Below are 55,403 nucleotides of genomic sequence, written 5' to 3' on the forward strand. Positions count from 1 at the left end.
CGCGAGCCCAGTACCCCGACGGTATCGACTCCGACGGCCAGCAGGCCTTGGCCGCCAAGCTGAACGGCATCGCCGCCAATGGTTCGGACAAGGCCGCGATCTCGGCCTTCGTCACCGCGCTGACCGACGACAACATCACCGATCTGGCCCCCGCGGTCGACACGTTCAACGCCTCCTGCGCGTAAACGGCGGCATCACCGCGCGCCCGAACACCTGAATCCCGGGCGCGCGCACCACTAATTCGGGCCGGATCGTCAGTGACGATCCGGCCCGAATTCTGTTGTCACCCATTGTCTCCTGCACAGACACCGGGGTACTGCCGTGGAGCCGTGGTGGTCTCGGCTCCGTACTCAGCCGATCAGTTGGCCGGGGTGGAGTCCGGCGCGCTGAGGCGGCTGAACAGGCCGAGGCCGATCGCGATGGCGGCGACGCCACCGGTCAGCACCAGACCGGCCGCGGCACCCACCGGGATGCCGATGCCGGCGCCCATGAGGCAGCCGCCGATCCAGCCCGGCAGCAGCACCGGGGTGCCGAGGAACGCGCCCAGGGCACAGCCGCCGACGCCGCCGATGAGGGTGCCGATCAGGGTGCCCATGCCGGTGGCGATGCCGAACTGCGAGTTGGCATTCGACCAGGCGGCGTCCTGATCGGCCTGGCTGGCGACGTCGTGCAGCAGCGGGGCCGGGGTGGCGGCGGCCGGGTCCATGTTCGGGGTGAAGGTGGCGGTGTTGCCGTCGATCTGGGCGGCGACCGGGTGGGCCAGGCCGTCCTTCTGGAACGACAGCGGGAACGCGGTGACCAGGCCACCCTGACCGTCACGCACCTGGAACTGCCCGTCCTGGGTGTCGAGCGAACCGAGATCCGTCTTCAGCACGACCGAAGCGCCTTCGATCTTGGCGTCCCAGTGGATGCCGGGGGCGTCGGTGGCGGCGGCAGGGGCGTCCGCGTAGGCGGTGCCGGCGCTGATTCCGAGAGCCGCGATGGCGAGGGCCGACGTGGCGGCGAACTTCTTGAAACGCATTACTTCTCGTCGCTTTCTTGAACGGGCGCTTCCCTCTTGGGAGCGAGGTCCTCATCGAGCACCCGAGATAAGATAAGCCAGCAAATGTTGCCTAGTTGTTGCCAAAACGTGCCGAAAACGGTCCAAAACATATGTAACGCGTAAAGAACATGTTCCCCGAGTCCTGGATCACACTCCAAAGCAATCTTCGGGTACACGAAAAAGGCCCGTATCAATACATGTATTGACCGGGCCTTTGTTGTCGCGAATTACCGGCTACCCCTGCTCGGCCGGGTTGTTGATGCGGTTCAAGAACACGATTCCGACGATGATCGCGGCGGGCACACCAACCAGGACCAGACCCGCGGCAGCGCCGAGGGTGATACCGGTGGCCGCTCCGGCGAGCGCGGCGGGGATCGAGAACACGCCACCACCGGCGATACCGCCGATGACCAAGCCGAGCGAACCGCCGATGACGGTGCCGACCAGCGTGCCGATGGCGGTGGCCAGGCCGAACTGGGTGGCCGCGGCCGAGACGGCGTCATCGAAGCTCGACTGCTTGGAGCTGGTCACGTCGTGCAGCGGTAGGGCGGTCGGGCGGGCCGAGGCCGGATCGGTGTCCGGGGTCAGGGTCGCACGCAGACCGTTCACGGTGGCCTGGATCGGGTAGTCGAGGTCGTTCACGGTGTAGGACAACGGAACCGCGGTCACCACCATGCCATTGTCGTCACGCACCTGCAGCTGGCCGTTGTCGGTGGTGAGCGACCCCTTGTCGGTGTCGACGACCACGGAGTCGCCCTCGATCTTGGCGTTCCAGTGGATGGACGGGGCGACCTGGGCGATGCCCTGGTTGACGCCGTCGATGAGGGAGGGCAGGACCGGAACGGGAGCCGGGGCGGGGGCGGGCTCGGCGTGGGCGAGACCGGCGGTGACGCCGAGCGCGGCAATGACCATCGTCGATGTAGCGGCAAACTTGCGGATCTGCATGACACTTGCTTTCTGGCGGGCGTTGACCTTCCTCTGGGTGCTTCCCGAGAGCGAAGTGGACGAGGGTTTCGGGCGTCCAGGTCAAGCGTCCAGTAAAAGCACGCTAAGAAATAGCTACAAATGTCCTTAGATTGCTGAAGCCGCTCAGCGGCGGAAACGCTCCCGCAACTGCGGATCGTTCTCCCACCACAGACCGGTGGACACCGGCTCGTCGTCCGCCGCGGCCACCGCGTTCGCCACCGGCTTGCGCTTCGACTGCGCGGCCTCGGCCGCATCGAGTTCGGCGTCCATCTCCCCGGCCCGCTGCTTCTCGTCCCGCGCGAACGCGCGCATGACGACCAGCGAGTAGATCAATCCCAGCAGATCCCCGAGCAGCCACAGGATGCCCGCGCCGACGGTCTGATCCATCCGCATGTCCGGACCCCAGGTGCGGCCCACCTCGGTGTAGTAGCCCGCGGCAACCAGCGGTCCCAGCCACAGCACGATGCCGAGGATGCCGTCGGCCAGCGATTCGGCGATGGTGATGAGCAGCGACAGCCCCTGCGTGAAGTGCTTGGGCGTCGGGTCGACCTGTAGCCGCGAGTAGAAGTACAGGAAACCGATGGCCACCACGAGGATTCGGGTGGCCGCGTCCACTCCCCCGTTCCGCAGCACCGATTCGTACCAGGGCGAGAGGAACAACACCCACGGCAGCAACAGGATCAGCACCGACGCGGTGGCCGGATGAGTGAGCACCCGGGCGACGCCGCCGGTGAGCACGGCGTCCAGTCGTTTCCGTCCGGCCGGTCCCAGCGCCGCGCGCAGCACCGTGAACGGCGCGCCGGCGGCGATCGCGAAAGGCACCAGATACAGCAGGATCAGCACCTGCAGTGCCCGCACCCAGAACAGCGTGTCGGAGTAGACGCCGACCATACCGAGCCCGGAATACAACCAGACGCCCAGACCACCGAGCGCGAAGCAGACGGCCCGCCCGGTCGAAAGCTGTTCGCCGCGTTGGCGTCCCTTGATGAAGCAGAAGGCGTAGGCGAGACCCAGCACGGCGGTGACCAGGACAGTCGAGGTGTCCCACCGCCAGGAGCTCACCACACTGCTCACGTGCAGCGGTGTTTCGATCCGTACCACGGCGTCAAGTATGCGCCGCGCGCTCGCGACCGTTCATCCGCCCTACGACGCGCGGTCGTTTTGCCTGACAAGAGCTAGCGGGAAACCATGCGGCGGTAGGTGACCTTGTCGAACTCGCGGCCGTTCTCGTCGACGGCGATCACGTCCATCTCGCTGGCGAAAACGCCGGGCCGCACGTCGACCCGGATGAAGGAGTAGCGGCTGAAGCGCACCCGCGACCAGGCCGCGGCCTCCTTGGTCTCCTTGCCGTCGGAACCCCACAGGGTGGATTCGGGCACGAAGGTGTCGGGCTTCTCGTTGCCGCGGTAGGTGTCTCCGCCCGCGAAGGTGCCGTGCGCCGCGCCGCCGCCACCGACCACGTAGTAGACGGTGCCGTCGGTGTCGGGGTAGACGATCGAGTTGTCGGGCGCGGGCTTGGTGGGTGAGCCGCCGCGCATCGGATCGGTGCGCTCGAAGTTGTGGTTGTGGCCCTGCAACACCAGATCGACCTTGTACTTGTCGAACAGGCCGGCCCACGCCCCGCGCACACCGCCGTCGCTCGCGCCGCCGATGCCGGTGGCGTAGGCGCATTCGTGGAAGAAGCACACGATGAAGTCGATGTTCGGGTCCGACCGGTAGCGGGCGAGAGTCGATTCCACCCAGCTGTTCTGTGCCCCACCGGAATAGCCGAGGTTGGCGCGGACCTGCCAGCTCACCTCGTTGGCGTCCAGCGACAGCACCGCCACATTGCCGTAGGTGAAGGAGTACACCGACGGGCAGCCCGCGGGCCCGTTGTCCGGGAAGTCCATGCGGGCGGTGAGCCCGCCGTAGCCGTGGGTGCCGTAGACGGCCTCCATATCGTGGTTGCCGGTGGCGAACATCCACGGCACGTGGCCCGCACTGGATTCGATGGCCTGCAGGTAGGTGTCCCACACGAACGGGTTGTAGGCGTCGATGGCGTCGTTGTCGGATTTGCCGTTGGGCACGAACCAGTCCGGGCCGCCGCCGTGCGAGGTGTCGGCGTAGCAGATGTCTCCGGCGAGAATATGGAATTCCGGGTTGCTGGCGACGATCTGGCGCTGGATGTTCTCGGCATTGCGGGAGCTGGGGGCGTCGCCCTCACCGTACTTGTTGCGGTAGGCCCCGGACGGCATGCCCGCGGGCAGGCCCGGGGTGTCGTCGATGCCCTGGTCACCCATCATGGTGAAACGGAAGGGCAGCAGGGCCGCACGGGAACTCGGCATGGCGGTGTTCGCCGAGAGGACGTCGCTGAGATAGCCGTCGGCGGTGCGCCAGCGGTAGAAGTGCGGCAGCCGCCCGGGCAGGTCGTCGACGGGTGCGTGCACGTAGAACTGTTCGGCCGAGAGCACTCCCCCGTCGGTGCGCGGCAGCTGGGTGACCAGGTTGCGGACCTCGGCCTCGAGGGTGCCGCCGAGCGCGGGGGTCGGGCCGTGGTCGAGGAACACCTTGGTGGCCCCGGGATTCCGCGACAGTTGAGCGGAGAACCGCAGCTGGCTGGCGGCATCGGTGCCGTAGCCGACGCGGCGGCCACCGACGGCCAGGGGTGCGTCGTCGGCGTAGGCGATCCCGCGGCCGCCGAAGGCGGAGCCGAGCCCGGCCGCCATGGCCGCGGCCACGCTGCCCCACAGGAAGTTCCGGCGGCTGACCCGATGCCGCCGCAGGAACGAGCGGTGCCATTCGTACTGCTCGTCCATGGTCATGTCGGCGGCCAGGTGGGCGGGGATGCCGGTGCGGGGCACCGTGCCGAGCGGGTTGAGCACGCGAAATCCTCGGGGGTCAGCACAGATGTGCGCGGTGAACCACGACATCAAAACGCTGACACCTTACGGGTTTCCGACACACCGGTGAATTCGGCACGCCCGCGCCGGGATCTCCAGGTTCGGGGAGGGTCGTGCGGGTTCAGTCCGGGAGCGCGATGTGCGGATCGGTGCTGCGGTACGGCTCGGCGTGCGGTCCGGTGGCGAAGCCGCGCAGGATGGTGGCCACGGTGTGGTCGATGGCCGCCTCGCGTTCGGCGGGTTCGGCGTCGGCGAGCGGGCCGTCGACGATGAGGGTGGCCAGCCCGTGCACGGCGGCCCAGGCGGTGAACTCCGCGCCGGGACGCTGGCGCGGGTCCATGAAACCCGACGCGACGAAGGCGTCCAGGCCGACGCCGATGAGCACGAAGATGGGGTCCTCGCGCACGTCCTTGTTCTGGTCGATGTCGCTGCCGCAGAACGCGGTTCGGAACAGGCCGCGTTCGCGGTCGGCGTATTCGATGTAGGCGCGGCCCGCGGTGGCCAGCGCGGCGATCGCGGTGGCGGTCGGATCGTCTTGTTCGGCAACGTTTTTCATCGCGCCCGAGATGGCGTCGAAGAGCAGTTCGCCGGCGTGGTCGTGGACCGCGGCTAGGAGTTCCTCGTGGCCGCTGAAGTGCCGGTAGGCGGCGGTGGCGGTGACGCCGACCGCGCGGGCGGCGGCGCGGACGGTGACCGCGGCGGGTCCGCCGATCTCGGCGAGTTGCGCGGAGGCGAGCACGAGGGCATTGCGCAGGTCGCCGTGATGGTAGGGACCCTCGCGAACCGGTCGGGCGGCCGCATCGTCGGTGATGTCCACAACACCGATGTTGACACCCGTACAGATGGCAGGGCAAGTTAACACCCATAAAGTTCACACCCGTCAACATCCTGTGTTTCCCGGCACCATCACCGCATTGATGCCCGACACCTTCACCGCATTCCGCCGAGAGGATTCTTCGATGAGCGCACTGCTGGGCCGGATCGGCGACTTCGCCTTCCGACGCCGTGGCCTGGTCGTCTCGATCTGGGCCGTCCTGCTGATCGCCGTCGTGGGCGGGGCCGTACTCGCCGGCGGCCGCCTCGACGACCGCTTCACCGTGCCCGGGGCCGAGTCCCAGCGGGCGCTGGACTCGCTGTCACAGACCGCGCCCGACGCGGCGGGAGCCAATGCGCAGATCGTCTTCACCGCCCCGGCGGGTCACCTCATCAGCGAACCGCCCTACAAGACGGCCATCGGGCAGACCTTGCAGGCGGCGGGCACCGCGCCGGGCGCGATCGGAGTGACCGCGCCGCAGCAGGCGGGCATGGTGTCCCCCGATCAGCGGACCGCGATCGGTGTCGTGCACTTCGACGGCGACCGGTCCAAGGTCACCAGCGCCGCGCGGGAGGCGGTGGAACGCTCGGCCGATCCGGCACGCGAAGCCGGACTGGAGGTTTCGGTCGGCGGTTCCGCGTACGGGGTGGGTGAGATGCACCCGGGCATCACCGAGGTGATCGGGATCGCGGTGGCCGTGCTGGTGCTGCTGATCACCTTCGGCTCACTACTGGCCGCCGGAATGCCCATTCTCTCAGCGGTTTTCGGTATCGCCGTCACGGTCGGCGGGATGCTGGGGCTGGCGGCGGTGGTGCCGATCTCCTCAACCGCGCTGACGCTGGCGCTCATGCTGGGCCTCGCGGTGGGAATCGACTACGCCCTGTTCATCCTGTCGCGGCACCGCTCGCAGCTCGCGGCGGGACTCCCACCACGGGAATCGGTGCGCCGCGCCAATGAAACCGCGGGCAGCGCAGTGGTTTTCGCGGGCACCACGGTGATCATCGCGCTGGCCGCACTGAGCGTGATCGGCATTCCCTTCCTGACCGTGATGGGCCTGGCCGCCTCGGGTGCGGTGCTGGTCGCGGTGGCGGTGGCACTCACCCTGCTGCCCGCGCTGGCCGGATTCGCCGGTGGCCGTCTGACTCCGCGCCCCGGCTCGCGCACGCATCGCCGGATCACCGCGGGCACGGACGACTCCGCCCTGCACCCAGACGACACCGCCCTGCGACCGAATAGCACCGCCGGGCATGCAGGCGGTACCCCTTCACCCGCAGGCGACACCACCACGCGCCGGGAGAGCATGGGTGCGCGGTGGGCGCGGCTGGTCACGGCGCGACCGCTGGTCACCGTGGTGGCCGTGGCCGGGGCGCTGATCCTACTGGCCCTGCCCGTCGCGTCGCTACGAACAGCCTTGCCCGACAATGGTTCCGCCGCCACGTCGTCCGGTCAGCGGCAGGCGTACGACACCATTGCGGCGAAGTTCGGGCCCGGTTTCAACGGCCCGCTGGTGGTGGTCGTTGACGCGCCGGATGGTGATACCCACGCCGCCGCGACGGTCGCCGACACGGCGCGCAAGCTGCCCGATGTCGCCTACGTCGCCGCGCCGCAGCCGACCCGGCAAGCGGGGCAGTCGCTGATCCTGGTGGTCCCGTCGAGTGCGCCCGAGTCGCAGCAGACCGCCGATCTCGTGCACGCGCTGCGCGACCGTGTCCCGGCGGCGGTCCCGGGTGCACAGGTGGCCGTCACCGGCGACACCGCGGTCACCATCGATGTCTCGCAACGGCTTTCGTCGTCGCTGCTGCCGTTCCTGGCGATTGTGGTCGGGTTGAGCCTGGTGCTGCTGGTCGTGGTTTTCCGTTCGATCGCGGTGCCGGTGAAGGCGGCTCTGAGCTTCCTGCTGTCGGTCGCGGCAGCGCTGGGAACGACGGTGGCGGTGTTCCAATGGGGTTGGGCCGCTGACCTTTTCGGTGTCACCAAGGTCGGTCCGGTGGTGAGCTTCCTGCCGATCATCCTGGTGGGCGTGCTGTTCGGGCTGGCCATGGACTACCAGGTGTTCCTGGTGTCCGGGATTCGCGAACAGTGGCTGCACATCGGTGACGCGCAATCCTCGATCATCGAGGGCACCCGGCACAATGCCCGGGTGGTGACGGCGGCGGCGACCATCATGGTGGTGGTCTTCGCATCCTTCGTGCCCACCGACGACGCGCTGATCAAGCCGATCGCCTTCGCGCTGGCGGTGGGGGTGCTGGTGGACGCGTTCGCGGTGCGGCTCACGCTGGTCCCGGCGGTGCTGGCGCTGCTGGGTCGCCGGGCCTGGTGGCTGCCGCGCGGCCTGGACCGGGTGCTGCCGGCACTGAATCTCGAAGGGCCGCAACCCGAGCGCGAGCCGAGCCGGGAACCGGCCCTGGTCTAGCCCTCCTGGGTGGCTTCGTGGGTGGCTTCGTATTCGGCCTCGATGCCGCGTTCGCGGCGCCGCTCGCGCAGCTTCCAGATGATCAGGCCCAGGATTACCACGGCCGCGACCGCGATGGCCAGGTCGCGGCCGACGGTCTTGGCCACCGCCTCGTAAGACTGCCCCGCCACGAATCCGAGCACCACGAACGTTGTGCCCCAGACGATTCCACCGGCCGCGTTGAAGATCAGGAAGCGCCGGTAGGGCATCCGCGAGGTGCCGGCGAGGGCGGGCATCATGGCGCGGAAGAAGGCGGTGAAGCGGCCCAGGAACACCGCCCAGCCGCCGCGGCGGGCCAGATAGTCCTGGGCCTTGTCGAGGCGGCCGCGGTGGCGGTCGAGCAGTTTGATCTGCAGCAGCCGTGGGCCGACGTGCTTGCCGACCTCGTAACCGACACTGTCGCCGAGGATCGCGGCGGCCACCACCAGCACGATCATCACGCCGAGCACCACGTGCCCCTGGCTGGCGGCCACGCCGCCGAGCACCGCCGCGGTCTCGCCGGGGATCACGAAGCCGACGAAGATCGCGTCCTCGACGAACACCAGCAGGGTGACGACGAGGTACACCCAGATCGGGGCGATATCCAATATCCGGTGCAGCAGCGAGTTCATGTCCGCCACGGTACCCAGGCGGGTCGGGCTCAGGTCACGGGATCGTCCTCGGGGCGGCGGCGCAGCAGCACCCACAGGCCCACCGCGCATGCCGCCGCCAGGGCGGTCGCCGTCCAGCCCGGTGCGAAGGATTTGAAATCGTCGATGACGCAGGGCTTTCCGGGATCGGTCAGCAGGCAGTGGCCGCGCCGGGCGTAGTCGCGCAGCGCGAGCACCGGGGACGGCACGTAGACCAGCGCGATGCCGAGCACGCGGGTGGAGCCGTAGCGCGGGGTGACCGCGCCGAAACAGTAGCCCGCCAGCACCGCGAGCAGGCCGTGTCCGAGGCCGGTCAGGACCGCGGGGTGCCCGGCCGCGACCACCAGCACCGAATACGCCGACAGTCCGATGGTGCCGACCGCCGCGATCCGCACTGCGGGCCAGCGGGTTCCGGCCAGCAGGCCGACCGCGACCAGCGCCAACAACAGCGGCAGCGACCAGCCCGGGATCCGGTTGGCCAGCACCACGCTGCCCGTGCCCGCCAGGCCCACCGCCAGCAGCACCTGGCTGCCGTCGCGGTCGGGCAGCAGGAGCGCAGCGAGCAGGGCTGCCACCGCGGTCGCCCCGGTCGCCACCGCGATATCGCGCCAGCTGTCGCCGTGGCGGGCCAGGATGCCGGACCCGAACAGGCTCACCCCGATCACGAACGCGCCCGCGATGATCGGCACGATGGGCAGCTGGATCGAAAGCGCTTCGGCCGGTTGCGTGCCCGGCTCCCGCAGGAACCGCCAGCCGATCAGCACCAGGGCCACGGTGACCAGCCACAGCGGGGGCGAGTCGAGGGCGGGCCAGTTCTGCGGGAAGTGCTGATCGACCATCCGGGAGCGGGTTTCGGGCACGTACGCCTGCAGCACCACCCCGGCGATGGCCCCGAGCAGCCAGGCCAATGCCGCCCAGGAGTAGCGGGATTCGATGCGGGAGCGTGACAGCACCGCCGCGCCGGAACCGCCGAAGATCAGACCGCCCGCGATCGAGTCCAGGAAGTTCAGGGTCGCCAGCGAGGTGCCGAGCACGGCGTGCCGTCCGAGCAGATGGTTCACGAACAGCAGTGCCGCCCCACCCAGCGCGACACCCCAGCGCAGACTCTGCCCGCCCAGCGCGGTCGCGAGCACCGCCGCGACCACGGCGACCAGCGCTCCCGCCGCAATCGCCTGCGGCAGACTGAAAACCAGCAGATCCAGCCGCAACTGCGAGCTGCGCGAGGTCCACGCGAAGTCGATGGGCACCATCAGCGACAGTCCCGCGATGAGCGCCGCCAGGAATGCGGTGACGATCTCCGCACCCTCCCGGCTCCCCCGGATCGTCATCGACGCCCGGGTGGCCGCGCTTCGAAAACCCGCTGATCTGCACCCATCCGGGCAGAGTAGCAATCAAACAGCAATCGATCCGGGAGGCTGGACCTCGCCGTGGATCAGACGGCCGCCGATCACCGTGTGCGTGGGTTGCAGGTCCTGGAGCTGCCGCGCGGGCGCGGTGGTGGGGTCGAGGGGCCACAGGGTCAGGTCGGCCAGGCGGCCGGGCGCGAGGAGGCCGCGGGTATCGGACTCGCCCAGCAGGGCAACGGCATTCGTGGTGTGCAGGGTGATGGCCTCGGCGGCGGTGATGGCGTGTTCGGGGCCGCGGACGCCGGTGACGGTTTCGCGGGTCACCATGCCCCAGACCGAGCGCATCGCGCCGTAGGCGCCGACCGGGTAGTCGGAGCCGCCGGTCACCAGTGCGCCGCGATCGATCCAGCCGCGCGCGGGGAACAATCGGTCGACCCGTTCCGGACCCCAGTAGGTGTCCTCGATCCGGGCGACATCGTGCAGCAGTGGCTGCTGGATGGTGACGGGAATGCCCATTGCCACGGCGCGGGCGCGCAATTCGTCGTCGGCGAGGCCGCCGTGTTCCATGACCAGCGTTCCGGCCGGCAGTTCCGGGTGGCGGGTCCGCAGTGCGGCGTAGACATCGAGGAGTCGCTCCACCGCGCGGTCTCCGTAGGCGTGCGTCCCGATCCGCCAGCCGCGCCGCAGGACTCGGTCCATGGCTTCCACCAGCACCTCCGGCTCCCAGGTGAGGTAGCCGTGGAAGGCGTGGTCGCAGGCGTAGGGCTCGCGGGTGGCCCCGGCCTCGATGCCGCCGTCGAGCCCGAACTTCACACCCCACACCGACAGCCACGGGCCGGGCAGGTAACGCCATTCCTCGAGCCGGTCCAGCAGTTCCTCGACGGCGTCGACGGTCTGTAATCCCAAGGCGGAAGCCATGACTCGCACTCGAACCCGCAATGCTCCAGCGTCGAGGGCGGCCTGCAGCACCGGAAGATCCCCGACCGGGACCATGGCGTCACGCACCGCCCCGATGCCTTTAGCCGCGTAATCCTGTGTGGCGGTGCGAAATCCGTCGATCCGCTGGGCCGCGGTGGCGGCCGGGAGCAGCCGCGCCACCAAGGGGATGGCATTGTCCTGCAGCCAGCCGTTGAGTGCGCCGTCGGCGTCGCGCCCGATGTGGCCGCCCGCCGGATTCGGGGTCGCGGCGGTGATTCCGGCCAATTCCAGTGCGGCGCTGTTGACCACGATGTTGTGGCCGCCGCGCATGAGCAGCACCGGATGCTTGTCGGTGGCCGAGTCCAGTTCCCGCGCGGTCGGGAAGCGCCGTTCGGGCAGGTTGATCTCCTGCCAGTTCGCGGTGGTGCGGATCCACTGCCCCGGCGGGGTCTGTCGGGCGCGTTCGCGAATCAACTCCAGCAGTTCCGGGATGTCGCGGGCGGTGTGCACGGGCACGTCGTGGGCGCTGTTGGCGGCGATGATCAGGTGGGTGTGGGTGTCGTCGAAGGCGGGCAGCACGGTCGCGTCCGGGTGGTCGAGGACCACGGTGTCGCCGGTTACCCAGTCGTCCAACCCGTTCGGATCTTCCGACACGGCCGCGATGCGGTCCCCGCGCACCGCCAGCGCCCGCTGCGGGCCCTGCCCCGGCACCAGCGTGTGGATGACACCCGCCCGGATCAGCAGATCCGCCCGTTCGTTCGACATGCTCACTCCTCACCGAATTCTTTACCCACCGTAACGATGACCCGGGCTATTCGGTGCTCGCCCGCTCGATCGGAAAATGGATGGGGCTCAACAGGTATTGGTCACGCCCCGGAGCGGGCTGATTGTCCAGGCGCGGCACGATGACCGCACGCAGATCGGTGATGAGCTGCTCGAGTTCTTCGCGGTTCAGCCACAGGGCATGTTGCCGGAAGCCGACGAGATCGGCTGCCGGGTCGGCATTCCCACCGGCGAGGTAGGCGTCGAATTCGGCGACCAGCACGGCCATGGCCATGGCGAAGACCGAGCGGTAGCCGTCGGCGGGGAGGGCGGCGGCAGCCTCGGCCGGGATGGCCGCGCGGTCCTGCCGCAATCGGTAGAGGCGTTCCACCGCACCGCGCACCCGGCGCTCCTCGGCCACCTCCAGGATTCCGGCGGCGGTCAAGGCGTCGACGTGGCGGTACACGGTCGCCTTCGAGGTGTCGGGCAGGCGGGCGCACAGTTCGCCGGTGGTGAGGGTGCGGTCGCCGCGCAGTGCGTGCACGATGCGCAGCCGCGCCGGATGTGCCAGCAGCTCGAAAGTTTCCACTTCCCGACTTTCTCATATCCTGCTAACGTTCTCAATAGTAAGAATGATTGCACTGATTGAGAAAGGTTCGGCGGCATGACCGTTCACCACGACTCCACCACCGACAAGAACCCCGCGACCGTGGCCACCACCGTCGCCGAGCTGCTCCGCGACGAACGCTTCGACGAACTCGCGACCCTGTTCGCGCCCCGGATGGCGGCGGTGGTGTCCGCCGAGACCGTGCGCGTCGGCTGGACCGGGGAGATCGCCAAGATCGGGGCGGTGCGCGAGCTCGGCACGCCCGTGGTCGAACCCTCCGACGACGGACTGACCAAAACGCAGGTGCTCGTGACCTGCGAGAGCGGCGGTCTGGCGGTACACCTGGCCGTCGACGCCGCCGGCCTGCTGCACGGGCTGCGGCTGGCGGCGCCCGCCGAATCCGGCTGGACCGCACCGGATTACGCCTCGCCCCGGCTGTTCACCGAACGGGAGATCAGCCTGGGTTCGGGTGCCACCGCGGTCTCGGGCACGCTGACGCTGCCCAAGGGCCGCGGCCCGCGGCCCGCCGTCGTGCTCGTCGCCTCGGGACCCGCCGATCGCGATGTCACCGTCGGCCCGAACAAGCCGTTCAAGGACCTCGCCTGGGGGCTGGCCGCGCGCGGTGTGGCGGTGGTGCGCTTCGACAAACTGAGCCACACGCACGGCGGATCCGAATCCGCCCCGGGCTTCACCATGGTCGACGAATACCTTCCGCACGCGCTCGCGGCGGTCGAGTTGCTGCGGCGGGAGCCCGGTGTCGATCCGGCGCGGGTGTTCGTGGCCGGGCACAGCGGCGGCGGTAAGGCGGCACCGCGCATCGCGGCCGCGGACCCGGGCATCGCCGGGGTGATCATTCTGGCCGGGGACACCATTCCGCTGACCCGGTCCATCCTGCGCGCCCTGCACCACATCGCGGCGGTGCAGCCGGAGGAGGATCTGACCGACATCCTGGCCGCCACCCGGAAACAGGTCGCGTGCACCGAGAGTCCCGCGCTGTCGGCGCACACCCCTGCCACCGAGTTGCTGTTCGGCTGGCCCGCCTCCTACTGGCTGGATCTGCGCGACTACGACCAGGTCGCCACCGCCGCCACCCTGAACCGGCCGATCCTGCTCGTGCAGGGTGGCCGCGATTATCAGGTCACGGCCGAGGAGGATCTGCCGCTGTGGGAGGCAGGGCTGGCTGGAGCCGATGTCACCGTGCGCGTCCATCCCGCCGATGACCACATGTTCTTCCGGGGGACCGGCCCGTCCACCCCGGCCGGGTATCTGGTTGCGCAGCATGTGGATCCGGTGGTGATCGCCGAGCTCGCGGAGTGGGTCGGTGCCGAGCCCGTTCGTCCGACCGTGCGCGATCGGATCGCGGATTTGCGGAATCGGTTGCGCGGCAGCGGTGCTCGAGCCAGCATCAGCGGATGAAATTAGGACACGTTGCAGTTCTGTCGGTGGCGGCGGCCGCGACCCTCGGCTCGACGACCGGAATCGCCACCGCGGACGCACAGCCACTCCGGACCCGCCATGCCGAGATCGCGGCCTCCTACATCTACGCGCTGGTCAGCCATGACGCCTCGAACGTCCCGTTCGCACCCGACGCGACCCGGGTCGAGGCGGGCCTGCAAACCGGTTACTCCGGACCACAACTCACCAACGACCTCGACCACGGCGTGCAGTACTCGGTCATCCAGCGCATCCACGACCTCCAGATCAGCGAGGACGGTGACACCGTGACCACCCGCTACCTCCTCGACTCCGGCTTCGCCGGCGTGCGATTGGTGACCGTGGACATCACCGAAACCTTCGTGATCCACGACGATCAGATCCAGACCATCGTCGCCACCATCGTGCCGGTGGGCTAGCGCGCCCGCAACGGGTTCCGCAGCAGCAGGAGTGGGCGGCCGGTCGAGACGATCCAGTGCTCGAAGATGTTGAGACCGGCCAGGATCGCGGTGGTCAGGGCCAGCACGGTGATCTGTGGCAGTAGCGGGGTGGCGAGGGTGAGGGCGGCCAGCACCAGGGCGGTGATCAGCCGGCCGAGGGTGGCCGCGCCGAACATGCGCCAGCGGGTGAACAGGAAGGTCGTGACGAACAGGGTCGCGCCCAGGGGCAGTAGGTATCCGGCCGCGCCGTGCGCGACCGCGGTCGGATGCTCGACCATGGTGCGCGCGCCGACCGCCACCAGCACCAGGCCGATGACCAGCAGGAGATGTCCGTAGCTGAGCACATCCCGCACCACGGTGCCGCGGATCTGATTGGTGCGCAGGGAATGTTCGACCGCGGAGAAGCCGTAGGCGAAGTACAGCCACCACAGGCCGCAGCCGAGCAGGAAGATCAGTACCACCGCGATCCAGGCCACCACGCCCAAATGGGCCTCTGCCGCTTCGGATCCCACCGAGGCGACGGTCTCGCCGAGCGCGATGATGACGAAGGTGGCGAAGCGTTCGGGCAGATGCGTCGCCCCGAACTGGACCGTCTGCAGTCGCCGCGCCAGCAGGGCCGGACCCCCGAAGGCCAGCAGCACCGCGACGATCCACAGCCCGTTGCGCAACCCGCCCGCCGGCACCAGCGCGGCCACCACCAGGATCACCGCCGCGACAACGGTGACGGTGAACGGATTGAACCAGTTGGCGAACGCGCCCGCCTGCGAGAACGCCCGCTTGCGCTGCATCTCCACCCACAGCATCACCCGCAACACCAGATGCGCGATGGCCAGCAGCAACGGCTGCGCGTGCCCGGTGAACGCGTGCGGCGCGGTAATCGCGACCACGAACATGCACAGCCCACAAGCGAACAGGAACAACCGCTGCCGGTTCGAATCCTCCACCCCGTGCACCGACAACGTGGTCCCCACCCACGACCACCACATGATCCCCAGCAGCAGCACCGTCTGCCCGACCGCGCCCCAACTCTGCCCCGCGAACGCCACATGCGCCGCCTGCGTCACCGCGAAGACCAGCACCAGATCGAAGAACAACTCCGCCCAGCTGGCCCGCTCATGCGCCTCGTGTTGCGGTTCAGTCACCCGTAATCCCTGTCCACCTCGATATCCAGCGCGCCCACTGTACTGAAGATGCCCGCCCCGATGCCGCCCCCAACAATCCGGGCACATCGGACATTCCGCCCGACTGGATTTGGCGGGTCATGTGCACGGTCTCAGATGGTTTGGGCGGCATGGGCTTCGACCAGGGCTTGGAGGAAGGCGGGTGGGACCTCCGGCCAATCCGGTTGCCAGTGGCCTGCGAGTTGGTCGGTGTGGAGGGCGGCGAGGGTGGCTACCACGTGGGGGCCGCCGTCGAGGATGTAGCGGACCGAATCGTGTTCGGCGCATTGGGCGAGGACGGTGGCGAGGAGGGATTTGGCTTCGTCGGGGTGGTCGGTGGCGGCCAGGCAGGCGACCAGGAGGCGGCGGGCCTTGAGGAGTTCTCGGGGGCGGTGGACCGATTCGAGCAGGTCGACCCATTCCTGGGCCCAGGCACGGGCGAGTTCGCGGCCGACGGGGTCGGGTTCGGCGAGCAGCAGGCGGATGGCGGTAAATTCCTCGTAGAGGACCGTGATTTCGTCGATCTCGTCGGTGGGGACGCGGCGGTGGTCGTGGTCGACGACCGGGAGCGGGCCGAATTCGGGGTGCGGGGGCAGGCCCAGGCGCAGGCGCTCGTTCTCGACCTCGGCGCGCAGGCGGGGCAGCGACATCGAGAGGGCCACGCGCGCACCCTCGTTCAGGCGGCGGATGGCGGCGGCCCGGTCGCCGCGCAGCGCCTTCACGCGGGCGCCGACCACATAGCGGGCCAGCTTGAAATCGACGACACCCGCGTCGGGGCCGAGCTTGTAGCCGTCGTCGAGCAGCCGTTCGGCCTCGGCGAGTTCGCCACGCTCATACAGCAGTTCACCCAGCAGCGATCCGGCCAGCCGCGCACCGTAGGAGTGACTGCCGCCGGACTGCTTGGCGATCTTGAGCGCGCCCCGGAAGTACTCCTCCGCGCGCGGAATGTCGAGTTGCAGACTGGCGGCCAGGCCGAGAAAGCAGAGGCCGTGAATGTTGTTGTAGAACCCCTTGTTCCGGCGCATGTACGGGGCCGACCACTCCTGGATGCGGACCGCCTCGTCGAAGTCGTAGCGGTACCCGGCCGCAAGACTGGCCACATTCGCGCCGATGGCCACCACATACGGGGACAGTTCCTCGGCGAGGAGGAAGCACGGGGTCAGCCATTCCTCCACGCCGGTCAGCACATCCGCGCGCACGGTCACCACCGCGTGCACCACGCCCGCCTCGGCGCGCAGCAGATCCCGCGCATGCGGGTCCAGGTCGTCGAGGGTCGATTCCGCCAGGGCCAGTGCGCGTTCGGCGGGCCCGGCCCGATGCAGCAGGATATTCGCCCACGCCAGATCCAGTTGCAGCCGCGGGTGGGTCTCGATCACCGCGGGCGGCAGCTTGTTGACCAGCCCGATGAGGCTGGCCATCTGCCCGTACTCGAGCAGCGACATGCCGTCGCTTTCCACGATCTCCACGGCCCGCTGCTCGTCCCCGGCGAGCAGCGCGTGATCGACGGCCTCGCTCACGTGCCGGTGCTCGGCGAACCATTGCGAGGCGGTGCGATGCAGGGCCTCGATCTGTTCGGGGCGACCGTATTCGAGCCTTTGCCGCAGGAAATCCTGGAACAGCTGGTGGTATTGGAACCACTGCCCGCCATCGAGGCGACGCAGGAACAGATCCTGCTGTTCGATCTGTTCCAGCAGCGCCTGCCCGTCCGCGACACCGGTGAGGGCGCTCGCCAGCTCGCCGCAGGTCCGTTCGGTCAGCGCGGTCGCCACCATGAACTCGAGCACGCCCGGTTCGAGGGCTTCCAGCACGTTCTCGGCCAGGAATTTCCCGATGGCGTGATGGCGGCCGGTGAGCTGCCCGATCAACTGCCCCGGATCCTCACTGCCGCGCAACGACAATGCCGCCAATTGCAGCGCGGCCGCCCAGCCACCGGTCGATTCGGTGAGATCTTCCACATCGCCGCGGTCCAGGTCCAGCCCGTCCAGCTCGACGAGCAGCTCGTAGGCTTCCGCGGCGGTGAAACGCAGTGCGGCGGTGTCGATTTCCACCAGCTCGCCGCGGGCGCGCATGGAGCTCATGGGCAGCCCGGTCTGACGCCGGCTGGTCACCAGGATGCGCAGCGCCGGACTGCAACTCTCGATGAGGAAGCGCAGCGCCGCCTGGGTGTCGGGGGCGGCGACGCGATGCCAGTCGTCGATGACCACCGTCAATTGCTCACCGCGCCGGTCGATGTCATTGATCAGCGAGGTCAGCACGAACCGTCCGGCGGCGTCGCCGTGCTCCTCGAGCAGCTGCCCGAGTTCGCGGGCCAGGGCGGGGCGGGCCTTACGAATGGCCTCGATCAGATGCGAGAGGAACCACACCACATTGTCGTCGTCACTGTCGACGGTCAGCCAGGCCACCGAATCGCCCGCCGCCGTGACCGCCGTGCACCACTGCGCGGCGAGGGTGGTCTTACCGAAACCGGTGGGGCCGTGCACGACCGCGAGCCGGCAGTCACCGGCGGAGTGCAGGGCGTCGAGCAGGCGCGGACGCGGCACGAGAGCCCGGGAGAGGGTGGGCGGGCGCAGCCGGGTGGCCGGTACCGGCGGGGTCGCGGTGGTGGTGCGTCCGGCCCGGCGACGGCTCGAGGTCGGCGTATGACCCGACGGGGTGAATCCGGGCGGGGTGAATCCGGATGGCGTGATCCGCCCCGACTCGGCCGCCGTGCCGTCCGACTCCAGGGCGGGTAGCGGAATCGCCATCTCGTCCGGCGAGAGTCCCTGCCGCTCTTGGATCTCCCGCAGCGCCGCCCCGAATTCCGCGGCCGACTTGGGCCGCTCGGTGCGTTCCCGCGCCATGGCGGCCTCGATCACCCCGGTCAGTTCCGGCGGCAATCCCGCGTCCCCGAGATCGGGCAACGGGTGCTTGGTGATCCGCACGAACTGCGCGATCAACTGTTCGCCACTGCGCCGCTCGAATACCGCGTGCCCGGTCCCGGCGCAGAACAGGGTGGCGGCCAGCCCGTAGACGTCGGCCGTCACATCGGGTGTCTGCCCCTGCAGCACCTCGGGCGCGGTGTAGGCGGGCGACCCGGCGACCGTTCCCGCCGCGGTCTCGAAACCGCCTGTCAGCCGGGCGATCCCGAAGTCGGCCAGCTGCGGTTCGCCGTATTCGGTGAGCAGGATGTTGCCCGGCTTCACATCCCGGTGCAGCAGTCCCCGCCGGTGCGCGGTCTCCAGCGCGCCCGCCAACTTCACCCCGTAGTGCAGCAGTTCCTGCCACTCCACGATCCCGCGCTGCTGGATCCGCGCGTCGAGAGACCCCTGCGAGTGATACGGCATCACGATGAACGGCCGCCCGGTATCGGTCGACCCCGCCTCGTACACGGTCACGATGTTCGGGTGCCCGCACAGCTTGCCCATGGCCAACTGCTCACGCACGAATCGTTCCAGCGCATCGGACTCGAGATCCGCGGTCAGCACCTTGATGGCGACGGTCCGCTCGAGGGCGGGCTGAAAGCATCGGTACACGACCCCGAACCCGCCCCGGCCGATCTCGACGGCCTCCCCGAATCCGGCCGCGGCCAATTCCGCGACGAACCCCGAGGTCACATCGCGGCGCGTAGAAAACGGATCGATCTGCCCCACAGCGACCCCGATACGACAACGAGCCTTACCAACCCGAGCATAAGCCGCATACCGCGTCCGCGCGGAGGAGTCGGGCACCGCCGCCGATCTTCGCACCCGCGGGGCAGCGCGAGCGGAAAAGCATCGGCACCATCGGCATCGGTCCGAGCGACCGAGCATCAGCGCGTGCGGAAGAATTCCTCGGAGTCCGCGTCGAGCGGATAGAACAGTTCGATCCGCAATTCCTCGAGCGTGATGTCGTGCGCGGCGTCGAAGTGGGCCGCCAGCAGACCGGTCCGGATCAGCCGGGCCCCGCGCCGGAAGGTGGAGCACGCGACCAGGTCGCCGGGGTCGCGGTGCGGGGCCGGCAGCCCGGCGAGCATGGCGTCGAGGCGCCCGATCAGCCCGGGCAGCCGCTCGTCGGAGGGTGAGCGGGCGAGTTGGGTGCGCAGCCGGGCGCGGGCGGCCCAGGCCACCTCCAGCCAGTCGGACTCGGTCTCCGGGGCCGTGCTCTCCACGATGTAGCGCTCGATCATGTTGCTGCCCACGGGATCCCGCCCGAAAAGGGCCGCGCACCCCTGATTGGCGGCGATCACCGTCCCGTAGGCGTCGAGCACCAGCGCCGGGAACGGTTCGTGCGCCCGCAGCAGCCGATCCATCGCCCCGGTGAACGGCGCCCAGCGCGGATCGTGCACGGTCACATCGGGATACGCCGGCGCGAACCCCGCCGCCCGCAGCAGTTGATTGCGATCCGGTAGTCCCAGGTCCAGGACATCGGTCACCCGCAGCACCAGTTCCCGCTCCGGCTCGGCCCGCCCCGCCTCCACCATCGACAGCACCCGCGTGCTGACCCCTACCCGCTCCGCGAGTTCGGCCTGACTGACGTGGCGAATCTTGCGCCACAGCCGCAGCCGCTCCCCGAACGACTCCTCATCCGGGACCCCCGAAATCGATCCCATGCCCGCAACCTTGCCAGACCCCGTCCCCCGCCGTCCCCCGGTCCGCGAATTGCTAAGTGGTGGAATCGTTTTCCAGGATGATCACCGGAATCTCGCGTGCGGTGCGCAGCTGGTACAGCGCATAGTTCGGCGCACGGCAAACAATCTGCCGCCACAGTCCGGCGCGCTCCGCCGAATCCGCTGTGCGCGCGACCATCCGGCGTTCGGTGCCGGAGATATTCACCGTGACATGCGGATCTGCACACAGATTCCGATACCACTGCGGATGCCGGGGCTCCCCGCCGAAGGACGCGATCAGCACCACCCGTTCCCCGACCGGCAGCGGCGTACTGAGCATGGTCACCCGTGGCTGCCCGGTCTTGCGCCCAATCGTGGTCAGCCGCACCACCTTGGTCCCCGGAATCCCGCCCAGCACTTGACCGTTCGTCCGATCGAACACGGCTCGGTGCGCGCCGCCCGCCATCCGCGACAGCACGGTCACAAGACTTTCCATCACCCCAGACTAGACCGTCTCAGACAATTAAAGCGCCGGTCGGGCGAAACCGCCGGAGACCTTACTGTTGCCGTGTGGTTGCCGCACTGCCCGGGAGTGCGGCGGTACCTTCTGAATTCGAGGAGGTTCGGATGCGATGACGCATGCTGCCGAGATCGTCGAAACCGCCGACGGGGGCCACGAGGTGGCCCGCGGGCCCGCCGCCGCCCTACCCCGATGGGAGTGGCGGGTCCGACCGTCCTCCATCACCTTGAAGCTGATCATGGCCGTTACCGGGGTGATTTTCGCGTTGTTCGTCCTGGTCCACATGGTCGGCAATCTGAAGGTCTACCTGGGCGCCGAACACTTCGACGAGTACGCGCACTGGCTGCGCACGCTGCTGCAGCCCTTCCTGCCCTACGAGGGCGCGCTGTGGATCTTCCGGGTGGTGCTGCTGGGTTGCCTGCTCGCCCATGTCGGGTCGGCGGTGCTGCTGACCCGGCGGGCGCATGCGGCCCGGGGGAAGTTCCGGCGCAAGGGCATGACGGGACTGCGCTCGTTCACGGCCCGGACCATGTTGGTCACCGGTCTGGTGTTGTTGCTGTTCATCGTCTTCCACATCCTGGATCTGACCGTCGGCGCGCGACCGTTCGCCAGCACGTCGTTCACCGACGCCACCCGCACCACCAGTCACGCCTACGCCAATCTGGTCGCCAGCTTCGACCGCCCCGTCGTCGCGGTGTTCTATCTCCTGGCCATGGCCCTGCTCGGCGCGCATCTGGCGCACGGATTGTGGACGGCGGTCAATGATCTCGGCATCACCGGGCAACGCACGCGCCAGGTCTGTGTCGCGCTCGGCGGCCTGCTCGCGCTGGCGGTGATGATCGGCAATATGACGATTCCCGTCGCGGTGTGGATCGGAGTGGTGTCATGATGCTCGACCCGTTGGCCGATCTGCGCACGATCGGCGATCCGATCACCGGCGGTGTCCCCGAGGGCGATCCGGCCCGCGCCTGGCAGCAGCGCTGCCTGGACTATCGGCTCGTCAGCCCGCTCAATCGGCGCAAGTTCACCGTGATCGTGGTGGGCACCGGCCTGGCCGGCGCGGGCTGTGCCGCGGCGCTGGGCGAACTCGGTTTCCACGTCGAATGTTTCACCTTTCACGATGCGCCCCGCCGCGCGCACAGTGTGGCCGCGCAGGGCGGTATCAATGCCGCCCGCGCCCGCAAGGTCGACAACGACAGTGTCGAGCGTTTCGTGAAGGACACCGTCAAGGGCGGGGATTTCCGTGCCCGCGAGGCGGATTGCTTCCGGCTGGCCGCCGAATCGGCGCGGGTGATCGATCACATGAACGCCATCGGCGCGCCCTTCGCGCGCGAGTACGGCGGCAGCCTCTCGACCCGATCCTTCGGCGGCGTGCAGGTTTCGCGCACCTATTACACGCGCGGCCAGACCGGTCAGCAGTTGCAGGTCGCGGGCAGTCAGGCGCTGCTGCGGCAGGTGCACGCGGGCACGGTGAAGCTGCACACCCGCAGCGAGATGCTCGATCTCATCGTCTCCGACGGCCGCGCGCGCGGCATCGTGGCGCGGGATCTGGTCACCGGCGCGGTCACCGCCACCACCGGGCACGCGGTGGTGCTGGCGACCGGCGGCTACGGCAACGTCTTCTATCGCTCCACGCTGGCCCGCAATTCGAACGCCACCGCGACCTGGCGGGCGCACATGCGGGGCGCGTTGTTCGCCTCGCCCGCCTTCATCCAGTTCCATCCGACCGCGCTGCCGGTGAACTCGGAGTGGCAGTCGAAAACCATTCTGATGAGCGAATCCCTGCGCAACGACGGCCGAATCTGGGTGCCCGCCAAGGCCGGTGACGACCGCGACCCGGGCGATATCCCCGAGGGCGAGCGCGACTACTACCTCGAGCGCATGTACCCGTCCTATGGCAATCTCTCGCCGCGCGACGTGTCCTCCCGCGCCGCCCGCAATCGGATCGACGCCGGGCACGGGGTGGGCCCGCTGCACAACAGCGTCTACCTGGACTTCCGTGACGCGTTGGCCCGGCTGGGCCGCGACACCATCGCCGAACGCTACGGCAACCTCTTCTCGATGTACCGCGACGCCACCGGCGAGGATCCCTACCGGACGCCCATGCGGATCGCGCCCGGCGCGCACTTCTCGATGGGCGGGCTGTGGAGTGATTTCGACCAGATGACCTCCATCCCGGGGCTTTTCGTGGCAGGTGAGGCGAGCTGGGGTTATCACGGAGCCAACCGGCTGGGTGCGAACTCGCTGCTGTCGGCCTGTGTCGACGGCTGGTTCACGCTGCCCTACGCCGTGCCGAATTATCTGGCGGGACAACTCGGTACCGCGCCGCTGGCCGCCGACGATCCCGCGGTGACGGCGACGGTTTCCGAGGTCGAGGGCCGGGTCGGGGCGCTGCTGGCGGTCGGCGGCTCGCAAGGCCCGGACCGCTTCCATCGACGGCTGGGCGAGCTGCTCTACGCCGGGTGCGGGGTGTCGCGTTCGGCGCAGGGGCTGACCGACACCATTGCCGCGATCGACAAGCTGACCGCCGAATTCTGGTCCGATCTGCGGGTCGCAGGCACCGGTGAGCAGTTCAATCAGGAACTCGAAAAGGCCGGTCGCGTCGCCGATTTCCTCGGTCTGGCCCGGCTCATGTGCCTGGACGCGCTCGATCGCGACGAGTCCTGCGGCGCGCATTTCCGCGTCGAACACCAGACCCGCGACGGCGAGGCGCGCCGCGACGACGCGAATTGGGCCTTCGTCTCCGCGTGGGAGTACCGGCCCGACGGCCCGCAGATCCGCCACGACGAGCCGCTGACGTTCGCCGCCGTCCCGCTACAGACGAGGAACTACGTATGAGGCTGACGTTGCAGATCTGGCGGCAGGCCGACACGGCCGCGTCCGGCGGCTACGAGGACTACGTCGTCGAGGACGCCACCCCGGAGATGTCGCTGCTGGAACTTCTCGACCGGCTCAACGACAGCCTGGTGGCGGCGGGCCGCGACCCGATCGCCTTCGACTCCGACTGCCGCGAAGGGGTCTGCGGCTCTTGCGGAATCACCGTGGACGGCCGACCGCACGGCCCGCTGCCCAACACCCCGTCCTGCCGCCAGCACGTGCGCTCGTTCACCGACGGCGCGCGCGTGCGCATGGAACCGTTCCGCTCGGCCGCCTACCCGGTGGTGCGCGACCTGGTGGTGGACCGCTCGGCCCTGGACCGGCTGATCGAGGCGGGCGGGCATATCGCCGTGGACGCGGGCACCGCCGCCGACGCCGACGCCGAACCCCTCCCCCACGACGACGCCGAATACGCCCTGGACTTCGCGGCCTGTATCGGTTGCGGCGCGTGCGTGGCCGCCTGCCCCAATGGCGCGGCGCACCTCTATGCCGGAGCCAAACTGCTGCACCTGGGGACGGTGACGCGCGGCAAACAGGAACGCAGCCGCCGTGCTCGCAACCTGGCCGGGCAGATGGAGGAGGAGTTCGGGCCGTGCTCGAGCTACGGCGAGTGCGCCGCGGTCTGCCCGGAGAGCATTCCGCTGACCGCGGTCGCGGCCGTCAATCGCGAGGTGGTGCGGGCACGATTACGCGGCCCGAAGAACTGACCGGCACCGGTGTGGCGCATATAACCACGGCTATTTCCCGACCGCATATGTAACCCCCGTCTCTCAAAAAGGGCTGTCCCTTCGTGGGATTCGCCTAACGCGATACCGGTCCGTGACCGGCCATCGGTTCAATGACACGAAAACCGCGATGCAGCACGGCTTTCGATGTGCGCCGCAGCACTCCGCGCCAGGTCCGACGCCTCGCTTTCGCCCAGCTCACGCGATAGATTCATGCTCGAGATCAACCGCGGCCCCCGGCACGGGCAACACCCGTTCACGCGAGCCGCACCTCGAATGGAGAATCATGAACAACCAAATTCAGTTCGCCGATCGCAATTTCGGATATTTCACCGTGCAGCAGCCGCGTCGCATCAACTACCGCATCGCGACCGCGTTCATCATCGGCATGCTGACCCTCGGATTCGCCGGGCACATGCTGCTCCCCGAAGCGGACCTGAGCGACCAGACCCCGGCCTCGGTGACCGTCCTGCGCTGACCCCGCGCGAGACCCGACAGCGCCGTCGCGGTCCCCGGTCAATCGACGTACTGCTGCCAGATATCGACCACCTTGCCGTCGCGCATCCGCATGATCGCGCGCATGTAGACCGGCAGGCTCTTGGTCAGCTTCCGGACATTGGCCAGCGAGGCGGCCACCGGCACCCGGCTCGCATTCCAGCCATTGGCGATCGGGCCGATTTCGTTGTGGCACATGATGAGAACGGCCGGGTCGATCGGCGCCGTCCGTTCCACACCGTTGGGGTCACTACCGGAGACGTTCCCCGGCACCAGGTGATCGCGGTACAGGACGTCCGTATAAGTCACCACATCATCCGCGCCGAATTGCAGGTCGACGATCGGATCGACCGACACCGGCGCGGCATCCGGCTCGAGTGCCGGATCGGACCTGGCTGCCAGCGTGGCGAATTGGCGCAACTCGACGATCCGCCCGTCCTTGACGCGGATGACAGCATCGACTCCGTCGTCCAGCCCGTCCTTCTTGCGGGCGTTCGCCCCGAACACCGCCGCCGTCACCGGCGTGAATGCGTAGCTCGTGGCGTCATCGTAGGTCACTGCGCATTGTGGCTCGTCGCAGCTGATCACAGCGTCCGGTGCGATCGGTGCACTGCCGTAACCCCCGGTCTCGTGATAACCGCGACCGACCGAGCCGGAACCCCACACCGAACGCACGAAGGTCAGCTCACCGAACGACAGCACATTGTCGTCACCGAGCTTGTACATCGACACCACCAGCGTCTGCGATGTCGACAGATCCAGGGTGTGCCCGCCGAACTGGGTGGGTGTATTCGCCATGGGCCTGCCGTCGCGCGAGGTCGTGGGCGGTGTAGTCGTTTTCGTCGGGACCGGTGTGGTGGTCGCCGTCGGCGAACCGGTCGCCGCGACCGGTGTGCCGGAATGCGAATCACACCCGCCGACCACCAATGCGACGCAAGCCACCATCGCAGCCACGAATATTGTTCGCCTGTACACGATTTCCCCCTCTGTCCGGCGACATTTCGTATCACGCAGAGGGACCGAGCTTCAAACCGATTTCGGCGCCGGTTATTCGAGGTAGCCCTGCAGGGACTGGGAGCGCGACGGGTGGCGCAGCTTCGACATCGTCTTCGACTCGATCTGGCGAATCCGCTCGCGGGTGACGCCGTAGACCTTGCCGATGTCGTCGAGGGTGCGCGGCTGGCCGTCGCCCAGCCCGTAGCGCAGATACATGACACCGGCCTCGCGCTCGGTGAGAGTGGCCAGTACCGCCCGCAGCTGCTCCTGCAGCAGGGTGAAGGCCACCGCCTCGACGGCGATGATCGCCTCGGAGTCCTCGATGAAATCGCCGAATTGGCTGTCGCCCTCGTCGCCGATCGTCTGATCCAGTGAGATCGGCTCGCGGGCGATCTGGCGGATCTCGAGGACCTTCGCCGGGGTGATGTCCAATTCCTTGGCGAGCTCCTCCGGCGTGGCCTCGCGGCCCAGCTCCTGCAGCAGCTCACGCTGCACCCGACCGAGCTTGTTGATGATCTCGACCATGTGCACCGGGATACGGATGGTGCGGGCCTGATCGGCCATGGCCCGGGTGATCGCCTGCCGGATCCACCAGGTGGCATACGTCGAGAACTTGAATCCCTTGCTGTAGTCGAACTTCTCGACCGCGCGCACCAAACCCAGATTGCCCTCCTGGATCAGGTCCAGGAAGGCCATGCCACGGCCGGTGTAGCGCTTGGCGATCGACACCACCAGGCGCAGATTCGCCTCCAGCAGATGATCTTTGGCCCGGATACCGTCCCGCTCGATCCAGGACAGGTCCCGGCGGCGTGCGACGGTGAGCCCCGTCGGCGACGCCGATTCGGCCCGCAACTTCTCCCCCGCGTACAGGCCGACCTCGATCCGGATCGCCAGATCGACCTCCTCGGCCGCGGACAACAACGGCACCCGGCCGATCTGCTTCAGATACGCCCGGGTCGAGTCTCCGCCCGCGGTGAGCTCGGCTTCCTTACGCGCTTTGCGCAGCGCCGGAGAATCGCTCTCGTCCCAGACCCCGCCGTCGGCGGCGTCGTCCTGCGCGGAGTCATCCTGCGCAGCTTCCTCTGCTACGGCGTCCTCCGGTGCGACGTCGTCGAGTTCCACCGGTTCCACCACTGAATCCTGGTCAGTCGCTTCGCCTTCGATAGTTGCCACATTCGCCTCTCCGAGAGATTCGGGCGGCATCGCGAGTCGAAAACAGGACCGCAGAGAGGCCTCGAGCGGCTCGGCAAATCACCGTGGCCACCCCCGAGCCTACTGGCCACCGCCGGATCCAGGGCAGCTCCCACCCCGAGTACCGAATCCCACGTATGTTTCCTACCTCGTCCACCGGGCCTGGTGGACGAATTCGAGGCGATTGCCGTCGACATCGGCGACATCGGCGACGTAGCACCCGGGCGCGATCGTTTCGGCCAATCGATCGCGTTTCATTGCTGCGGCGACGTAGAAACGTTAGCGTTTCACAAACTTGTCGACGTATGCAGAACGAGAGGCCGACAATGGCTTTCACCACCCGCGCTCTGGGGCTCGCCGCGTTGGGGGCCGCGGTCGCCGCTGTCGCCGCCACCGGAACCACCGCTACCGCGGACACCACCACCGACAGCGTCACCGTCTCCGGATCCAACTACCAGGTCGGCTGCACCTACACCCTGTCCGCCCCGTCGAAGATCTACGGCTTCACCGACCCGACGGACCCCAACAGCACCAGCCGACTCACCAACCCGAGCATCCCGTTCCTCGGAAGCAGCACCGCCTCCGCCACCGGAAGAGCCACCGCGAACTGGACCCCCACGGTCGTCGGCACCCACCAGATCTACGCCGACTACATGCTCGGCTTCCCCATGATCAACGACGCCTCCGGCCACTACGGCCCGGTCGTCGTCCAAGTCACCGCCGCCACCACCCCGAAGACCTGCTGACCCGAGGTCAGCCCTAGGCGCCTGATGCTGGGCGAAATCGGCCTCTCCTGGCCGCCGGCGCGAGGCGAACGCCCCCGCCACCGGACAGCCGAGGCCGATCAGTCCAAACCGAGATCGAGCTGATTCCAGCTGACGGTCACATCGAGCGGGTCCGAGGCATCGATGGCCACCGCATCACCGCGCGCACGCAACGACATGTTCTCTCGGACATAGGTCCCGTCGGCAGTAAGTCGCAACATTTCGATCGACGCCGCGGGGCCGTCATCCTGGACCATGCGCACGATCCAGTAATAGGGGATGCTCAGCCGGGCGTACTCCGCACGCTTCTCGACCAGGTCCGCGGTCACCGTATTCGGCGATACCACCTCGACGACAAGCAGCGTGTCCGCTGCCGTCGGCTTGGTCTTCCACTTGCCTCGCGGCTCATCGATACAGCGGTACACGATCGCGTCCGGCCGCTTGTAATGGAAGGGGACCTCGGCGACCAGCATGTCCAGCTCGCCACTGGCTCGCAGGCAAGGCGCGTCACCCGGCCGCTTGGAAACCGCGTCGCGCAGTGCCCCTTTGATGTTGTCACCGATAGCGACATGATTCGGCGACGGCGACTCGCAATGCACGATCATGCCGTCGCGAATCTCCACGGTGCGAGCGATATCTTCGGGCATACCCAGGTACATGGCCATGTCGATGACCGGGATCGAGGTACGCAGCCATGACCAATCGATCGCCTCGCTCATGCCGTCAGCCTAGCGTCATGACCACGTCAGAGCCCGGAGTCCAACCTCCCGAGTGGATAGAACTCACTCGCCGATGGCCAACTCGAGTTCGACCGGTGTCACGATGCCGAGATCGCGACAACCGCCTTCAACCCACCGCCCCAGGTCGTCACGAAACTCGGCGGCAAGCGCGTCGTCACGGGTGTAGTGGTTGACGATCCGGCCGGAGGAAATCGTAAGCCCCGCGCCGACGAGGCGGATCGCCAAGTTCAGGTCGTCGAGGCTCTCAACAGTGAGTTGGACGGGACCGATACAGCTGATGGACACATGCTGGCCGCCGACCGTGCCCGTGCTTCCGTCGGCGTAGCTGATTGTCAAGTCGCCATCCTTGCCGTTGCCGGAGTACAGAATCTCCCGAACGGGCTTGTTACTCAACGGAAGTGGCTCCCAGCAGGTGGCGGTCATGACTCGGAATCGTCGCACACGGTGACTCTCATGAGGCCACAAATGATGCATCAAGACCGAATCATGCCGCTTGAGAATCTCATGCCGTTTGATCCGAAAAGCTTGTCCACCAACAACTACCAAGATCGCGATTCGAACCCAGGTGTCGGTGCCCGGTGCTCTACTGAACTGAGCACCGACCAGCTTCTGCAACCAAGGACGCCGCGAACAAGCGGCAGGAGTTCGCCGGACGCCTCCTGGCACTACAGAACGCCCCCTCCGAACTGGCCGCCCTTGATCAGCGGATCGCAGAGGCGATCAGGCATCGAAAGCACCTGTCCCATCTCGGTTACGTGCGTTTCGCTCTGAGTGGCCACTAGCGATCAGAAGTACTGCGACACAACACTTTTCCTCGCGGTAACCTTGACATTCCGGCAATCGAGAGGGGGCTCCGATGGTTGATCCACGTCAGCTGGCCGTACTGATCAGAAATCCTGCGGACGGGCCGTACCAAGACCGTACGGCGGAGGTAGCGGACGTGCAGGCCACGGCGGCTCGCATGAATGTCACCTTTCATCAAGGCAGTACATTTCCCTACGGCCACAGGCGGGTGCTCGTTCTGCAGCATCCGCAATCCGTCGCCCTCGGCCCGCAGCAGCGCATCCTGGTCGATGGCAGACCTCGCGACGATCTGACCGCGGCTTACCGGTTCTGTGAGATGGGTCAGGACTGGTGGCATATCTTCCCCGGCGATGGTCGCGACTTTTCGGCGTATCACGGGGACCGGATAGAGGTCGTGCAGCTCGGGGCACAGCAGCCGCAGGTCGCCCGGATACTGGCATATTGGCGCGGTATCGCGGCGCAGCTACCAGAGGAGGGGCGTGCGCTCCGTGAGACACACGAGCGGCCGTTGTTCGTTCATCCGGACAGCGCCCTGCATCGCTATCTCCATCGATCACCGATCGAGCAGGTCGAGCGTCCAGCGTCGCCACCTCTGTACCCCTTCGACACGAATCTCAGCCAGCGAGCCGCCATCGACAATTCACTGCGCCACCCGATTTCGGTGATCGACGGGCCGCCCGGCACCGGCAAGACACAGACCATTCTCAATCTGATCGCCAATATCATCGTCGATGGCACCAAAACAGTGGCGGTTGTCTCCTCGAACAATGCCGCCGTGGACAATGTGTACACCAAACTCGTCCAAGCTGGATTCGGTTATGCCACTGCGAATCTCGGCAAGAAGGACAAGAAGGACAAGTTCTTCCAGGAGCAACCGGCCCGGAATCTGGTTGTCGAGCAGCTGAGCTCGACGACCCCGGTGGCGCTGCCGCGCGCAGAGGAGATGACCGCGCGAGATCAGCGGCTGCTGCGCCTGCGGGAAACCGAACGCGACCTCGCGGACCTCTACACCGAGCACGCCGCCTACGAGTTGGAGCGCGTGCACTTTCGCGCCTACCTGGATCGGCACGAACTGCCCGACCAGGAAAATCTACCGGTACTACGGTGGCGGCCGGCCAAGATTCTCGCGTTCATCGCCGATACCGATCCGGAGTTGGCGCGGGTCAAGGGAATCGCGGGTGTAGTGAACCGACTCAGCAAGTACTTCAAGTACCGCGCCATGCGCCATGCGGACGCACAAGATATCGATATCGTGTTCCGGCTGCACCAGCTCTACTACGACGCCAGGATCGCCGAACTCGAGCGCAAGATCGCGCAGGCACGAAAGTCGTTGGACGGATCGAATTTCGACGACCTCGTTGCCCAGCAACGACAGCTCTCGGTGGTCTGGCTCGTCGAGAGCATGCGTCAGCGCTACGCGGGACGCGCTACCCGATTGTACGATTCCCGATATCGGAAGTACTGGCAGGACTTCACCCGCGATTACCCCGTCATCCTGAGCACCTGCCATTCGCTCGAAAACAGCATCGGCACAGGGCGACTCGTCGATTACCTCATTATCGATGAGGCCTCGCAGGTCGATCTGGTCGCCGCGGCCGCTGCACTGGCACGCTGCCGCAACCTGATCGTCGTCGGCGATCTGCGGCAGTTGCAGCCCGTTGTCAATATTCCGGAGTCGGCCACCGGACCCGCACCCCACCCCGCCTACGACTATCTGCGGCAGAGCATTCTGTCGTCGCTGACCGACATCTACGGAACCGCGCTGCCTCGCGTCCTGCTGCGCGAACACTACCGTTCCAACCCTGCCATCATCGGCTTCTGCAACCAGAAGTTCTACCAGGACAACCTCGTTCCGTTCACTCGCACTACCCCGGGCTACCAGTCCATGGTCGTGGTACGGACACCACCCGGTGACCACATGCGCTGGCTCGACGAACGAACAGGAAAGTCCGGCGGACGAATCAATCAGCGCGAGATCGATATCATCCGGCAGAACGTCCTGCCGCAGTACTGCGCTGAGTTCCCCGCGGATCAGGTCGGTGTCACCACGCCATACCGGCCGCAGGCAGACCGGGTCACCGACGCCCTGATCTCGAGTATCGAGTCCGATACCGTCCACAAGTTTCAGGGCCGGGAGAAGGAAGCGATCATCATGACCACGGTGCTGGACAATAGGCCGGGCCTCGACAGGGCACTGAGATTCGCCGATGCCCCGGAACTGATCAATGTGGCCGTGTCCCGTGCACGGAAGCGCTTCATCCTGGTCACCCACCACGACATGCTGCCGAAGAGTCGGAACCTGCGCGACCTGATCGGCTACATCCGCTACCAGTTCCCGGACAAAGAATTCTTCGACAGCCCTGTCGTATCGATCTTCGATCTGCTGTACAAGGACTACGCCGTGGTGCTGCGAACGCTCGCACGTCACGTGCGGGAGGAGTCGGAGCACCCCTCTGAGAACATCATGCGAGCCGCCCTGGAGCAGGTGCTGAGCGAGAACGACTTCCAAGGATTCTGGTACAACGAGCAGGTCCACATCAAGCATCTCCTGCCCGACACCGACCGGCTCGATCAGCGACAACGGCAGTTCGCCCAGTCCCGTTCCACCTCAGTGGATTTCGATCTGTACAACCGCATCACGAAACAGCGCCTGTGCGTGATCGAGGTCGACGGCTTCAAACACCATGAGAACAATCCACACCAACTCACCCTGGACGCCATCAAGAACGCCATCTGCGCCGCCTACGACATCCCCATCCTGCGGTTCCCCACCACCGGAAGCGGCGAGCTCGACCGCCTCCGAGTCGAACTCGCCACACTGATCCGCTGATACTCGTTGCCACCAAGAGATGGAAACGTTAGCGTTTCAAAAACTTGTCGAGATAAGCAGATCGAGAGGCCGACAATGGCTTTCACCACTCGCGCATTGGGGCTCGTCGCTTTGGGGGCTGCGGTCGCCGCCGCCACCGCGAGCACCGCCGCGGCGGATACCACCACCGACAGCGTCACCGTTTCCGGATCCAACTATCAGGTCGGCTGCACCTACACGTTGACCGCCCCGGAGAAGGTGGACGGCTTCACCGATCCCGCCGACCCCAACAGCACCAGCCGACTCACCTCCGTTGTCCCGATCCTCGGCATCAGCAGCGCCTCCGCCACCGGTAAGGCCACCGCGAACTGGACCCCGACGGTCGTCGGCACCCACCAGATCTACGCCCAGTACATGGTCGGCTTCGACGGCGAGGCTCACTACGGTCCGGTCACCGTCCAGGTCAGCGCCGCCACCATCCCGAAGAGCTGCTGAACCGCGACTCAGCCTTCGGCGGCGAGCTGGCCGCAAGCGGCGGCGATTTCCTGGCCTCGGGTGTCGCGGACGGTGCAGGTGACGCCCTGGGCTAGGACGCGGCGGACGAATTCTTCCTGGACCGGCTTCGGGCTGGCATCCCACTTGCTGCCCGGGGTCGGGTTGAGGGGGATCAGGTTGACGTGGACCAGGGGGCCGAGGGCCTTGTGCAGTTTCTTGCCTAGCATGTCGGCGCGCCAGCCCTGGTCGTTGATGTCGCGGATCAACGCGTATTCGATGGAGACACGGCGGCCGGACTTGTCGGCGTAATAGCGTGCGGCGTCGAGGACTTCGGCGACCGGCCAGCGATTGTTGACCGGCACCAAGGTGTCTCGGAGTTCGTCGTCCGGAGTGTGCAGGGAGACAGCGAGTCTCACCGACATGTCCTCATCGGCGAGCTTGCGGATCGCGGGTGCGAGACCGACGGTCGACACCGTCACCGAACGCTGCGAGATGCCGAAGCCCTCCGGCGCCGGAGAAGTGATGCGACGCACCGCATTCACCACGCGCTTGTAGTTGGCCAGCGGCTCACCCATGCCCATGAACACGATGTTGGACAGGCGGCCGGGGCCACCGGCCACCTCGCCGTCGCGCAGCGCGGCCGCGGCAGCGCGGACCTGGTCGACGATCTCGGCAGTGGACAGATTGCGGTTGAGACCACCCTGACCGGTCGCGCAGAACGGGCAGGCCATGCCACAACCGGCCTGGCTGGAGATGCACAGCGTGTTGCGATCCGGGTACCGCATCAGCACCGACTCGAGCAGGGTGCCGTCATTGGCCTTCCACAGCGACTTCCGCGTGGTCCCGTCATCACATTCGATATGCCGGATCTCGGTCAGCAGCGTCGGGAACAACGCGTCGGCCACCTTGGCCCGCATCCCCTCCGGCAGATCCGTCATCTGCGCCGGATCGGCCACCAGCCGCCCGTAATACTGCCGCGCGATCTGATCGGCCCGGAACTTCGGCAACCCGAGCTCCTCCACCACCGCCTTGCGCTCCGCCGCATCGAGGTCGGCGAGATGCCGCGGCGGCATACCACGACGAGGGGCATCGAAAACGAGCGGCAAGGGGGTAGTCATAACCCGTCCAGTGTACGTATCGGCAATCCCGGCGCGGGCGGCGCGTTCCCGCACCCGCGGCGGGGGTGACGACACTCACTGCCCGGCCGCAGCGGCGGTACCCTCACCCGGTGACCGAACGAGATCCACAGTTGGACGAACTCGCGGCGCAGACCGCCCTCTTACGGGAGGAATTCGGCGATATGGGCTTCGTCGACGAATTCGCCGGTGTGAACCAGCAACTCGACGAGCTCATCGCCGGACTCGACGAGCTGGGCCGCGAACTGGACGCCGCACTGGACAAGATCCGCGACGCGGAGGATCAGCAGTAACCGAACCCGAGGCGGCGTCCGCCTCGATGATCACACTCTCCTCGACGACCTTAATTATGTTATGACTTATAACGTAATTATTCGAAGCCCGGAGGGGGTGCAACCCGATGGAATCGCGACCACGCCCCGGCCGTCCCCGGGACGCCGACAAGGACCTCGCGGTTCTGGTCGCCGCCCGAAAACTGCTGGCGGAAGTGGGGTATCAGCAGACCACGATGTCGGCCATCGCACGCCGGGCCGGCGTGAACGCCCCCGCCATCTACCGGCGCTGGCCCACCCGCGAGGCCCTGCTCGAAGAGGCCGTTCACGGCCCCGGCGCGCATCAGCTACCGGAACCGACCGGCGACCTGCGCGCCGACCTGCACACCTGGGCGCGGATCTTCCTCAGCCGCGCCGCCAGCCCTGCGGCCCGCGCGGGAGTGCCTGGCCTGCTGGCGGATTCGCAGACCGAGGAAGCACGGCAACGCCTGCTCGCCATCGGCGCGCCGGTCCGCAAGGCGTTCGCCGAACTCCTCGGCGGCGCCGCCGACAGTGGACAGATCCCGACCGGCGCCGACCCCGATCTGCTCTTCGAAATCCTTTCCGGCACCACTACATTCCACGCTCTCGCCCGCGGCGGCGGCGATCATGACGGCTTCGCCGAATCGCTCGCCGACGCCCTGTTCACCATGGCGCGACACGCATCTCCCGAGGAATCCCGATAATGGCCGCAACACCTTTCGACCACACCACGACCGCCGACGAGGTCATCGAAGGCATCGACCTGCACGGCCGCACCGCGGTCGTCACCGGCGCGACCACCGGGCTGGGCGCGGAGACCGCGCGCGTCCTGGCCGGCGCGGGCGCAGCGGTCGTGCTGACCGCCCGGGACCTGCGCGCGGCGGCCGACGTCATCCAGGACATCCGCGCCACCGTCCCCGACGCCGACCTCACCGTGATCGCACTCGACCTCGCCGACCCGGCGAGCATCACGTCCGCGGCCGAGAACATCGCACGACAGCGCCTGGCCCTCGATCTGCTCATCAACAACGCGGGCGTGATGTACCCGCCGCTACTGCGCACCGCCCAGGGCTTCGAATTGCAGTTCGGCACCAACCATCTCGGCCACTTCCTGCTCACCACCCTGCTGCTGCCCGCGCTGACCGCTGCCGCCGACCATGCCGGCCGCCCCTCGCGGGTGGTGTCGCTGTCCTCGGACGCCCACCGCGCCCACCCCATCGATCTGACCGACCCGAACTTCCATCACCGCGACTACGACAAGTTCGCCGCCTACGGCCAATCCAAAACCGCGAACATCCTGATGACCACCGCACTCCAGCACCGCCACGGCGATACCGGAATTCACGCCTACGCGGTGCACCCGGGCGTCTGCGCCACGGGCCTCGCCCGCCACATGACGCGCTCGGACTTCACCGAGATGAAACGCCTCGCCGCACAACGCGACCCGAAGCTGCTCACCAACCTGAAATCCATCCCGGCCGCGGCCGCCAGTACGATCTGGGCGGCAACATTCCCGCAACTTCCGGGCGGCGCCTATGTGGCCGACTGCGCGATCGGACAAGCCGAATCCCACGCCGTCGACCTCGACACCGCAGCCGCCCTGTGGAACCTGTCCACGACATTAGTGAGATAGACCGCGATATCCGGACATCGGCCATAGCAATCAGCAATGATTCAGCTATGACAACCGCCGTGCCAGACGCCGGGGCGGATCCGACCCCGAGCAAGGGTAGTTCGAAGCACAAGGGAGCGCTCAAGACTCGCGCCGGTTATGCGTGGATCGGACTGCTCATCGCCGCCGTGATCGGCATCCTGCTGCTGGTCTTCATTCTCCAGAACCTCGAGCAGGTCAATGTGACCGTGTTCGCCTGGGATTGGAATCTGCCGCTGGGCGTGCTCGTGCTGCTGTCGGTCATCGCGGGCGCGCTGGTCACGGCGCTCATCGGCGGCTATCGCATCCTGCAGCTGCGGCGCGCCGCCAAACGGAAGTAAGGGGTTCAGAGCAGCGCGGTCAGCACCAGCCAGGCGACGAACGCGGACGGCAGCATGGAATCGAGGCGATCCATGATGCCGCCGTGACCGGGCAGCAGGGTGCCCATGTCCTTGATGCCGAGTTCCCGCTTGACCTGCGATTCGATCAGGTCGCCACTGGTGGCCACCAGGACCAGGCCCACGCCCAGCAGGACGCCGATCAGCGAATTCGCGTCCAACAGCAGCGTCACCGTGAGCAGGCCGCCGATCACGCAGAACACCAGCGAACCGCCGAAACCCTCCCAGGACTTCTTCGGGCTGATGTGCGGCACCATCGGATGCTTGCCGAACAGGACACCGGCGATATAGCCGCCGACATCCGAGCAGACCACCAGGACCATGAACGACAGCACCCGCAGGTTGCCCTTGTCCTCCTGCAGCATGAGCACCGCGAACGATGCCAGCAGCGGAATCCAGGCCAACACGAAGACCGCGATCGCGGTGTCGCGCAGATAGTTTCGCGGGGTGGCCCGCAGTCCGTGATCGAACAGTCGCCACACCATCAGGGTCAGCGCCGTCGCGCCGAACGCACCCAGCACCCCCTGCGGACCGGCCGGCCAGGCCAGCCACACGATGGCCTGCCCACCGACCAGCAGCGGAATCCGCGGGACCTTCACATCGGCCTCGCGCAGCCGCTTGGCCACCTCCCAGGTGGCCACCGCGATCCCCAGCGCGATCACGCCGACGAGCACCTTCGGCGCCCACAGCAGGATCGCGATGAGGGACAACCCCAGCCCGAATCCGACCGCCAGCGCCGCCGGCAGGTTGCGGCCCGCCTTCGACGCGGGCGCCTTCGGCTGCTCGGCCTCGGCCGAATCACCGCTCGGCACCGCGGATTCACCGTTCGGCACCGCGGAACCGTTGCCCGGCACCGCCGAATCCAGGCCCGGCACCGCCGAACCATTGCTCGGCTCGGCCGAATCCACGCCCGCCGTGCTCACCGCAGGCGCGCCGGTCTCCTCCGGCGCCTCGCCGGTGGCGGCAGTCTCTTCGGCCACGATTGTCCCGTCGCTCACTTGTCGTCCCGTCGTCCCTACCCCCGGCCGGTGTCGGCCGTCCTAGACCTCGAGCAGGTCGGCTTCCTTGTGCTTGACCAGCTCATCGACCTGTGCCACGTACTTCGCGGTGGTCTTGTCGAGTTCCTTCTCGGCGCGACCGACCTCGTCCTCGCCGGCCTCGCCGTCCTTCTGGATGCGACCCAGCTCGTCCATGGTCTTGCGGCGCACATTGCGGATCGCGATCTTCGCGTCCTCGCCCTTGGACTTGGCCAGCTTGACCATTTCCCGGCGGCGCTCCTCGGTGAGCTGCGGGACCGAGATGCGGATGATGTCACCGTTGTTGGTGGGATTCACCCCGAGATCCGAATTACGGATCGCGGTCTCGATCGCCCCCATCTGCGCCTGCTCGTAGGGCTTGATCACGACCATGCGCGGTTCGGGCACGGAGATCGAGGAGATCTGGGTGATCGGCGTCATCGAGCCGTAGTACTCCACCACGATCCGCGAGAACATGCCCGGATTGGCGCGACCGGTCCGAATCGAAGCCAGGTCGTCCTTCACCACCGAGACGGCCTTCTCGAATTTTTCCTCGGCGTCGAAGAGCGCTTCTTCAATCACGGCGATTCCTCCACTGCGTCATCGTTCTTGTCTCGGTCATGACCGGACCAGCGTGCCGATCTTCTCACCGGCGACCGCGCGGGCAATATTTCCCTTGGTCAACAGATTGAACACCAGCATCGGCATCTGGTTGTCCATACACAGGCTGAAGGCGGTGGCATCGGCGACCTTCAGGCCGCGTTCCAGCGCTTCACGATGGGTGATGTCGGTGAACATGGTGGCATCCGGGTCCTCGCGCGGGTCCGCGGTGTAGACGCCGTCGACGGCCTTGGCCATCAACACCACTTCGGCACCGATCTCCAGGGCGCGCTGCGCCGCGGTGGTATCGGTGGAGAAGTAGGGCATGCCCATCCCCGCACCGAAGATCACGACGCGGCCCTTCTCCAGGTGCCGCTTGGCGCGCAACGGCAGATACGGCTCCGCGACCTGACCCATGGTGATGGCGGTCTGCACCCGGGTGTCGATGCCCTGCTTCTGCAGGAAGTCCTGCAGCGCAAGGGAATTCATCACGGTGCCGAGCATGCCCATGTAATCCGAGCGGGCCCGCTCCATGCCGCGCTCCTCGAGCTCGGCGCCGCGGAAGAAGTTGCCACCGCCTATAACGACCGCCACCTGGACGCCTTCGGAGACGACCTCGGCGATCTGCTCGGCGACCATCTGCACCACATCGGGATCGAGACCCACCCGGCCACCGCCGAACATCTCGCCACCCAGCTTGAGGAGCACTCGGCGATAGCCCTTGCGATCGGGGGCGGTATCCGGGTCCGTCATCGGTCTCCTTGTCTCGGCAGTTCGAGCGTGCACCAGGCACATGAAAAGACCATCCCGGCCGACGAATTGCACGGGACGGCAACAAAGCTTCGTCTATCCTGCCTCACGACCGGCCACGAGCGTGACCCGACCCTCGATACGGCCTACCGATTCGTGACATTTCGGGCTTGTTGTCCGGCCGCCAAAACAGCGGCGATTCGCTCGGCCGCGACCGGCGTGGCGGGCGCCTGCACCACCATCAGCAGATTCGGGTCCTCGACCGGACGCAATTGGAACACTTCGAGATCGATCGGGCCGGCCAGCGGATGCGCCACGGTAATGGTGGCCGGGCGGAATCGGCGCACCGGATATTCCGACCACCAGCGGCGGAATATCGGGCTCTCCGTGGTCAATCCGGCGACCAGGGCAGCCAGTTGCGGATCGTCGGGGCGGCGGCCCAGCGCATCACGCAACTGGCTGACCACCGCGCGGGCCGCGCGCTCCCAATGCGTCATGTTCCGGCGATTCTCGTTCTCGGTGAACATCATCCAGAGCAGATTGCGACGCCCGGCGGGCAGCAGCAGCGGATCGTCGCGCACCAGCACGTAGGCGCGATTCCACACCAGGAAATCGAAACCGGCGTCGTACACGCTGGCGGGACTCGGCATGACCGCGTCCACCAGGCGTTGCAGGCGCGCCCGATCGGCATCCGGTTCGATGTCCTCGGGTTCCGCGAGCCCGGCCAGAAACCGCAGGTGGCGATGCTGATCCGGGTCCAGTCGCAGGGTGCGCGCCAGCGCGTCGATCACCTGGCGGCTGGCGGCCACGTCCCGCCCCTGCTCGAGCCAGGTGTACCAGGTCAAACCCACACTCGACAGCTCGGCGACCTCTTCACGCCGCAACCCCGGCGTGCGGCGGCGGGCCGGATCCCCGTAGGGCACCAATCCGACGTCCTGCGGCTGCAATCGAGCCCGCTGCGCCCGCAGGAACTCCCCCAGCTGGGCGTGCCGGGCCGAGACATGACGCGGGGGTGCCGGGTCGGAAGTGCCGTCGCCGCTTAGCATTCGGATATCCCCCTGTACAGGTCCCTGCCTAGCAGTATCGCCACCAGGACAGTCCCGCGTCCGGGTTCCTACCGTCGAAACGAGATCGACACGACGGGAGCGGGACATGAGCAACACGCAGGGGCCGGTACTGGTCATCGGAGCAACCGGGCGGCAAGGCTTCGCCACCGCGACATCACTTCTCGAAAAGGGCTGGCCGGTGCGGGCTTTCGTCCGCGATCCGGCAGCGCCGAAGGCCCGGGAACTCCGGTCCGCCGGAGCCGAACTCGCAGTGGGCGACCTCGACGACGAGGACTCGTTGCGGCCGGCCATGGAAGGCGTCCACGGCATCTTCCTCATGCTGACCATGATGGAGGGCGTCCACATCACCGCGAAGGGCATCGCGGACGAGGAGCGGCGCGGCAAGACGGTGGCCGAACTGGCCGCCAAAGCCGGTGTGGCACACCTCGTCTACACCTCGCTGCAGGGCGTACACCAGGACTCGGGCGTCGAATACTACGACGCCAAAGAGCACATCGAGGACCACATCCGCGCACTCGGCCTGCCCGCGACCATCCTGCGACCGGTGCTGTTCATGGACAATTTCGCCACCTACAACCGCCCGACCCGCGACGGCGACAATCTGGTCCTCGCACTGGCGGTGCTGCCACACCTGCCGATGCCGCTGATCGCGATCCAGGACATCGGCCGCTTCGCCGCCCTGGCCTTCGAGCGTCCCGCCGAGTTCCTGGGCCGCGACCTCGTCATCGCCGGAGACCTGCTGACCCCGCCGCAGATCGCCGAGATCCTGGCCCGCACAGCCGGACTGACCCCCCGCAGCGTCCAGGTCCCGGTCGAACAGATCAGCGCCTTCGACGAACAGGTGGGAAAGATGTTCGCCTTCTTCAACTCCCGCCCCACCCCACCCATCGACATCACCGCCCTGCGCACCACCCTCCCCGACCTGATGACCCTCGAGGATTGGCTGCGCGCAACCGACTGGCAAGCCTGAGTCGCCGAGGTCGATGCCCCGAAAACCTTGGTCACCGAATCCTAATTAAAACAAACGCGTTTCGAATAGCTTCGGCTCGTGAACAGCTCAAAACTCACCGTACGCATCGGATTTGCCGCTCTCGGCCTCGCCGCCGCCCTGACCACCGCCGCGAGCCCCGCCACCGCCGCGCCCGGGACCGGGAGCCCCATCCCCCTCACCACTGCGATCGCGGCCGATTCCCCCGACACCACCGCCATCGGTACCGGCGACAGTGGGCTCACACTCCCCTCCGACGGCGGCCGGCAACTGCTGCCGATCTCGTCGGGATCGTCGGCCCCCTGCCTCTTCAGCGGCTGTCGCATCGGCGGCCCCGACGAGTACTCCTAGCATCCGCACGAAAAGGCCCCTCGCTCATCGGAATCCGATGGGCGAGGGGCCTTTTCGATGCTTCAGGCGATTACGCCGAGTCGATCGGAGGCTTACGCCTGGCCGACCTCGAAGCGGGCGAAGCGGGTGATGGTGACACCGGCCTCGTCCAGCTGCGCCTTGACGGTCTTCTTGGAGTCGGTGACCGACGACTGCTCCAGCAGGACGACGTCCTTGTAGAAGCCGTTGACGCGACCCTCGACGATCTTCGGCAGCGCGGCCTCCGGCTTGCCCTCTTCGCGGGCGGTCGCCTCGGCGATCTCGCGCTCCTTGGCGACGAGCTCGGCCGGGACGTCCTCGCGGGTCAGGTACTTGGCCTTGAGGGCCGCGACCTGCATGCCGGCCGCGCGAGCGGCGTCGACATCGGAACCGGTGAACTCGACCAGGACGCCCACGGCGGGCGGCAGGTCGGTGGCACGCTTGTGCAGGTAGACGGTGGTCTGACCGTCGAACGCGGCGACGCGACGCAGCTCGAGCTTCTCGCCGATCTTGGCGGCCAGCTCCTGCAGCACCTGGTCGGCGGTCTTGCCGTCGACCTCAACGGCCTTCAGGGCGTCCAGGTCGGCCGGGCGGGCCTTGGCGGCCGCGGCCACGATGGCGCCCGCGACGTCCTGGAACTCCTGGTTCTTGGCCACGAAGTCGGTCTCGGAGTTGATCTCGATCAGGACGCCGTCCTGCGCGGCGACCAGGCCCTCGGCGGTCGAGCGCTCAGCGCGCTTGCCGACATCCTTGGCGCCCTTGATGCGCAGGAACTCGACGGCCTTGTCGAAATCGCCCGCGTTCTCCTCGAGCGCCTTCTTGCAGTCCATCATTCCGGAGCCGGTGAGCTCGCGGAGCCGCTTCACATCGGCGGCGGTGTAGTTCGCCATCTCGGGCGAGCCTCCCTTTGTGAGTGAAAGTCTGTGGGTGTCACACCTTGCCGACCGTCATGGAACATGAGCGGTCGGCAAGGTGAACAGATGCCTTGCGGCGGAGAATCAGAAGTCGGCCGGGGTCTTGGTGGCCGGGTCTTCCTTCAGCTCGGCCTCGGCCGCGGTCTCCACGGCGGGCTCGGCCTCGGCGGCCGGAGCAGCCTCGGCGGCGGGGGCAGCCTGCGAGAGCAGCTCCTGCTCCCACTCCGCGAGCGGCTCGCCCGCGGCGCCGGCTTCCGGCTTCGAGTCACCGGAGGCACGCGAGGCACGAGCCTGCACACCCTCGGCAACGGCGGAGGCGACAACCTTGGTCAGCAGTGCGGCCGAACGGATCGCGTCGTCGTTACCCGGGATCGGGTAGTCGACCAGGTCGGGATCGCAGTTGGTGTCCAGGATCGCGATGACCGGGATGTTCAGCTTGCGAGCCTCACCGACGGCGATGTGCTCCTTGTTGGTGTCGACAACCCAGATGGCCGAGGGAACCTTGGCCATGTCCCGGATGCCGCCCAGGGTGCGCTCGAGCTTGTTCTTCTCACGCGTCAGCATGAGGATTTCCTTCTTGGTGCGACCCTCGAAACCGCCGGTCTGCTCCATCGACTCGAGTTCCTTCAGGCGCTGCAGGCGCTTGTGAACGGTCGAGAAGTTGGTGAGCATGCCGCCCAGCCAGCGCTGGTTCACGTAGGGCATGCCGACGCGGGTCGCCTCGGAAGCGATCGACTCCTGGGCCTGCTTCTTGGTGCCGACGAAGAGGACGGTGCCGCCGTGGGCAACGGTCTCCTTGACGAACTCGTAGGCCTTGTCGATGTAGGTCAGCGTCTGCTGCAGATCGATGATGTAGATGCCGTTGCGGTCCGTGAAGATGAAACGCTTCATCTTCGGGTTCCACCGGCGGGTCTGATGACCGAAGTGCGCGCCGCTGTCGAGCAGCTGCTTCATTGTTACGACAGCCATGGCTCCGTAACTCCTTCTCGTTGCTGGTTGACACAGGAATCGGCGATCCCTGCCCTGGCGACCACGGCCACCGGAACCCTCCGAAAACGAATTCAGGGGACCAGCCGGCGACACTCACTGTGGGCGCGCGAAGTCGGTTCGCATAAACGCAAACCGCTGGACCAGTTTACGCAGCAGGGCCCCCAGACAGAAATCGCCCCCGGGGCAACGCGATAACCGGGTGCCCGAGCGCAGGTCAGGAGCCTATCGTGGGCTGATGCTGCGGACCGCACGGCTCACCCTGACACCACTGCGCGCCGGCGATCACGACGAGTTGCTGACGCTGTGGCAGCGGCCGGAAGTTCGTGAATTCCTCTTCGACGGCGAGACACTTTCGGCCGAACAGGTGACGGAGATCATCACCGGCTCCGAAAAAGATTTCGCCACCGATAAATTCGGATTCTGGGCGATACGCGAAACCGGGATCGACCGCCCACTGCTCGGCACGGCCGGACTGCGACGGCTCGACGACGGACCCGACCTCGAGGTCGTCTACAGCCTCGACCCCGGATTTCAGGGGCGCGGCCTGGCCGGTGAAGCGGCTGCGGCGGTCGTGGCCTACGGCTTCGAGGTGCTCGGACTCGACCGCGTTCTCGCCGAGATCGACGAGGGCAACGCGGCCTCCATCGCAGTGATCGAACGCCTCGGCCTACGCCCGTTCGAAACCGTACCCGGCGTACTCGGGCCGATGATCCACTACGCACTGACCAACCCGGCTCATGGCGCGAACACCGCCTAGGCAATCACAAGTGGCATTGGCGCTGTTCACAACCGGTCGTGTTATCCACACTCGCCGGAAGCGCTATCCCACAACCGATCCCGAGCGCGCACGCTGGTCAGATGCACCCGATCCCCGCGACGGTCGACCTCATGGGCGGCCCGCAGACCGCCGCACCGAAATGTGGCCGCAGCCGAGTCACAGTGCGCGCCTCCGCGACCCGGCCCAGGCGGCCCGATTCGGTGCCTTCGCCGGGGCAGCACCATGCCGCGATCCGGCGGCTCACGATGGGATCGCTGGTGGTCGCGGCGTGCGTAGCGGTCCTCTGCGCATCGTGCGTGACCGTGCCGGCCGCACCGGCAGCGGCCGTGCGCGACGGGGAGTTCGACTGGCCGCTGCACCCACGCCCCGCCGTGGCGCGGGCGTTCGACAAGCCCGAGCACGATTGGCTGCCCGGGCATCGGGGCGTGGATCTGGCGGGCGGACAAGGTCAGTCCGTTCTGGCGGCGGGCGACGGCATCGTGGTGTTCGCGGGCGTCGTGGCGGGTAAGCCGGTCGTGTCCATCGATCATCCGGGCGGGCTGCGCACCACCTACGAACCGGTCTCCCCCGCAATTCCCGTGGGCCGCCGCGTCATTCGCGGCGATCCCATCGGCACCCTGCAACCGGGCCACCCATCCTGCTCCCCCTGCCTGCATTGGGGAGCGCGCCGCGACCACGAATACCTGGATCCGCTGGGACTGCTACGACATACGCCCCTGCGGCTCAAACCCCCGGTCTCGGCGCCACCTCACAGTTGAGGCACCCCGCATCGGCGAAGTCGTCTGACGAGACCACCCTCACGTCGCGTCGCGCGGTTCTCGGCGCGAGGATGAGGGCATGTCGCAACAGCCCGATGCCGTGCCGTTCACCTACACCGAGGTCGGCGCGACCGCGGGCGACTTCCCGCCCGGCTACGACCAATTCCGGCTACGCCTTCGAATCGGCTCCGGGCGTGAGCTTTTCGAGCAGGCCGGCAAGCAGATCCTCGCCTACCGGATCCAGCACGGCACCGGCATCTTCGAGTACGCCAGCACCGAAACCATCGAGGCCGGCACCGAACTGACCGTCCGCCTCGGCCTGGGTCCGATCGGGGTGAGCGCCCCCTGCCGCGTGGTCTACGTCCTCGACGAGCCCGACCGCCGCGGCTTCGCCTACGGCACCCTCCCCGGCCACCCCGAAATCGGCGAAGAACTCTTCGCCGTCGAATACGACCCCACCGACGACTCGGTCCACGGCCTCATCGCCGCCTTCTCCCGCCCCGGCGCCTGGTACACCCGCCTGGGCGGCCCGATAGTCCGCCTCATCCAACGCTGGTTCGCCCACCGCTACATCAACACCCTCCGCCCCCGCTGAGGGTCAGCGCTGTTCGAGGTGGACGGTGAGGGCGGCGGCTTCGGCGCGGAGGAGGGTGGCGCGGTCGGTGCCGCCGGACAAGGAGTCGTATTCCTTTGCGGCGGTGAGGCGGTCGTCGATCTCGGTGCGGATGATGGCTTCGATGTCGGATTCGGTGAGGGTGCGGCGGGCTACTTCGGCGGCGCCGAGGCCGACGGGGCTGGTTTCGATGGCTCCCGCCCGGACCTCCGAGCCGTCGACGGCTTCGGCATTGTCGATCGCGCCCAGCGCCGAGCGCAGGGCCGATGTCGCGGCGCGGTCGCGGGCCTTCATGGCGACGGGAAGTGCGGCGCGCAGGCGCTCACGCAGCGGGGATGCCTCGTTCGATCGGATGGTCATGATCATCGACGCTACCGGTTAGGCTGCGTCGCATGGGGTTGCAGTGGTGGGGAATTCAGGAACGGACTGCGCTGCGGGAGGACATCGTCGCGTACGCGGACGCGATCGCCGATGCCGCGCACGACGGCCGGTGGGATCGGCTGGTGAGTCTGCTCGGGGGCGGGCCGCAGGAGTTCGACGAGTGGCCGACCCGCTCGAACTCGACCCGGGTCGGCGGGTCCTCCGGATACGCGCCGCTGCATCAACTCGCGTGGCACGGCGGCCCGGTATCCGTCGCCGAGCAACTCGTCGCGGTGGGGGCATGGCGGACGCTGCGCTGCGCGACCGGCCAGACGCCCGCCGACATCGCCGCGGAGCGCGGGCACAAGCATCTGCTGGAGGTGCTCACCCCGCAGCCGCGGCACGCGGTCCCACCACCGCGGCTTGCCCAGCTCGAGCATGTCTTGCACGCCGTAATCGACAGCCGCGCTTACGATCTCGTACACAAGGCGCGCCAGCGGCTGCCGCAGCTGGGTCCACTCACCGAGGCGACCGAGCCCGCCATGTGGATGGCGGTGCCCCGCATGTACGGCGGCTTCAGCATCAAGCTGACGCAGCCCGGCGATGTCCCCGAGCTGACGGTCGAGAGCTGGTGCCGGGTGGTCGGCGGCTCCGGGCAGCGACATGTGGTCCGCCCGAACGGATTCGAACTCGTCGACGAGGGTTTCGTCTGATTCGAATCGGCTAAACGCCTGCTGGAGCCGCCTTCTCGGCCTCGGCGAGCTCGGACTTCCAGCGGCGGAAGCCCTCTTCGGTGCGGCCGAGCCGCCAGTAGCCCGAGATCGAGGACGCCCACGCGGCGGGGACGCCACGCTCCTTGCGGATGTACGGACGCAGATCGTGCATGACGGCCCGTGCTTCGCCGTGAATGAAGACCTGCACGGTGCCGTCCAGCCAGGGGGCGGAACGAACGGCGGCGGCCAGCGCCTCCCCCGGCGCGGCGTCGCCACGGTGAATCCAGGTGAGCGCCACACCCTCCGGATACGCGAAGAAGAGTTCGTCGCCGGGACCGGCGACCTCCAGGAATACCTGCCCGACGGCATCCGCGGGCAGGACCGCGCAGGCGGCGGCGATGGCGGGGAGCGCGGATTCGTCTCCGGCGAAGAGGTGCCAGTCGGCGTCGGCGCGCGGCGCGTACCCGCCGCCGGGGCCCATCAATTCGATGGTGTCGCCCGGCTCGGCCGCGGCCGCCCACGGACCGGCGACGCCCTCGTCGCCGTGGTAGACGAAATCGATGGCGATCTCCTGGGCCGCTAGATCCACCTCGCGCACGGTGTAGGTGCGCACGGTCTCGCCGTCGGGTCCCGGGAACACCAGCTTGACGTAGGCGTCGGTGGAGTCGTTGGGCTGGAAGGACGTGAAGCCGGGGCCGCCGAGGCGGACGCGGATCAGATGATCGGTCAGGCGGATCGTGTTCTGGACCACCAGCGTTATGCGTGTGCGTGCCAAGGGGCCACCTCCATTATTAGGATTACCTAAGTGACGCTAGCACGAATTCCGATAGCTCGTCGATAGCGTTTCCGATATCCCGTTGATCAGGAGACGGCGGCTACGAGGGTGGCCAGCGCCGCCGCAAGCCGATCTATTCCCGGACCGGGCGGCCCGCCGGGCTCGGGCAGGTACAGATCGCGCCGGATCTCCACCATCAACGCGGCGACCCGAGCGTCGGAACCGTAGAACTCCAGCGGCACATACGTGCCCGCGAACGGGCTGTTGACCCCGACCTCACCGAAGTCGACGAAAACCCCGGCGGCACGGGTGAGCAATTCGGGCGGGGTGTGAAAAGCGTCCGCACCCAGGCAGATCGGCGGGCGCGGGCCGTAGCCGTGCAACTCGTAGGGCAGCTGCCGCTCCGGATACGAGTGCAGGTCGATGATCACGACCCGGCCGACCGCGGCCAGCCGCTCGGCCACCAACTCCGTCATCGCCCGCGCATACGGGTGGAAGTAGCGATCCAGCAGCTCCCGCTGATCGAAATCGGCGCCGCGCAAAGGCTTCCGCTCCGTCGTCGCGGTATACACTGCACCCATCCCGACCCTGAGCATCTCCTCCCGCTCATCCGGAAACCGCTCCGGATCGACCACCAGCCGGGAGAGCCGATTCACGAACCGCCAAGGCCGCGCCGGCGACCGGTCCGCCGCCAACTCGGCCAGCCGCGCGGTATGCGCATCGGTGATGGCATCGAGTTCGGCCTCGAGCGCTCCGTCGTCGAGCAGCAGATCCGCGCGCACGGCGGCGGGAATCGTGCGGGCGGAGTGCGGAACATGCAGTACCACGGGCGAATCGGCCGCCCCCGGTAGTAGCTCGACCGATTCGGGAACAAACATCTCACTCACCCCGCCATCATGCTCAGGCACGCAAGGCGGTCACGCGCGCGGATGTGCTTGGTCGTGCACCTTTTTGAGCCGTTCGATGGAGACGTGAGTGTAGAGCTGGGTGGTGGCCATGCTGGCGTGGCCGAGGATTTCCTGCACTACGCGAAGGTCGGCTCCGCCCTCGAGCAGGTGGGTGGCGGCGGTGTGGCGGAATCCGTGGGGGCCGATGTCGGGGGCGCCCGGGATTGCGGAGACGACCTCGTGCACAACCGTTCTGGCTTGTCGGGGGTCGATTCGTTTGCCGCGACGCCCGAGCAGGAGGGCACGCCCCGACTCCGGCGTGGCCAGGGCCGAGCGCCCGAATCGCAGCCAGGCTTCGAGCGCCTGCTCGGCGGGGCCGCCGAACGGTACGGCGCGCTCCTTGTTTCCTTTGCCGAGCACGCGCACCAGCCGCCGCTCGCGATCCACGTCCTCGATATCCAGCCCGCACAGCTCGCTGACCCGGATACCGGTGGCGTACAGCATCTCCACGATCAACCGATCGCGCAGCGCCATCGGATCCTGTTGCGCGGCACCGGATTCGGCCGCTTCCATGGCCGCCCGCGCCTGGTCCTTGCCCAGCACCGACGGCAGCACTCGATGCGCCCGCGCCGAGCCGAGCCGCGGCCCCGGATCCGCCGTCAACCTCCCGGTATGCGTCAGCCACGCCGTGAACGTCCGCGCCGACGAGGCCCGCCGGGCCATGGTGGTCCGCGCCGCCCCCGAATTCGCCTGCGCCGCCAGCCACGACCGCAGCAGCGCCAGATCCAGCTCCCCCACACCGGAATCCACGGCGCGATTCAGCAGGTGTTCCAGCAAGCCCCGCGCGTCGCCCACGTATGCCCGCACGGTGTGCTCGGACCGGTTGCGCCCCAGCCGTAAATGCCGCCCGTACTCGGCCAGCAATGCCTCCAGGTCCTCGGGCAACTCACTCATTCCCCCACGCTGACCCCGATTCCGGGAGATATCAAGCGCCCTCGCCGACACGGGGCCCTCCGGTGGGTTGTCAGCCGTCGATGCGAGCGACGGTCTCGGCGACCCGCTCCAGATGCTCGGACATCGCGCGGCGAGCGTCTTCGGGCAAGCGCGCCTCGATGGCTCGCACGATGGCCTCGTGTTCCCGATCGGAGTCGGCGCGACGGTCCTGGGTCCGGTTGAGGAACTCCGACTGCACGTCGAGCGCGCGGCGGGTGTCGGCGACCATCGAGGTCAGCATCTTGTTTCCGCTGGCCGCGGCGATGGCGGTGTGCAATTCGCCATCGTGGCGGACCCATTCGCTCGGGTCGGTGGTGGCGGCCAGCGTGTCCAGCAGGGTGAACAGATGATTCAGCTGTTCGGGCGTGTGCCGTTCGGCGGCGAAACCGGCGGCCGGAATCTCGACCAGGCGGCGGGCCTCGATGAGATCCCCGGCATCGATACCGGCGAAGGTCAGTCGCGCGTTCTCCTCGGTGGAGATGACGAAAGTGCCTCGGCCGGTGCGGGTTTCGGTGAGCCCGAGAATGGCGCAGGCTTGCAGCGCCTCGCGCACCACGGGCCGGCTCACACCGAATTCCTTGGCCAGCGCGATCTCACCCGGCATCCGGTCGCCGATCGCGTACTCGCCACCGGTGATCAGGGATTTGAGTCGGCGGAAGACGGCTTCGGTAGCGCCGATGCGCTGCACTCGCCCCTCTTCGACCGTCACGCGACCAGTATGGGCGACCCGGCTCGAGGCACGCAAAACACTCGCCCGGTGGCGCGGCTCGGTGAGCCATCAAGTCATTGACAGCCGGTGTGACGGCCATTACGGTTCACCTGTCTTACAGCCTGACAGCCTTACTGCATGAGCGCAGATCCACCGCTCACGGAGGCTGAACGCGGCCCCCAGGAAGGTTTCCCATGCAGCTCGACCAGCCGCCGTCCGCGGCGCACACCACCGCCCAGACGGCCCCGGCCGAACGGGTCGACGCCGGTGATCTCGGCTATCAGAAGCACCTGCGCACCCGGCACCTGCGGATGATCGCCATCGGCGGATCCATCGGCACCGGCCTGTTCCTCGGCGCCAGCGGCCGCATGGCCCTGGCCGGGCCGTCGCTGGCCATCGTCTACATCGTGTGCGGGATCTTCACCTTCATGGTGGTGCGAGCCCTGGGCGAGCTGGTCATGTACCGGCCCTCGTCGGGGGCGTTCGTGTCCTACGCCCGCGAATTCCTCGGTGAGCGCGGCGCCTACTCGGTGGGGTGGCTGTACTTCCTGAACTGGTCGACGACCCTCGTCGCCGACATCACCGCGGTCGCGCTGTACGTGCACTACTGGTCGATGTTCGTGGCGGTGCCGCAATGGGTGCTCGCGTTGATCGCGCTGGGGATCGTGGTCGGCCTGAATGTGGTGTCCGTCAAGCTGTTCGGCGAGATGGAGTTCTGGTTCGCGCTCGTCAAGGTCGGCACCATCGTGCTGTTCATGCTGGTGGCCATCGGCTTCCTCGTCACCGGAACCGATATCGGCGGGCATACGCCGGGGCTGTCGACCATCACCGACAACGGCGGCATCTTCCCGCGCGGACTGGCCCCGATGCTGACCATCGCGCTCGGCGTGGTCTTCGCCTTCGGCGGCACCGAGATGATCGGCGTGGCCGCGGGCGAATCCGACAATCCGCGGGCGGTGGTGCCGAAGGCGGTCAACTCCATCATGTGGCGGATCGTGTTCTTCTACGCCGGATCGGTCGTGCTGTTCACCCTGCTGCTGCCGTGGACCGCCTACTCCGCGGGCGAAAGCCCGTTCGTCACCGTCATGAGCAAGATCGGCATTCCGCACGCCGGTGACGTCATGAACCTGGTGGTGCTCACCGCCGCCATGTCCAGCCTCAACGCCGGGCTGTACGCCACCGGGCGCACCCTGCGCTCGATGGCGGTCGCCGGAACCGCGCCCAGCTTCGCCGCGCGGATGAACCGTCGCGGCGTGCCCTACGGCGGGATCCTCCTCACCAGTGCCGTCGGTATCGCGGGTGTGGTGCTGAATCTGCTGGTGCCGCAGAAGGCGTTCGAGATCGTGCTGAACCTGGCCGGACTCGGCATTGTGGGCACCTGGGCCTCGATCATGGTGTGCCACTGGATCTTCGTGCGCCGCGCCGAGCGGGGCGAGTACGCGCGGCCGGAATTCCGGCTGCCGTACGCACCCGTGCTCAATGTGCTCACCCTCGGATTCCTGGTGGCCGTCGTGCTGCTCATGTTCTTCGACGCCGAGGTCGGGCGCATCACGCTGGCGGCGTTCGTGGTCGTGGTGATCGCCATGGTGGCGGGGTGGTACCGGGTGCGTGGGCGGCTCAACCCCGACGTCCTCGCGAACCTCGATTCCGCTGCTACGGAAGGGAAGCCCGCACTATGACCGACATCGCCTGCGAGACAGTGGCGCTGGATATCGCGATACTGCGCGTCGAAATCCTTTACACCGGAGGCACCTTCGGCATGGTCGACGGCGGTGACGGGCTGCGTCCGCGCACCGGGATCGGCGGCGACGTGGCCGACTTGATCGACGCCTACACCGATCGTTCCGGGATCCCGGTGGAGTTCCGCTACCGCGAACTCGAGCACGTGATCGACAGTGCCCATGCCGATCCGGCCACCGTCGATGTCATCGCCGAGCAGGTGCGCGCCGCGCTCCGGGTCACCCGGTCCGAGGGTGGTACCCCGCCCGACGGCGTCATCCTCATCCACGGCACCGACACCATGGCCTACACGGGCGCGCGCCTCGCATTCGAACTGCACGACCTCGCTGTTCCGGTGGTGCTGACCGGTGCGCAGATCCCGCTCGGGCAGCCGGGCAGCGACGCCGGGGAGAATCTGCTGCTGGCCCTGGATTCGATTGCCACCCAACCTGCTTCGGGCACTTTCATCGCCTTCGGGTCGCGGTTGCATCCGGCCGTTCGGGCCAGCAAGCGCAGCAGCCACGGGCGCGACGGTTTCGTCACCGTGCGCCCGCACACCCCGCCACCGACCGCGATCGCGTCTCCGGTCGCGGCGGTAGAGGCCGAAACTGCCTCCCCGGTGGGTCTTTTCACCGTCTTCCCCGGGATGGACACCGATCTGCTCGATGCCGCGCTGCGCATCTATCACGGTGGCGTGGTGCTCGAATGCTACGGAGCCGGAACCATGCCCGCCTCCGTGGCGGCGGTCGATGCGATCCGCAAGGCGACCGGGCGCGGCACACCGGTCGTGGTGATCACGCACTGCGACAGCGGATCCGTCGACCTGAGCCTGTATCAGCCGGGACGGGCATTGCTGGGCGCGGGCGCGATCGGAGGCGGCGACATGACGCGGGAGGCCGCGCTGGCCAAGCTTGGCCATCTCGCGAGCCTCGGGCTCACTACCGCCGAGCTGCGGCGCTGGATGACTACCAATCTGCTCGGTGAACTCACCGAATCCCCGGCGGGCCACTGAGTTCCCGCCACCGTGTTTCCCTCTCTTCCCCGCCAGCCACAAGCCGATCGGATGGAGCCGACCATGACCGAAACCCGCACCGAACACGATTCGCTGGGCGCACTCGCGGTGCCCCGGGATGCCTACTGGGGTGTGCACACCGCCCGCGCACTCGACAATTTCGCCATCTCCGGGGAGCGGCTCGGCCAGTACCCGGCGCTGATCATCGCCCTGGCCACCGTGAAACAGGCCGCCTGCCAGGCCAATCGGGAACTCGGGCTGATCGATGACCGGCGGGCCGACGCCATCGAGGCGGCCTGCGCGGAAATCCGTGGTGGCGCGCTGCACGACCAGTTCCCCATCGACCCGATCCAGGGCGGTGCGGGAACCTCGACCAATATGAACGCCAACGAGGTCATCGCGAATCGTGCACTCGAACTGCTCGGCCGTGAGCGCGGCGACTACGCCGAACTCGATCCGCTGGATCACGTCAACCTCGGCCAGTCCACCAATGACGTCTATCCGACCGCGGTGAAACTCGCTGTCATCGGGCACATCCGGCAGCTGGTCGGGGCGCTGGAACGGCTCGCGGACGAATTCGCCCGCAAGTCGGCCGAATTCGCCGATGTCATCAAGATGGGCCGCACCCAGTTGCAGGACGCGGTGCCCATGACCCTCGGCCAGGAGTTCGCCACCTTCGCGATCATGCTGCGCGAGGACTGCGCCCGGCTGGCGGAAGGTACGGCGTTGCTGCGCGAGGTCAATCTCGGCGGCACCGCCATCGGCACGGGGATCAACGGCCATCCGCTGTACCCGGCGCTGGCCTGCGCACGGCTGACCGAACTCACCGGCGAGCAGGTGGTTCCGGCCGAGAACCTGATCGAGGCCACCCAGGACTGCGGGGCGTTCGTCCAGGTGTCGGGCATCCTCAAGCGGGTCGCGGTGAAGCTGTCCAAGACCTGTAATGATCTGCGGCTCATGGCTTCCGGGCCGATCACCGGCTTGCGCGAGATCACGCTGCCACCGGTGCAGGCGGGTTCGTCGATCATGCCCGGCAAGGTGAATCCGGTCATCCCCGAGACCGTCAACCAGATCGCCTTCGAGGCCATCGGCGCCGACCTGACGGTGACCATGGCCGCCGAGGGCGGGCAGTTCCAGCTCAACGCCTTCGAACCGATCATCGCCTACAGCCTGCTGCGCACCACCGCCCACCTCACCGCCGCCGCCGACACCCTGGCCACCCGCTGCGTCAACGGCATCACCGCCCACCGCGACCACCTCGCCGCCGGCGTCAACCACTCCATCGGCATCGTCACGGCCCTCACCCCGCACATCGGCTACGCCGCCAGCGCCCGAATCGCCAAGCACGCCTTGCGCACCGGCCAACCGGTCGCCGAGGTAGCCACCGAACTCGGCCTGCTCACCCCCGAAACGATCGCCGAACTCCTCGCCCCACACCGCCTCGCCGGCCTGCCCGACTAAGAACCCATGCGATACCAGCCGTTCCCATCGCACCCGACCAGCCCGGCGATCTCCAACGCCGACAACGTGGCTCGCACCACCGGCAGCGACAACCCCGTATCGGTGACCACCGCCCGCGGCAACCGAGACCCGGTGCCGGGCAGCGCGGCATAAACGAGCGCCTCCTCACCCGACAGGTTGTCCTCCTGATTAGGCGGGACCGCTCCCGGCAGCGAAAGCCGCAGCGGCCCCGCCTCATCGAGGATGTCCTCCGCACGCGTGACGATGAACGCCTCCCCCTCCCGAATCATCCGGTGACATCCGACCGAGGCCGCCGACGTCACCGGTCCGGGCACCGCCATGGCCGGTCGGCCCAACCGACGGCACCATTTCACCGTGTTGCGAGCCCCGCTGCGAATCCCGGCCTCCACCACCACAACTCCGTCCGCGAGCGCCGCGATCAGCCGATTCCGCGCAAGAAAATAGTGTTTGCGCGCCGATGTCCCGGGCGGGTATTCGGTGACAACCAGCCCGGTATCGGCGATCTCGGCAAGCAGATGATCGTGCTGCACCGGGTACGGCCGATCCGGCCCGCAGGCCAACACCGCAATCGTCATCCCGCCGACGGCGAGCGCAGCCCGATGGGCCATCCCGTCGATCCCGAAAGCTGCCCCGCTCACCACGGTCCAACCTCGCGCGGCCAGTTCACCCGCGATCTCCCCCGTCGCGTGATTGCCGTACCCGGTACTACACCGGGCACCCACCACCGCGATCGACCGCTCGGTGGTTTCCAGCAATGATCTCTTCCCCCGCACCCACAACACCAGTGGGACAGCCCCATCCGCATCGTAGGCCGGATCCAACTGCCCCAACCCGAGCAGCCGCCACGCCGGCCACTCCGCATCATCCGGCGTCACCACCCGCCCTCCGAGCCGCTCGATGTGCGCCAAATCCTGTTCGGCCCGGTCGATCCCACGCCGCAACTCGGTAGGCCCCCGCAACACCTCCGGCAACGCACACTCCCGCACCGCCCGAGCCGCCTCCACCACCCCCACCCCCTCGATCAACGCCGACAACGCCGCACACGGCCCCTCCACCACCCGCGACAGATACACCCAGGCCAGCCGCCGCTCATCGGCATTCATGCCACACCTCGCTGCCGGAAACTCAAAGCCTGCAGAATGTCGTGGGCATTCGGCATCTCGCCACCGCGCAGGTCGGAAATCGTCCAGGCGACCCGGATGGCGCGGTCGGCACCGCGAGCGGACATGCGGCCATGCTTGAGGGCGTTCTCCACCGGAGCCAGCGCCTCTCGTGGGAGCCGGAAGCGCTGGCGCAGCACGTGTCCCGGGACCTCGGCATTGGTCGACATGCCGAGATCGGCCCAGCGTTTCGACGCGGCCTCGCGTGCGGCGGTCACCCGGGCGCGGACCACCTCGCTGCATTCGACCTCGTCGCCGCTGAAGGCTCCGGCTGCCTGCGAATGCATCTGGACCGCCAGATCGATCCGATCCATGAGCGGACCGGAGAGCTTGCCGAGGTATCGGCGGCGGGCCAAAGGCGCACAGATGCAATCGATATCGCGGGCCGGTGCGCACGGACAGGGATTGGCCGCCATCACCAGTTGGAAGCGCGCGGGATAGCGCGCCACCCCGTCACGCCGGGCGATGCGAACCTCGCCCTCCTCCAAGGGAGTTCGAAGGGCCTCCAGCACCTTGGTACTGATTTCCGCGCACTCGTCGAGAAACAGCACGCCACGATGGGCACAACTCGCGGCTCCCGGGCGGGCCGAACCCGAACCGCCACCGATCATGGACGCCACCGACGACGAATGATGGGGAGCCACGAACGGCGGCGCGGTGACCAGTGGCGCATCGTCGGACAGCGTGCCCGCCACCGAGTGAATCGCCGTCACCTCCAGGGAGTCCCGCTCCCGCAAGGGTGGCAGTAGCCCTGGAAGGCGTTGCGCCAGCATTGTTTTGCCGATGCCCGGTGGCCCGGTCAGCAACAGATGGTGACCGCCCGCCGCGGCGACCTCGAGCGCC

The 55,403-nt window shown here is 67.6% G+C and carries 55 protein-coding genes and 1 pseudogene (2 of these 56 cut by a window edge); 25 read left to right on the top strand and 31 right to left on the bottom strand.

Annotated elements, in window-relative coordinates:
- Positions 1-185, top strand: the 3' portion of a protein-coding gene (locus tag ACFXHA_RS14195) for a hypothetical protein (RefSeq protein ID WP_379356500.1). Its footprint begins 127 nt before the window's first position; the window shows 185 of its 312 coding nt (coding positions 128-312); the start codon falls outside the window, past its left edge; the stop codon is at positions 183-185.
- A 173-nt stretch (positions 186-358) separates the two neighbouring features.
- On the opposite strand, the gene ACFXHA_RS14200 is transcribed toward ACFXHA_RS14195, so the two are convergent.
- The 5 genes from ACFXHA_RS14200 to ACFXHA_RS14220 all read right to left on the bottom strand — a co-directional run bounded on the left by ACFXHA_RS14200 (position 359) and on the right by ACFXHA_RS14220 (position 5,704).
- Positions 359-1,021: a hypothetical protein gene (locus tag ACFXHA_RS14200; RefSeq protein WP_379356501.1), complete on the bottom strand. Its 663-nt coding sequence runs from the start codon at positions 1,019-1,021 to the stop codon at positions 359-361.
- Positions 1,022-1,276: 255 nt separating this feature from the next.
- On the bottom strand, positions 1,277-1,987 hold the full coding sequence (locus ACFXHA_RS14205; RefSeq protein ID WP_379356503.1) for a hypothetical protein: 711 nt from the start codon (positions 1,985-1,987) through the stop codon (positions 1,277-1,279).
- A gap of 144 nt (positions 1,988-2,131) precedes the next feature.
- The gene (locus ACFXHA_RS14210) at positions 2,132-3,109 is read right to left on the bottom strand and encodes a cytochrome c oxidase assembly protein (RefSeq protein ID WP_379356505.1); all 978 of its coding nucleotides are present in this window, start codon (positions 3,107-3,109) and stop codon (positions 2,132-2,134) included.
- Positions 3,110-3,183: 74 nt separating this feature from the next.
- On the bottom strand, positions 3,184-4,917 hold the full coding sequence (locus tag ACFXHA_RS14215; RefSeq protein WP_379356507.1) for a metallophosphoesterase: 1,734 nt from the start codon (positions 4,915-4,917) through the stop codon (positions 3,184-3,186).
- 91 nt (positions 4,918-5,008) lie between these two features.
- Positions 5,009-5,704 carry a TetR-like C-terminal domain-containing protein gene (locus ACFXHA_RS14220; protein WP_379356509.1) on the bottom strand — a complete coding sequence of 232 codons (696 nt, stop codon included), beginning with the start codon at positions 5,702-5,704 and terminating at the stop codon, positions 5,009-5,011.
- A gap of 142 nt (positions 5,705-5,846) precedes the next feature.
- On the opposite strand from ACFXHA_RS14220, the gene ACFXHA_RS14225 reads away from it, so the two are divergent.
- The gene (locus ACFXHA_RS14225; RefSeq protein ID WP_379356511.1) at positions 5,847-8,114 is read left to right on the top strand and encodes an MMPL family transporter; all 2,268 of its coding nucleotides are present in this window, start codon (positions 5,847-5,849) and stop codon (positions 8,112-8,114) included.
- Here ACFXHA_RS14225 and ACFXHA_RS14230 read toward each other — a convergent pair.
- The 4 genes from ACFXHA_RS14230 to ACFXHA_RS14245 form a co-directional block, all read right to left on the bottom strand.
- Positions 8,111-8,764, bottom strand: coding sequence for a DedA family protein (locus ACFXHA_RS14230; protein ID WP_379356513.1), 654 nt, complete (start codon positions 8,762-8,764; stop codon positions 8,111-8,113). The two genes, ACFXHA_RS14225 and ACFXHA_RS14230, sit on opposite strands and share 4 nt — an antisense overlap.
- A gap of 29 nt (positions 8,765-8,793) precedes the next feature.
- On the bottom strand, positions 8,794-10,110 hold the full coding sequence (locus ACFXHA_RS14235) for a hypothetical protein (RefSeq protein ID WP_379356515.1): 1,317 nt from the start codon (positions 10,108-10,110) through the stop codon (positions 8,794-8,796).
- Between the two features lie 63 nt (positions 10,111-10,173).
- Positions 10,174-11,811, bottom strand: a complete 1,638-nt coding sequence (locus tag ACFXHA_RS14240; protein ID WP_379356516.1) for an amidohydrolase — start codon at positions 11,809-11,811, stop codon at positions 10,174-10,176.
- A gap of 46 nt (positions 11,812-11,857) precedes the next feature.
- The gene (locus ACFXHA_RS14245) at positions 11,858-12,397 is read right to left on the bottom strand and encodes a helix-turn-helix domain-containing protein (protein ID WP_379356518.1); all 540 of its coding nucleotides are present in this window, start codon (positions 12,395-12,397) and stop codon (positions 11,858-11,860) included.
- Positions 12,398-12,472: 75 nt separating this feature from the next.
- On the opposite strand from ACFXHA_RS14245, the gene ACFXHA_RS14250 reads away from it, so the two are divergent.
- Positions 12,473-13,831, top strand: a complete 1,359-nt coding sequence (locus ACFXHA_RS14250) for a serine aminopeptidase domain-containing protein (protein WP_379356520.1) — start codon at positions 12,473-12,475, stop codon at positions 13,829-13,831.
- Positions 13,828-14,268, top strand: a complete 441-nt coding sequence (locus ACFXHA_RS14255) for a hypothetical protein (RefSeq protein WP_379356522.1) — start codon at positions 13,828-13,830, stop codon at positions 14,266-14,268. The genes ACFXHA_RS14250 and ACFXHA_RS14255 overlap by 4 nt, the downstream gene beginning before the upstream one ends.
- Here ACFXHA_RS14255 and ACFXHA_RS14260 read toward each other — a convergent pair.
- From ACFXHA_RS14260 to ACFXHA_RS14275, 4 genes are all read right to left on the bottom strand, one after another.
- On the bottom strand, positions 14,265-15,431 hold the full coding sequence (locus ACFXHA_RS14260; RefSeq protein ID WP_379356524.1) for a low temperature requirement protein A: 1,167 nt from the start codon (positions 15,429-15,431) through the stop codon (positions 14,265-14,267). The two genes, ACFXHA_RS14255 and ACFXHA_RS14260, sit on opposite strands and share 4 nt — an antisense overlap.
- 131 nt (positions 15,432-15,562) lie before the next feature.
- The gene (locus ACFXHA_RS14265) at positions 15,563-19,078 is read right to left on the bottom strand and encodes a protein kinase (protein WP_379356526.1); all 3,516 of its coding nucleotides are present in this window, start codon (positions 19,076-19,078) and stop codon (positions 15,563-15,565) included.
- A gap of 158 nt (positions 19,079-19,236) precedes the next feature.
- The gene (locus ACFXHA_RS14270) at positions 19,237-20,016 is read right to left on the bottom strand and encodes a helix-turn-helix domain-containing protein (protein WP_379356527.1); all 780 of its coding nucleotides are present in this window, start codon (positions 20,014-20,016) and stop codon (positions 19,237-19,239) included.
- Between the two features lie 52 nt (positions 20,017-20,068).
- Positions 20,069-20,509 carry a nitroreductase family deazaflavin-dependent oxidoreductase gene (locus ACFXHA_RS14275; RefSeq protein ID WP_379356529.1) on the bottom strand — a complete coding sequence of 147 codons (441 nt, stop codon included), beginning with the start codon at positions 20,507-20,509 and terminating at the stop codon, positions 20,069-20,071.
- Between the two features lie 136 nt (positions 20,510-20,645).
- On the opposite strand from ACFXHA_RS14275, the gene ACFXHA_RS14280 reads away from it, so the two are divergent.
- The 4 genes from ACFXHA_RS14280 (at position 20,646) to ACFXHA_RS14295 (ending at position 24,613) form a co-directional block, all read left to right on the top strand.
- Positions 20,646-21,422, top strand: a complete 777-nt coding sequence (locus tag ACFXHA_RS14280; protein WP_379356531.1) for a succinate dehydrogenase cytochrome b subunit — start codon at positions 20,646-20,648, stop codon at positions 21,420-21,422.
- A complete protein-coding gene (locus ACFXHA_RS14285) occupies positions 21,419-23,371 on the top strand; it encodes a fumarate reductase/succinate dehydrogenase flavoprotein subunit (RefSeq protein ID WP_379356533.1) in 1,953 nt (650 codons plus the stop codon). Before ACFXHA_RS14280 ends, ACFXHA_RS14285 begins: the two co-directional genes overlap by 4 nt.
- Complete coding sequence (locus ACFXHA_RS14290) at positions 23,368-24,117, top strand: succinate dehydrogenase/fumarate reductase iron-sulfur subunit (protein WP_379356535.1); 750 nt, start codon at positions 23,368-23,370, stop codon at positions 24,115-24,117. The genes ACFXHA_RS14285 and ACFXHA_RS14290 overlap by 4 nt, the downstream gene beginning before the upstream one ends.
- A 304-nt stretch (positions 24,118-24,421) precedes the next feature.
- Entirely contained in the window at positions 24,422-24,613 is a 192-nt protein-coding gene (locus ACFXHA_RS14295; protein WP_379356537.1) for a hypothetical protein, read from the top strand.
- Between the two features lie 38 nt (positions 24,614-24,651).
- On the opposite strand, the gene ACFXHA_RS14300 is transcribed toward ACFXHA_RS14295, so the two are convergent.
- A complete protein-coding gene (locus tag ACFXHA_RS14300) occupies positions 24,652-25,428 on the bottom strand; it encodes a hypothetical protein (RefSeq protein WP_379356539.1) in 777 nt (258 codons plus the stop codon).
- Between ACFXHA_RS14300 and ACFXHA_RS14305 the strand changes: the two genes are divergently transcribed.
- Positions 25,427-25,690 carry a hypothetical protein gene (locus ACFXHA_RS14305; RefSeq protein WP_379356541.1) on the top strand — a complete coding sequence of 88 codons (264 nt, stop codon included), beginning with the start codon at positions 25,427-25,429 and terminating at the stop codon, positions 25,688-25,690. The two genes, ACFXHA_RS14300 and ACFXHA_RS14305, sit on opposite strands and share 2 nt — an antisense overlap.
- Here the strand turns inward: ACFXHA_RS14305 and ACFXHA_RS14310 are convergent.
- A pseudogene (locus tag ACFXHA_RS14310) lies at positions 25,678-26,781 on the bottom strand (RNA polymerase sigma factor); the annotation flags it as partial. The gene ACFXHA_RS14305 and the pseudogene ACFXHA_RS14310 sit on opposite strands and share 13 nt — an antisense overlap.
- A 362-nt stretch (positions 26,782-27,143) precedes the next feature.
- Between ACFXHA_RS14310 and ACFXHA_RS14315 the strand changes: the two are divergent.
- Complete coding sequence (locus ACFXHA_RS14315) at positions 27,144-27,563, top strand: hypothetical protein (protein ID WP_379356543.1); 420 nt, start codon at positions 27,144-27,146, stop codon at positions 27,561-27,563.
- Between the two features lie 98 nt (positions 27,564-27,661).
- Here ACFXHA_RS14315 and ACFXHA_RS14320 read toward each other — a convergent pair whose 3' ends face one another.
- Complete coding sequence (locus ACFXHA_RS14320) at positions 27,662-28,300, bottom strand: Uma2 family endonuclease (protein WP_379356545.1); 639 nt, start codon at positions 28,298-28,300, stop codon at positions 27,662-27,664.
- 63 nt (positions 28,301-28,363) lie between these two features.
- Entirely contained in the window at positions 28,364-28,744 is a 381-nt protein-coding gene (locus tag ACFXHA_RS14325; RefSeq protein WP_379356547.1) for a hypothetical protein, read from the bottom strand.
- A gap of 433 nt (positions 28,745-29,177) precedes the next feature.
- Between ACFXHA_RS14325 and ACFXHA_RS14330 the strand changes: the two genes are divergently transcribed.
- Positions 29,178-31,955 carry an AAA domain-containing protein gene (locus ACFXHA_RS14330; RefSeq protein WP_379356549.1) on the top strand — a complete coding sequence of 926 codons (2,778 nt, stop codon included), beginning with the start codon at positions 29,178-29,180 and terminating at the stop codon, positions 31,953-31,955.
- 75 nt (positions 31,956-32,030) lie between these two features.
- Positions 32,031-32,429, top strand: a complete 399-nt coding sequence (locus ACFXHA_RS14335; RefSeq protein ID WP_379356551.1) for a hypothetical protein — start codon at positions 32,031-32,033, stop codon at positions 32,427-32,429.
- Between the two features lie 8 nt (positions 32,430-32,437).
- On the opposite strand, the gene rlmN is transcribed toward ACFXHA_RS14335, so the two are convergent.
- The gene (gene rlmN, locus ACFXHA_RS14340; RefSeq protein ID WP_379356553.1) at positions 32,438-33,547 is read right to left on the bottom strand and encodes a 23S rRNA (adenine(2503)-C(2))-methyltransferase RlmN; all 1,110 of its coding nucleotides are present in this window, start codon (positions 33,545-33,547) and stop codon (positions 32,438-32,440) included.
- 110 nt (positions 33,548-33,657) lie between these two features.
- On the opposite strand from rlmN, the gene ACFXHA_RS14345 reads away from it, so the two are divergent.
- The 4 genes from ACFXHA_RS14345 (at position 33,658) to ACFXHA_RS14360 (ending at position 35,850) form a co-directional block, all read left to right on the top strand.
- Complete coding sequence (locus ACFXHA_RS14345) at positions 33,658-33,858, top strand: hypothetical protein (RefSeq protein ID WP_379356555.1); 201 nt, start codon at positions 33,658-33,660, stop codon at positions 33,856-33,858.
- Positions 33,859-33,965: 107 nt separating this feature from the next.
- Positions 33,966-34,562 carry a TetR/AcrR family transcriptional regulator gene (locus tag ACFXHA_RS14350; protein WP_379356557.1) on the top strand — a complete coding sequence of 199 codons (597 nt, stop codon included), beginning with the start codon at positions 33,966-33,968 and terminating at the stop codon, positions 34,560-34,562.
- Positions 34,562-35,491: an SDR family NAD(P)-dependent oxidoreductase gene (locus ACFXHA_RS14355; RefSeq protein WP_379356559.1), complete on the top strand. Its 930-nt coding sequence runs from the start codon at positions 34,562-34,564 to the stop codon at positions 35,489-35,491. The genes ACFXHA_RS14350 and ACFXHA_RS14355 overlap by 1 nt, the downstream gene beginning before the upstream one ends.
- A 47-nt stretch (positions 35,492-35,538) precedes the next feature.
- The gene (locus ACFXHA_RS14360) at positions 35,539-35,850 is read left to right on the top strand and encodes a lipopolysaccharide assembly LapA domain-containing protein (protein WP_379356561.1); all 312 of its coding nucleotides are present in this window, start codon (positions 35,539-35,541) and stop codon (positions 35,848-35,850) included.
- Between the two features lie 5 nt (positions 35,851-35,855).
- Here the strand turns inward: ACFXHA_RS14360 and ACFXHA_RS14365 are convergent, their stop codons facing one another.
- From ACFXHA_RS14365 to ACFXHA_RS14380, 4 genes are all read right to left on the bottom strand, one after another.
- The gene (locus ACFXHA_RS14365; RefSeq protein WP_379356697.1) at positions 35,856-36,740 is read right to left on the bottom strand and encodes a phosphatidate cytidylyltransferase; all 885 of its coding nucleotides are present in this window, start codon (positions 36,738-36,740) and stop codon (positions 35,856-35,858) included.
- A gap of 207 nt (positions 36,741-36,947) precedes the next feature.
- Positions 36,948-37,505 carry a ribosome recycling factor gene (frr, locus tag ACFXHA_RS14370; protein WP_379356563.1) on the bottom strand — a complete coding sequence of 186 codons (558 nt, stop codon included), beginning with the start codon at positions 37,503-37,505 and terminating at the stop codon, positions 36,948-36,950.
- Between the two features lie 36 nt (positions 37,506-37,541).
- Positions 37,542-38,276 carry a UMP kinase gene (gene pyrH, locus ACFXHA_RS14375; protein ID WP_379356565.1) on the bottom strand — a complete coding sequence of 245 codons (735 nt, stop codon included), beginning with the start codon at positions 38,274-38,276 and terminating at the stop codon, positions 37,542-37,544.
- A gap of 143 nt (positions 38,277-38,419) precedes the next feature.
- Complete coding sequence (locus ACFXHA_RS14380; protein WP_379356567.1) at positions 38,420-39,319, bottom strand: helix-turn-helix transcriptional regulator; 900 nt, start codon at positions 39,317-39,319, stop codon at positions 38,420-38,422.
- A 106-nt stretch (positions 39,320-39,425) separates the two neighbouring features.
- Here ACFXHA_RS14380 and ACFXHA_RS14385 point away from each other — a divergent pair, with 106 nt between their 5' ends.
- Entirely contained in the window at positions 39,426-40,310 is an 885-nt protein-coding gene (locus ACFXHA_RS14385; protein ID WP_379356569.1) for an NmrA/HSCARG family protein, read from the top strand.
- A gap of 78 nt (positions 40,311-40,388) precedes the next feature.
- Positions 40,389-40,679, top strand: coding sequence for a hypothetical protein (locus tag ACFXHA_RS14390; RefSeq protein ID WP_379356571.1), 291 nt, complete (start codon positions 40,389-40,391; stop codon positions 40,677-40,679).
- Between the two features lie 92 nt (positions 40,680-40,771).
- Here the strand turns inward: ACFXHA_RS14390 and tsf are convergent, their stop codons facing one another.
- Together tsf and rpsB are read right to left on the bottom strand one after the other, a co-directional pair.
- Entirely contained in the window at positions 40,772-41,587 is an 816-nt protein-coding gene (tsf, locus tag ACFXHA_RS14395; protein WP_379356573.1) for a translation elongation factor Ts, read from the bottom strand.
- 108 nt (positions 41,588-41,695) lie between these two features.
- Positions 41,696-42,580: a 30S ribosomal protein S2 gene (rpsB, locus tag ACFXHA_RS14400; protein WP_379356575.1), complete on the bottom strand. Its 885-nt coding sequence runs from the start codon at positions 42,578-42,580 to the stop codon at positions 41,696-41,698.
- A gap of 256 nt (positions 42,581-42,836) precedes the next feature.
- On the opposite strand from rpsB, the gene ACFXHA_RS14405 reads away from it, so the two are divergent.
- The 3 genes from ACFXHA_RS14405 to ACFXHA_RS14415 all read left to right on the top strand — a co-directional run bounded on the left by ACFXHA_RS14405 (position 42,837) and on the right by ACFXHA_RS14415 (position 44,732).
- Positions 42,837-43,358 (top strand): GNAT family N-acetyltransferase, encoded by a 522-nt coding sequence (locus tag ACFXHA_RS14405; RefSeq protein WP_379356577.1) that lies wholly within the window; start codon positions 42,837-42,839, stop codon positions 43,356-43,358.
- Between the two features lie 266 nt (positions 43,359-43,624).
- A complete protein-coding gene (locus ACFXHA_RS14410; RefSeq protein WP_379356699.1) occupies positions 43,625-44,137 on the top strand; it encodes a M23 family metallopeptidase in 513 nt (170 codons plus the stop codon).
- Between the two features lie 79 nt (positions 44,138-44,216).
- Entirely contained in the window at positions 44,217-44,732 is a 516-nt protein-coding gene (locus ACFXHA_RS14415) for a DUF1990 family protein (protein WP_379356579.1), read from the top strand.
- Positions 44,733-44,735: 3 nt separating this feature from the next.
- On the opposite strand, the gene ACFXHA_RS14420 is transcribed toward ACFXHA_RS14415, so the two are convergent.
- Positions 44,736-45,110, bottom strand: a complete 375-nt coding sequence (locus ACFXHA_RS14420) for a hypothetical protein (RefSeq protein WP_379356581.1) — start codon at positions 45,108-45,110, stop codon at positions 44,736-44,738.
- 32 nt (positions 45,111-45,142) lie between these two features.
- Here ACFXHA_RS14420 and ACFXHA_RS14425 point away from each other — a divergent pair, with 32 nt between their 5' ends.
- Complete coding sequence (locus tag ACFXHA_RS14425; protein ID WP_379356583.1) at positions 45,143-45,823, top strand: hypothetical protein; 681 nt, start codon at positions 45,143-45,145, stop codon at positions 45,821-45,823.
- A 10-nt stretch (positions 45,824-45,833) separates the two neighbouring features.
- On the opposite strand, the gene ACFXHA_RS14430 is transcribed toward ACFXHA_RS14425, so the two are convergent.
- The 4 genes from ACFXHA_RS14430 to ACFXHA_RS14445 form a co-directional block, all read right to left on the bottom strand.
- Positions 45,834-46,598 carry a siderophore-interacting protein gene (locus tag ACFXHA_RS14430; protein ID WP_379356585.1) on the bottom strand — a complete coding sequence of 255 codons (765 nt, stop codon included), beginning with the start codon at positions 46,596-46,598 and terminating at the stop codon, positions 45,834-45,836.
- A gap of 86 nt (positions 46,599-46,684) precedes the next feature.
- The gene (locus ACFXHA_RS14435; protein WP_379356701.1) at positions 46,685-47,476 is read right to left on the bottom strand and encodes an N-formylglutamate amidohydrolase; all 792 of its coding nucleotides are present in this window, start codon (positions 47,474-47,476) and stop codon (positions 46,685-46,687) included.
- A 39-nt stretch (positions 47,477-47,515) separates the two neighbouring features.
- Positions 47,516-48,439, bottom strand: a complete 924-nt coding sequence (locus tag ACFXHA_RS14440; RefSeq protein WP_379356587.1) for a tyrosine recombinase XerC — start codon at positions 48,437-48,439, stop codon at positions 47,516-47,518.
- Between the two features lie 70 nt (positions 48,440-48,509).
- Positions 48,510-49,187: a FadR/GntR family transcriptional regulator gene (locus tag ACFXHA_RS14445; RefSeq protein ID WP_379356589.1), complete on the bottom strand. Its 678-nt coding sequence runs from the start codon at positions 49,185-49,187 to the stop codon at positions 48,510-48,512.
- Positions 49,188-49,381: 194 nt separating this feature from the next.
- On the opposite strand from ACFXHA_RS14445, the gene ACFXHA_RS14450 reads away from it, so the two are divergent.
- The 3 genes from ACFXHA_RS14450 (at position 49,382) to ACFXHA_RS14460 (ending at position 53,379) form a co-directional block, all read left to right on the top strand.
- Positions 49,382-50,866, top strand: coding sequence for an amino acid permease (locus ACFXHA_RS14450; RefSeq protein ID WP_379356591.1), 1,485 nt, complete (start codon positions 49,382-49,384; stop codon positions 50,864-50,866).
- Positions 50,863-51,918 (top strand): asparaginase domain-containing protein, encoded by a 1,056-nt coding sequence (locus ACFXHA_RS14455; RefSeq protein WP_379356593.1) that lies wholly within the window; start codon positions 50,863-50,865, stop codon positions 51,916-51,918. The genes ACFXHA_RS14450 and ACFXHA_RS14455 overlap by 4 nt, the downstream gene beginning before the upstream one ends.
- Before the next feature lie 63 nt (positions 51,919-51,981).
- Positions 51,982-53,379: an aspartate ammonia-lyase gene (locus tag ACFXHA_RS14460; RefSeq protein WP_379356595.1), complete on the top strand. Its 1,398-nt coding sequence runs from the start codon at positions 51,982-51,984 to the stop codon at positions 53,377-53,379.
- On the opposite strand, the gene dprA is transcribed toward ACFXHA_RS14460, so the two are convergent.
- On the bottom strand, positions 53,376-54,503 hold the full coding sequence (gene dprA / locus ACFXHA_RS14465; protein WP_379356597.1) for a DNA-processing protein DprA: 1,128 nt from the start codon (positions 54,501-54,503) through the stop codon (positions 53,376-53,378). The genes ACFXHA_RS14460 and dprA overlap by 4 nt on opposite strands.
- Positions 54,500-55,403: the 3' portion of a YifB family Mg chelatase-like AAA ATPase gene (locus ACFXHA_RS14470; protein WP_379356599.1), read on the bottom strand. It continues 605 nt past the right edge of the window; 904 of the gene's 1,509 nt are visible here — the last part of the coding sequence; the start codon falls outside the window, past its right edge; the stop codon is at positions 54,500-54,502. The genes dprA and ACFXHA_RS14470 overlap by 4 nt, the downstream gene beginning before the upstream one ends.

Origin of the sequence: Nocardia sp. NPDC059240, from assembly GCF_042753865.1 — a bacterium.
GTDB lineage: Bacteria > Actinomycetota > Actinomycetes > Mycobacteriales > Mycobacteriaceae > Nocardia.

What these genes read in the sequence shown, in the direction of transcription:
- ACFXHA_RS14320 (WP_379356545.1), bottom strand. Translation starts at nt 28,300, where the DNA reads ATGAGCGAGGCGATCGATTGGTCATGGCTGCGTACCTCGATCCCGGTC.
- ACFXHA_RS14240 (WP_379356516.1), bottom strand. Translation starts at nt 11,811, where the DNA reads ATGTCGAACGAACGGGCGGATCTGCTGATCCGGGCGGGTGTCATCCAC.
- ACFXHA_RS14205 (WP_379356503.1), bottom strand. Translation starts at nt 1,987, where the DNA reads ATGCAGATCCGCAAGTTTGCCGCTACATCGACGATGGTCATTGCCGCG.
- ACFXHA_RS14285 (WP_379356533.1), top strand. Translation starts at nt 21,419, where the DNA reads ATGATGCTCGACCCGTTGGCCGATCTGCGCACGATCGGCGATCCGATC.
- ACFXHA_RS14255 (WP_379356522.1), top strand. Translation starts at nt 13,828, where the DNA reads ATGAAATTAGGACACGTTGCAGTTCTGTCGGTGGCGGCGGCCGCGACC.
- rlmN (WP_379356553.1), bottom strand. Translation starts at nt 33,547, where the DNA reads ATGACTACCCCCTTGCCGCTCGTTTTCGATGCCCCTCGTCGTGGTATG.
- ACFXHA_RS14460 (WP_379356595.1), top strand. Translation starts at nt 51,982, where the DNA reads ATGACCGAAACCCGCACCGAACACGATTCGCTGGGCGCACTCGCGGTG.
- ACFXHA_RS14450 (WP_379356591.1), top strand. Translation starts at nt 49,382, where the DNA reads ATGCAGCTCGACCAGCCGCCGTCCGCGGCGCACACCACCGCCCAGACG.
- ACFXHA_RS14230 (WP_379356513.1), bottom strand. Translation starts at nt 8,764, where the DNA reads ATGAACTCGCTGCTGCACCGGATATTGGATATCGCCCCGATCTGGGTG.
- ACFXHA_RS14335 (WP_379356551.1), top strand. Translation starts at nt 32,031, where the DNA reads ATGGCTTTCACCACTCGCGCATTGGGGCTCGTCGCTTTGGGGGCTGCG.
- ACFXHA_RS14300 (WP_379356539.1), bottom strand. Translation starts at nt 25,428, where the DNA reads ATGGCGAATACACCCACCCAGTTCGGCGGGCACACCCTGGATCTGTCG.
- ACFXHA_RS14435 (WP_379356701.1), bottom strand. Translation starts at nt 47,476, where the DNA reads ATGTTTGTTCCCGAATCGGTCGAGCTACTACCGGGGGCGGCCGATTCG.
- ACFXHA_RS14215 (WP_379356507.1), bottom strand. Translation starts at nt 4,917, where the DNA reads ATGTCGTGGTTCACCGCGCACATCTGTGCTGACCCCCGAGGATTTCGC.
- ACFXHA_RS14350 (WP_379356557.1), top strand. Translation starts at nt 33,966, where the DNA reads ATGGAATCGCGACCACGCCCCGGCCGTCCCCGGGACGCCGACAAGGAC.
- rpsB (WP_379356575.1), bottom strand. Translation starts at nt 42,580, where the DNA reads ATGGCTGTCGTAACAATGAAGCAGCTGCTCGACAGCGGCGCGCACTTC.
- ACFXHA_RS14355 (WP_379356559.1), top strand. Translation starts at nt 34,562, where the DNA reads ATGGCCGCAACACCTTTCGACCACACCACGACCGCCGACGAGGTCATC.
- tsf (WP_379356573.1), bottom strand. Translation starts at nt 41,587, where the DNA reads ATGGCGAACTACACCGCCGCCGATGTGAAGCGGCTCCGCGAGCTCACC.
- ACFXHA_RS14455 (WP_379356593.1), top strand. Translation starts at nt 50,863, where the DNA reads ATGACCGACATCGCCTGCGAGACAGTGGCGCTGGATATCGCGATACTG.
- ACFXHA_RS14415 (WP_379356579.1), top strand. Translation starts at nt 44,217, where the DNA reads ATGTCGCAACAGCCCGATGCCGTGCCGTTCACCTACACCGAGGTCGGC.
- ACFXHA_RS14325 (WP_379356547.1), bottom strand. Translation starts at nt 28,744, where the DNA reads ATGACCGCCACCTGCTGGGAGCCACTTCCGTTGAGTAACAAGCCCGTT.
- ACFXHA_RS14295 (WP_379356537.1), top strand. Translation starts at nt 24,422, where the DNA reads ATGAACAACCAAATTCAGTTCGCCGATCGCAATTTCGGATATTTCACC.
- ACFXHA_RS14420 (WP_379356581.1), bottom strand. Translation starts at nt 45,110, where the DNA reads ATGACCATCCGATCGAACGAGGCATCCCCGCTGCGTGAGCGCCTGCGC.
- ACFXHA_RS14280 (WP_379356531.1), top strand. Translation starts at nt 20,646, where the DNA reads ATGACGCATGCTGCCGAGATCGTCGAAACCGCCGACGGGGGCCACGAG.
- ACFXHA_RS14405 (WP_379356577.1), top strand. Translation starts at nt 42,837, where the DNA reads ATGCTGCGGACCGCACGGCTCACCCTGACACCACTGCGCGCCGGCGAT.
- ACFXHA_RS14330 (WP_379356549.1), top strand. Translation starts at nt 29,178, where the DNA reads ATGGTTGATCCACGTCAGCTGGCCGTACTGATCAGAAATCCTGCGGAC.
- dprA (WP_379356597.1), bottom strand. Translation starts at nt 54,503, where the DNA reads ATGAATGCCGATGAGCGGCGGCTGGCCTGGGTGTATCTGTCGCGGGTG.
- ACFXHA_RS14440 (WP_379356587.1), bottom strand. Translation starts at nt 48,439, where the DNA reads ATGAGTGAGTTGCCCGAGGACCTGGAGGCATTGCTGGCCGAGTACGGG.
- ACFXHA_RS14385 (WP_379356569.1), top strand. Translation starts at nt 39,426, where the DNA reads ATGAGCAACACGCAGGGGCCGGTACTGGTCATCGGAGCAACCGGGCGG.
- ACFXHA_RS14380 (WP_379356567.1), bottom strand. Translation starts at nt 39,319, where the DNA reads ATGCTAAGCGGCGACGGCACTTCCGACCCGGCACCCCCGCGTCATGTC.
- ACFXHA_RS14200 (WP_379356501.1), bottom strand. Translation starts at nt 1,021, where the DNA reads ATGCGTTTCAAGAAGTTCGCCGCCACGTCGGCCCTCGCCATCGCGGCT.
- ACFXHA_RS14225 (WP_379356511.1), top strand. Translation starts at nt 5,847, where the DNA reads ATGAGCGCACTGCTGGGCCGGATCGGCGACTTCGCCTTCCGACGCCGT.
- pyrH (WP_379356565.1), bottom strand. Translation starts at nt 38,276, where the DNA reads ATGACGGACCCGGATACCGCCCCCGATCGCAAGGGCTATCGCCGAGTG.
- ACFXHA_RS14425 (WP_379356583.1), top strand. Translation starts at nt 45,143, where the DNA reads ATGGGGTTGCAGTGGTGGGGAATTCAGGAACGGACTGCGCTGCGGGAG.
- ACFXHA_RS14270 (WP_379356527.1), bottom strand. Translation starts at nt 20,016, where the DNA reads ATGGGATCGATTTCGGGGGTCCCGGATGAGGAGTCGTTCGGGGAGCGG.
- ACFXHA_RS14410 (WP_379356699.1), top strand. Translation starts at nt 43,625, where the DNA reads ATGGGATCGCTGGTGGTCGCGGCGTGCGTAGCGGTCCTCTGCGCATCG.
- ACFXHA_RS14360 (WP_379356561.1), top strand. Translation starts at nt 35,539, where the DNA reads ATGACAACCGCCGTGCCAGACGCCGGGGCGGATCCGACCCCGAGCAAG.
- ACFXHA_RS14305 (WP_379356541.1), top strand. Translation starts at nt 25,427, where the DNA reads ATGGGCCTGCCGTCGCGCGAGGTCGTGGGCGGTGTAGTCGTTTTCGTC.
- ACFXHA_RS14290 (WP_379356535.1), top strand. Translation starts at nt 23,368, where the DNA reads ATGAGGCTGACGTTGCAGATCTGGCGGCAGGCCGACACGGCCGCGTCC.
- ACFXHA_RS14275 (WP_379356529.1), bottom strand. Translation starts at nt 20,509, where the DNA reads ATGGAAAGTCTTGTGACCGTGCTGTCGCGGATGGCGGGCGGCGCGCAC.
- ACFXHA_RS14315 (WP_379356543.1), top strand. Translation starts at nt 27,144, where the DNA reads ATGGCTTTCACCACCCGCGCTCTGGGGCTCGCCGCGTTGGGGGCCGCG.
- ACFXHA_RS14235 (WP_379356515.1), bottom strand. Translation starts at nt 10,110, where the DNA reads ATGACGATCCGGGGGAGCCGGGAGGGTGCGGAGATCGTCACCGCATTC.
- ACFXHA_RS14250 (WP_379356520.1), top strand. Translation starts at nt 12,473, where the DNA reads ATGACCGTTCACCACGACTCCACCACCGACAAGAACCCCGCGACCGTG.